The following is a 57,671-nucleotide window of genomic DNA, read 5'->3' on the forward strand; positions in this document are numbered from 1 at the left end:
ATTTACAAGAATTGGTGAAAAAGGTCATGATCCGAAACAGAAGAAAAGATACAGGGATAGAATGGACCAAACGTAAGGTGCAAACGATCTTGATTGAGTTTTCTGATTCAGAAAGAAAGCTGTACGAACAGCTGTCCACCATAAAAGAAGAATACGACCACTTTGTGCAAAGCGCCATTTCCATATTGACGCTTCAAAGAGAAGCTTGCAGCAGCAGAGAAGCGGTCTTTTTCACAATCAAAAACATGCTGGAGAAAAATGAAGGCCTCTCTCCTTATTTCGCAGAAAAAATGAATGAGCTGCTTCAAGCTGTCAACGAAGTCCAATCGAATGCCAAAGCAGAGAAAGCACTTGAACTCATACAAAACATCAATGACAAAGTCATTATTTTTACGGAATACAGAGCCACTCAAATGTATCTTCAATGGTTTTTAAAACAGCACGGTATCACCTCTGTTCCTTTCCGGGGCGGGTTTAAAAGGGGCAAAAAAGATTGGATGAAAGAATTATTTCAAAACCACGCTCAAGTATTGATCGCCACGGAAGCAGGCGGGGAAGGAATCAACTTGCAATTTTGCCATCACATTATAAATTTTGATTTGCCATGGAATCCGATGCGTTTGGAACAGCGGATCGGCCGGGTTCATCGGCTGGGACAGACCAAAGATGTCCATATTTATAATTTTGCCATTAAAGGAACGGTCGAAGAGCATATTTTAAAATTGCTATACGAAAAAATTCGTTTGTTTGAACAAGTTGTCGGTGAGTTAGATGAAATTTTGACTCATTTTGAAGCGGGAAATCTAGAAGAATTATTCGCTGACATCTTCCTCCATTCCAAATCCGAAGGGGAAATGAAAATTAAAATGGACAACTTATCATCTATGATTCAATGGGCCCAAACGATGGGAAAAGAGGAGTGGAAGCATGGAAAACAAGCAAATCCATCAATATCTTGAACGTTTTTTCACAGCAAATAAATGCCCGATATTAGAAAACAAAAAAGGATTCCTCCATGTTCAATTAACGAAAGAAATGGATAAAGAATTAATGAATCGGCCTTTTTATTGGCATTATATTGAAAAAACCGGCGGTGCCCCCAATCCAATGAAATTGGCGCTTATTACGGATCAAAACGAAGCGCCGAATGAAAAGGGAGAAATCATTCATTACGGTTCCCCCCGACTGCATCAAATTTTTCAATGTACGAAAAAATTAGCTGGATTTATTCGCTTATATGAACAGTCTGAAGAGAAACCACACGGCCATATTCCCCTTCATCCATGGGTTTGCTTAAATGTAAAAATTTCTTATCAGGCAGACCGAAAAAAGGAGATCTTTGGATCGTACGGAATCAATTTAATTTATGGCCAAATACAAGAACATTTTTTCGACTATGTCAAAACATTGTCCATGACACCGAAAATCCCGGATTTCTCATTCACCCTAACCCCTATGATCAGTCCTGTGAGCGGAATCCATCGGATTAGAAGATTTATTGAGCAAAAAATATCGACAGAGAGCCATGAATGGGCTGCTCGAGCTATTGAGAGATGGGAAGAGGATTTAGCGCTGCTCGATCATTTTTATGAAGAAACAGAAGAAAAACCGGATGCTTATCAGATTGAAAAAGAAGCGCTTCGCGAACAATACGAACCGCGCATTAACATTGATATCATTAACGGAGGAATATTTTATTTAAGGCAGCGCTGACAGGTTGTTTCTTGTAAAGAAAAACAATCAAGCCGGTCCCCTTACCGGAAACCAGCTTTCATTTTTCCTTTTCTATTTCCTTTTTAATATAGAAAGGAGTTCGTATGGAATCTGCCCAAACCATCGGTATAGAAACGGAGGGCGATATTGCTTTTTGGTTCGGCGCCGTTCAGTTCTTTTTGATGGAGGCTGGTTCAAGTAAGCAACGAAAGTTTTGACGATATCTTTCACCAAATCATTCGCCGTCATTCAAAACACCTGCCTTTTCCCTTTTGGCTTCATTTTGCCCAATCCATCAACCATTTAAACGACGAATAATTTCATCGACCGTTTCTTCCACCGTTTTATCGGTGGTATCAATCGTTATTGTCGCGCTCTCCAGATAGAGAGGCAGGCGGTTTTTGTACAATGACTCCACTTCATCTTTTTTTCGATGATAAACTAGAGGACGAGTATTATCTCCTTCCAGCCTCTCCCACAAAGAAGAAAAATCGCATTGAAGAAAAATGACATCACCGGTTTTTTTCATCCATTCCCGGTTTTCATTCGTTAAAATAATGCCGCCCCCTGTCGTTATAATGCCGCTTTTCTCTGTTATTTCTTTGAGCAGAGCGGTTTCCATTTTTCGAAACTCTTGTTCTCCGTATAATTCAAATATTTGGGATATACTTTTGCCGTATTTTCTTTCTATCATTTGGTCCGTATCGTAAACGGGCTTGTTTAGGCGGGCACTTAGTGCTTTACCGATGGTCGTTTTCCCTGCTCCCATAAACCCGATGAGAAATACCGGTTTCATCTTTATCTTCCCCTTTAATTCAACGCTTTCTCTATTTTTCCGTTATTTTTATTATATAGGAAGCTGGATGTAAAACTAGCCCCATTTCCTTTGATCGTGGTCAATTGCAAAATCACATATTGCGGATCCTCGTACGGCTTAGTCGTATATTCGACTTTCCCTGCAGAATATGGATACGTCTTTGGACCGCTCTCGATATCCGGGGCGTTGGCTAAAATTTTCTTTAAAGCAAGTGTTTCCATCACCTTTGTCTCATAATAATTGGCCAATTCCTTCGATGTTTGATAGCGGGACAAATAAATACCGGTGCCCCATACAACGGCTGCCTGTAAGATGATGAAAAACACAAGCACATACGGATAAACAGCTCCTTTTTCATTCATCATTCTCCTCCCCTTTTTTTACAGCGAGCGCCGATAGCGGGAAAAATCGCGCCTCTCTCCTCTCGCCATCCGTAAATTGAACGTCGAGTCTCATACACCCTTCTTTCCAATAAAAACGAGCATTATCCACATTTTGAAGCATCACTTCATGTCCCGTTTGATTCACTCTTCTTCGCAAAACCGTTTGATATTTTTCAATCAACACCGTCCCTTCGGCGTTTGAAAAGGTCAGTCGCGATTCATCCGGTTTCCATTGAGAAGAGGATTGCAATTCTCGACGCAATTGAATAAGGAAAAGATCCCATTCTTCTTTATTTCCTTGTTGAATCGTTCGGTCAAACTCATACAAAGATTGATAAAAAAGAGGAAACAGCGAGGCAACCCCTAAAAAGACAGTAAAAGCAAGTAATGTTTCAATCATGGTAAAACCGTTACTGTTCTTCCAGACACCTTTTCGTTTCGCTCGTTTGTACACAAGCAAATTGTTTACTTTTTTCGTTTTCTCCCCAATAGAGCTGATAATCGGTATTCCCCTCCTTTCTTTGGGCATTCCCGTTTATTTGGACGAAATGTTCCTGCAACTCTTCGTACAAAAGTCTCATCCCTGTCCCTTCTTTCGAACCGCTTTCCAGCTTGATTGCCATGTGAAACATCAGTGGAAACAACCATTGTGCCAACAACACGACGATGGTTAAAGACAATAAACTTTCTAACAAGGTAAAACCTTTTTCATTCTTCGATATCATGCTTTCTCCTTTTCAATCCCATATCTTTATTTTGAATGTTTATAGCGACTCTTCCTTGACATTGATTCTTCCTTTTCCTATATAGAAGGTGAACTGAATGATTTGATGGTCATATTTAATCGCAATGGTGCCAAACTGATTTGTATTTCCGGTGGGAAGAAACGTAATACTGTCCATCCCGCCCCTTAAAAACTCAAATCCTTCCGGAACTTTTCGGGTAAACAATATTTCTTGCGAAGAAAGAGACGCAACGTATTTTTCCGAGGAATAAAAACGTAAAAATACAGATTTTTGGTGAGACAATGCGTACATCTGCGCTCTTTCCATATCCGCTCGCAGCTGAGTGATAAACATTTGTTTGTCTAATTGTTTTTGCATCTTTGGATACGGAATCACTGTAATCAACAACATGGCGGAAATCATCATCAAAACGAGCAAGGCTTCCAACAACGTATATCCGCGAGAATTCCACTTCAAAATTAACTGCCTCTCTTTACAATCACTTCGCCATTAGAACCGATGTCTATTTTATCTCCATTTGGACAAGACGTTTCTCCTTGCCGCAAATAGCCCCCGCTTACTAAATCATCCACAGAAGATGGCAACGTTTGATGATCCATCCGATACGATTGAACTTGTCCTTCAACCATGTGTTGAAATGCCTCACAGCCTTTGTTATGAATGCTGCTGCTTTGCTTGACCACATTGGGAATCGTAATAAACAGCAAGATCGAAATGATCAGCAAAACGATCATCATCTCGATCAGTGTAAAGCCATCTTGTTTTTTGAACATTGTTTCTCCTCCTTGTCTTTATATGGACTCAATCATTTGAAAAACGGGAAGCATCACAGAAAGATAAATCGAAATGACAGACAGTCCGACAATGATAAAAATGGCAGGCTGCAAAATCGCTAAGGCTTTCCGAATCTTTTTTTCCAGTTGTTGTTCGCAAAAATGACTGAAATACTTTAATTCTTGCTCCAAATGACCACATTTTTCCCCGTGCCGGATCATGGCTGCCAGATGAGAATCAAAGAAAGGAAGATCTTTCACCACATCCGCAAAGGAGCTGCCTTGCTTCAGCTCTTGATTAATTTCATTTGCAATATAGGCAAAAAAAGGATAAACCGTCTGTTTGTGAAAAATTTGGAGAATCTCATTAACGGCAAAACCGGTGGAAAGCAATTGGGAAAATTCTTTGGAAAATATTTGAGTGAAATAAAGGGTAAAATAATCGCGGACAAATGGGAGTTTTAATAGAAGTTTTCCTTTTCTCCCCGGGGATTGTTTAGAATAATAAGCTAGAAACAGGAAAACGGCTGTCATTCCAACAATGGTTATAAAAAATATGAGTGAAGGAGCGGTTTGAAGAAATAGCATAAAAAAGCGGGCGCTTCCGCTTGCGGTGAAACCAATGGAGGAATAAAGAACTTTAAACCGCGGCAAAATCCATTGATCCAAAAAGAAGAGTATGATCAAGAGAAGGAAAAGGAGAAAAGCCGGGTACTGAAGCAATTTCAACATCTTTTCCTTCGTTTTGTTTCCTTTTCTCAGTTGGTTTCCGGCATATAGTAAAGTATCCGCAAGCTTTCCATGCCTTTCAGCAAAATACACCTGCAAACAAACCATAGAAGAAAACTCTAATTGCTGAAGAATTTGAGAAAGCGGGGCTCCATTCTTCAACTGCGAAGTTGCCATCTGTAGTGTGCTCTGATCGCGCTTATACAGATTCATAAACAGAAATTCCAACGAATCTCCAATGTTGAATCCTTCATTCAACATTTCTCCAAGCCTGTAGATAAAATCACCTTCATATCTTTTTCGGTGTTTCCTCTTCCAAAACCCAGCGATCCAATTCATCATTCCCAAGAAATCCAAGACCGATCCCCTTTCGTATAAGTTGTTTCAGCGTTGGATAAGTGTATCGTCCTTCCTTTCCAACGGCTTCCTTTAAAACTTCTTGCAGTACTGCACCGCTGATGATCTCATAAATGGTAGCGCGCTTTTGACGAAACTGACTAGGACAATAGGGAGAACAAGATTCCCCGCAAAAAGGGCATAAAAGCCGTACAAGCCTTTGAGCCGAAACCGCCACAAGCGTCTGTTGAATATCATGCCATTCAATGCCAAATTCAAGCAACCGATAAATAGCTCCTTTGGCATCCTTTGTATGCATCGTCGTCAAAACTAAATGACCGGTTAACGCCGCTCTCATAGTGATGCGGGCGGTTTCTTCATCACGTATTTCTCCGACAATGACAATATCGGGATCATGGCGGAGAATAGCCTTAAGCCCCGCTGAATATGTCAGACCCGCTTTCTCGTTCACTTGAAGTTGGAGCCAGCCGTCATTCTGGCGCTCCACAGGGTCCTCCAACGTAATTACTTTCTGGTTAAAATGGCGAGTACTATGGGAAACAAGAGAATAGAGTGTAGTGGTTTTGCCGCTGCCGGTTGGACCGGTGAAAATCATTAGACCGTGGGAATAACGGAGAAGAGCTAAAAGCTTTTTTACGGAGTTTGGAAAGAGAGACAGACGATAAACATCCATGAAGGATTTTTGCGGTGAAAGCCGAATGGCCAAACTTTCTCTCTGAAGCACGCTCGGAAGAGTGGAAACGCGGAGAGCGATTTTTCCTTTCTTCGTTTCTAATAGAAGGGACCCGCTCTGAGGCTTTCTTTTTTCGCTGATATCCATCGAGGCCATATATTTGAATTGGGAAATCAGCCGTTCTCCTTCCTTGACTGTCAGCTTCAGAAAAGGGGTCAACAATCCGTGAGTCCGTAATTGAACTTGATATCCATGTGTTTTGGGCTCAAAATGAATATCTGTTGCAAACAAGGAAAGCGCGTCTTCCACTAGTTGTTCCACATTTCTTTCATAGGACAAAAACGTTCGCACCACCTTTCTTATCCCGCTTTCCTTTTTTCTATTCGACTATTTCCGCAAAAATCCTTCAAAAATATTTAAAATTTTTCGATGTTTTTTGTCCATCACTAATAAACCACTTTCCAGTTTTCATCGACGACTGCCTCAATAACTTTGTGTTTTAAAAAATAATTGGCAATTAACTCGGGGACATCGATCGGAATCTCCTTCACAACGGGCTGGTTTTTATACATCCAATAGTCACCGCCTCCGCCAGCGCGATAATGATTCATCACGACATCTACTTGTTGGTCTGCACGAAGCGGCTGACCCTTATAATTCAAGTGGGTCACACGTTGTCCGACAGGCTTGCGAACATCAATGATATACTCGATGCCTTCCCACATATCGTAGTTATAATGCTGAGGCTTGGGCGTCGTAAATGCATCGCTTACCCGTATCGAGCCGTCGGCAAGCCGTTCAAAATAACTCGCTGATTTTTCCAACGCGTCTTTTATGACCTTACCCTTCACCCGCAATACAACTAATGTATTCGGATAAATGTAGTTGGCGACCACACTGCGCATCGTCACAATGGATGAGAATCCCGGAGATTGATTATCAAACAAAGCCGTGTTGGAGATATCTACGCCGGCGGCATCCATTTGAACATGGTTAATAAATTCAATGAGAGGGTGATCTTTTAATCGAATTTCCATTGGATCAGAAACGGTCATATCCCCTTGAATATACCCAATCGGTTGATCAAGCCATTTTTGAACAGCTTGTTCATAGGGTTCTGCCAATCTTATCACTTCTTGATCTGGCTCCACCCCGTTCACGGAAAGAAGTTCTGAATGTTTGCCTTTTATGCGGCATCCATCGTCTGTCTTTTCCATTTCCACCGTTACTTTTCCAAGAGCAATCCCATTACATCCCGGTTGAAGAATCGTTACGCCATTAATGTTTTTTCCAGCGAGCTTGCGATGCTGATGACCCGTGAGAAGCACATCGATGCCCGGAACTTCCATACATATTTGATACGCTTGATTTTCGCCGGTAAACGTTTCGGTTGCCTCACCTGTGTCAAGATCACGTTCAAATCCGCCATGATAAGCCACCACGACAAGATCAGCCTTTTCCTGTTCTTTCAAAAAGCGGACCCACTTCTTGGCCGTCTCTGCCGCATCATCAAAGCGAAGCCCCTTGATATGTTCTTTCTTTTCCCAGTTAGGTATGTATGGTGTCGTTACTCCTAGAATGCCTATTCGAATTCCTTGAGAAACGGTTTTTATGATATAAGGTTTGCCGAAATAAGGTTTTTCAGTTTCTTTGTCTATGATATTTGCAGAAAGCCATGGATAGGCAGATTCATCTACAGCCTTGTTCAAAAATTCCAATCCGTAATTGAACTCATGATTGCCGATGACTCCGGCATCATACTCTAATTGATTTAAAATTTTGATCATCGGGTTAGGTTCATGACTTTGAAAACGTGCATGATGGTAAGTCAGAGGGGTTCCTTGAATGACGTCCCCGCCATCGATTAACACAGCATCAGGATTTTTTCCCCTTTCTTTTTTTATCAGGGCAGCCACTTTCGCCAACCCTTTCTCTGCCATTTCGTTAGTCCCGTAGTTGATCGGCAATATGTTTCCATGTAGATCGCTTGTTTCCAATATGACTATCTCCACTGTTTGCATATTAAAACCCTTTCTCTTATAGTCAGAAATTTCATTTTCTTCAGTATATCAAACCCTTTTTCACAGTGGGAATATCTTCATGACAATTTAAGCACAGTTTGAAAAGATTCAGTGGTATGACCTGACATTGTCAGAAAGAAAACAAATTTTTCTTCATATGTATTCCATGTTGGATACATGCCTATCCAAGATACAAACTTTGATATTGCTAGATGATACAACGAAAAATTTGCAACGCAATATAAAAATCAAATGAGTTTAAGAAGGCACACACTTTAGCGATCTTTTCCCCTCCGGCGACAACACGTGTCATCTCAGTCGATATTTATAAAAGACAAAGACGAATGTAAAAAGATGTCGAATATATTTCCAACATCTTTTTTATTTCGTAAAATAACAATAACATTATATTTTGCATCAAAGAGGGAGATGATGTAAATTATTTTGTGTAAGCAAATTTTTCTACTAGAAAAAAAGAAAAAGGCAGGGTATTCTCAGATTTGCGACCAAACAAAACTGAAAGAAGATACCCTACCTTATGAGTAATAGTATACTCAACTCAGATTTCGCAAATCAACTGGAAAATATGATAAAAGATTTTGTTCAAGAAAAGCTTGAATTCATCATGAGAGAAGAAATCAAAAATTTCCTCCAAGTGGAACAGGAACACGTTCAAAACTCAAGAAATGGTTATTATCACCGTACTCTTGATACAAAGTACGGGAAAATAGAAGCTCTTACGGTTCCAAGAGATCGCAACGGGGATTTCCAGACTCAACTGTTTGAGCCTTATCAACGTCAAGACGGCTGGCTGGAACAGGCGATTATTAAAATGTATCAAAGTGGGATGAGCACTCGAGAAATTGGGAAGTTTATCGAAAGAATTCTTGGTTCAACCTACTCTCCTACCACGATTAGTCATATTACAGATGCCGCGTTGGAGGATATTCAAAAATGGCAACAACGTCCATTAAACAAACGGTATTCTGTGTTGTATCTTGATGGGTTTTATATAAAAGTTCGTCGTGATACGTATGCCAAAGAAGTCATTTACGTTGTTCTTGGTGTCAATGAAGAAGGTTATCGTGAAATTCTTGGCTTTTACGTTGGAGGTCAAGAAAGCGCGCATGGCTGGCAAGAGATTCTCCAAGACCTTTATACACGCGGTGCTCATGAAGTCTTACTTGGTGTTTTTGATGGACTCCCAGGTCTTGAAGAAGCCTTTAAAGCCGTCTATCCGAAAGCCGATGTTCAACGATGTGTGGTCCACAAAGTAAGAAATACGTTAAACAAGGTAAGGAAAAAAGACCAATTTGAAGTGGCTGAAGACCTAAAGCTGATCTATCGTTCGATGACAAGAGACGCAGCCATTCAAGCCTTTCATGAGTTTAAAGACAAGTGGTCTAAAAAGTATCCTAGAGAAGTCCAATCTTGGGAACAAGATTTAGATGTCCTCCTAACATTCATGAAATATCCGACCAGTATTCGTAGTGTCATCTACACGACCAATGCTATTGAACGAACGATTAAAGATATACGTAAACGACTCAAAACGATGAACAGCTTAACCAGTATTGAAGCAGCAGAAAAAATCACGTTCTTAACGGTACAGGACTTGAATGAAAAATGGTCCACTAGAAAACTTAAAGGGTTTTCTACGGCATACAAGGCACTTCAAGATATGTTTGAAGAAAGATACTGAAAGACCAAATTTTGTTCATGAAGAACAGAGTCTAGGGAGACTAAGTTGTCTTATATGAGACTGAATATTCAGTCTCATATAAGACAACTAAACACCTCCTCCAAGATTAAAAAAACGTATCTGAGAATACTCTCTTACACAAAATTCTTGACGGTACCAAGAGGGAAGGATATTTTTGTATAAAAACTTTTCAATAGGTCTTTGGATCATTGCTTTTTTAATGATCATTTTTTCTGAAAATCCAAATGGATATCTTTTTATTGCTTATGGCTAATAGGTGCTTTTATAGGGTACGTCGGAAAGCGTAAGGATAAAAAAAACCTTGTATTGAACCATATCGCCATGTGGGGCAACTTATTGACTGTGATCATTTATATTTTATGGGTATTTGTTGTTGGTGTTATTTGAAATTCTCCGTAATGCCAGTTAAAGAAAACAATGGCACTCATGTATGAAAAGAATAATGAAACCCCACGAAATTTGACATATTTGGTAATGAAAGCGTTATTTACATTTGGATGTCCTTTCCATTATAATGTTTTTAATAATGAGAGGGACAAAGGAGGGATGCATTGTGGATCGAATGTTTCGTGTACTTGGTTTTTGGACCGCCATCTTTACGATCATGTTTTATTTGGGAGACATGAAAATCACCGCGCTCATTTTCTTGGCACAGACAGGGTTTTTTTATCTATTGGGCTATTTGAAACTGTCAGAACGTATGTATATGTATGTCTTTGGAGCTTATTTGACGATTTTCTTTGCAGGCTTCACGTATTGGACGAACTTCATGATGCCATTAGGCGGCGGGCAGTAATCAAACCCATTCAGATGTGATCCATCCTTGTCATACGAAAGAAATCAACTTTTCAATAAAATCGGCTAAAGCTCTTGTTTCCCGTTCTGCAAAGCAAGAGCTTTTTGCCGTTTGTTTTCATATCTTAAAGAGACACCGTTTCTTGCAAACCCCTTTTTAAACCGGCTGCCGCTGCTTCTCCCGTTCATCTTTTGAGATTCGTTATTGGCACCTTTTTGAATTTTATACGATGGCTGCGGATATCTGTCAATGCATAGGAGAGTTCTTTCAAAAATATGAAGATCTGCTTTCCTTAAATACCTCATTACCTCTTCTATTGACACAATAAAAATCTTGATTTATCGTAAAAAGTAACAAAAATCCCCTCCCATTGCGAAAAGAACATCCCACAAAAACCCTTCTCGGACCTGAGAAGGGTTTTTCGCTTTTATTGAATATTTGTTCGTTCAACTGGCATCATAGTAAGTGACTGATGGGATCAAAATCCATTTAAAAAAGGATTCATATCCATTTCATTTTCGATGGAGGTTTCCGGCCCGTGTCCAGGTAATACAACGGTTTCTTCAGGAAGAGTGAGGAGACGTTCATGAATGCTTTTCAAAAGATCTTCATGGTTTCCGCCGGGGAGGTCTGTCCGACCAATACTGCCATTGAACAGCGTATCTCCACAAAAAACAGCTTCCAATTCCTGCGAATAATAAGATAGGCTTCCCGGTGAGTGGCCGGGGGTTTCCAAAAGCTGAAAATGAAAAGATCCAAGCGTCAGTTCTTTTTCCACCGTTAAAATCACATCAGCCGGCTTTACTCGAACGGCTTTATCTCTTAAAAAAAGCTGAGAGCCGTTCAATGTCGGATCCAAAAGCCATTTAGCTTCATTCTCATGGACATATACAGGAATCCGATACGTTTCTCTTACTTGATCAACCGCGCCAATATGATCAAAATGAGCATGCGTCAATAATATTGCCAGCGGCTTCAACTCGTGTTGATCAATCCACCGGCACAGCTTATCCCCTTCATCGCCGGGATCGAAAATGATACAATCTTTGTCATCGTTCCATAAAATATAGCAATTCGTTTGCAGAGGTCCAAGCGGCATTCTGCTCCATTTCATACGTTTCTCCTCCTTTTCGCTTTTCCATTAGTAATCGTATCACAAATAAAGAGAGTCAACCCTGTGACAAAACATTTTATTTCAACTCGACAAAGAGATGAAAACACTATAAAATGATGGTAAAATACAATTTGCTTCCTGGTTTTGAAAGATATACCATATATAAACAGGAAAGGAGATTCAATCATGGGTCTGGTCATTATCTTCTCTCTTATTACCTTGCTTGCGTTATTCGGAACTGTGAGCGCTCTCAAAAACAAAAACATTCTGGGAATTGTGTTTGGGCTGGCGACTTTAGGCGTATTTGGCTGGTTTACGGTTATGACGGTTCTTCACAGCGGTTATCCCGGGGTATAAAAGTGGACCTCGCTGTTGTTAAGCGAGGTTTTTTGTTCTTTTTCTTTTTTACTTTCTCCGGATACAAGCGACAGATAATCAAAAAGCCTGTTCAAAATGATGCAATCGATGCACTGTCCCATAATCTCCTATCATCCAAGCAGTGCACACAACAATATTCCTGAAACGTCTCGATAAATTTCCTTCCATTGCGAAAGAGGCAACGGGTTTAAGCCTTTACCCAGTTCGATCGTAAACCCCGATTTTCCAAATTCTTGAATAAACCAATCTTTAAATCCGGCATGACTATCCACGTACCTCACCGACTTATAGCCGCTCATTCTGGAAAACCATTTGGCCAAAACTTCCGCTTCTTTCGGTTCTTTTCCTTCATACCCCCAATAAATCTCTTTGCCTTGAGTATGCAAAGCAATCACTCTGTCAAACTTTTCATTTTTCGCCAGTTCAGCCATCGCTGCAGCTTCCGGTTCTGTCAATGGCTGTTTTCCGGGATAGTCCCGCGGCGCAGGAGATTTTGGCTTTTTGCGTTTTTTTTCAATCTCCCAATTTGCCGGAAACTGATTGTTCAAATCCACCCCTTGAATATTCGCTTTCCATTTCGAAAATTCCTTGCTCCCCCCATTCCATTTCATCAATTGTTCACGCTTGGATTCCGGGGGCCCATTTAATACTAAATCGACGCCATCCGGGTTCACCATCGGTACAACGGACAATGTAATATGCGGGTAGAGAGAATAAGCTTGAATTCCGTGGAAAAAACAGTGGTTGGTCAAAGACAGCAAGAAATGTTTGAAAAAAGTGATCAACACAACCGTTGTGATCCATTCATTCGCGTGAAAAGAACCGTTCATATGAATTTTTTTATTTCCTTTTCCAATCTTTAGTTCCCATATCGGTTTTTGATCCACGCTTTCTCCGATTTTTTGAACACGGACAAACGGATAAATAGCCGCAATCCTGTTGATTTCCTCTTCTAATCGTTTGGAGTCATACGGTTGATCCAAGGATGTTTCCAAGTTTAGCACTCGTTTCGGCAAGAAAATTTCATTTCCCGGAAGTAAATGCTGGGGGTCCATGTCGGGGTTGACTGTTTGCAAAGCAGTAGGAGACAAACATCTTTCGATTGCCATTTTCCAAAATGTATCTCCTTTTTTCATACGATAACGTTTTGCCACAAACCCCGGAATCTTTACTTTTTCCCCGATTTTCAAGCATTGAGGGTCCATACCGGGATTGGAATCAGCGATCAGCTGTTCAGGAATACTGAATAATCGGCTGTAGCGGAAAAACGTATCCCCTTTTCGCACCGTTATATCCATAATGGCATTCTCCCTTCGAATCGCCTCTTATCACATGTATGAACCGCTTCATTTGGTTATGCCGGAAAGAAAAAAGATCGGCTTTTGGGGCTAACGGCTGTTCTTTGTCGGGAAAAAATCATCTTTTTTATAAATACGTGTGCAAATTTCAAGACATCGAATGAAAGAAGAAGGATATAGAAAAAATTCGTTGAAAAGGTCAAACAGAGATTTGATGGAAAATGAAAAAACTACTGAACTGGATAACCAATCGTATGGCTCATGTTTTCAATCGGATCAATTTTGATTTCTATTTGTCCTTATAAAAACGCAGCAAATCGCCATAAATAATCCGATCGGAATAACTTAACTCCGTTTGTGCTGTTTTGCTGAATCGACTACAAACTTGGCGGTCCAATAATATGCCGCTTTCTTGCTCGTAGCATTGATTTCGAGTATAGACATAATGATCGGTCACCAAGCTCCCATCCCTAAAAGCAACGAAATCCGGGTGATCGCGCGACAAAAGATCATGACCGAATTGAATGTCGTGTTTTGTTTCGATCCCAAGCAAATGTAAAATGGTCGGGCGCAAATCGATTTGACCCGCCACTTCATGAATGGTCATTCCTTTTTTCATTCCTGGGATATGGATAATGCATGGCACTTTTTGCAGTTTAACCGCTTCTAATGGAGTAATTTCCCTCCCTAAATATTGGCTCATCGCCTCATTGTGGTTTTGAGAAATTCCGTAGTGGTCCCCGTACAGAACAATGATCGAACGATCGTACAAACCGTTCTTTTTCAATTTTTCCAAAAAACGTTCCACCGCTTCATCCGTATATCGAGCCGTAACAAAATAGCGGTTGACGGTCCCATCATTAGATGTGAATTCACTAATCTTCTGATCTTCAGGACTGTAATAAAACGGATGGTGGTTCGTTAACGTAATCAACTTTGCATAAAAAGGGTTGGGTAATTCTTCCAAAAACTTCGCGGACTGATCAAAAAAGGGAATGTCTTTCAACCCTCAATTTATGACATTTTCCGGCGTTATATGGTAATCGTCGGCACTGTAAAAACGATCATATCCAAGCGCCGGATACATGATATCCCGATTCCAGAAAGATTTATTATTGGCATGCATGGCAGCTGTATAATATCCTGAATTTTTCAACTTTTTCGCCATTGAGTAGTATGTATTCCCTGAATTCGTAAAGAAGACAGCTCCTCTGCCTAAAGGGTACAATGAATTTTCCAGCAAAAATTCAGAATCAGATGTTTTCCCTTGACCCGTTTGATGATAAAAGTTGTCAAAATACAGACTATTTTTGATCAAACGATTTAAAAACGGAGTAATCTCCTGTCCGTTGACTTTATGGTTTATGACAAAGTTTTGCATCGATTCCATGGAAATGACGATGACGTTTTTTCCTTGTGCAATGCCGAACCATTTGTCACTTGGCTTGGCATAATTCGCATGGATATAATTTTCAATATCAGACAATTCACTGCTGTCTGCTAACGCGCGTTGGGCAGAAGATTTTGACTGAAGCAAAATATCATAAATGTCGTAATAGTAAATTCCGATGTTTTTTACAAGCGCTTCTCGATCAAATGTTCTCGTCAACAGCTGCGGCCTTTCCGTCTCTGCCAAGCCTAAATTTAGACACAACAGAGACGCCGCTACATAAAAATAGGCACGGCGCGAGATAGTAGAAAACGGTTGAAAAGAGATAAAGGAAGGCTTTCTTTTTACGATGAGAAACAGCAAAAGAACGTCTGTAAAAAAGAAGAAGTCGTACCATTGAAATTCTTCCCATGCGCTATTGCCTAAATCTCCAAAATTATTGGTTTGAAATAACAACGGCAATGTAAGGTAATCGTTAAAAAAGCGATAAAAGACAACGTTTGCATATAAGAGCAAAGACAAAATCAAACTGATCGCCACGACATAAGTCATTTGATTTTCGGTTTTTTTCCAAAATTGCCCCAACCCTAAAACAAACAAAAGAAAGCTAAGGGGATTCATCCATAAAATCCAGTTTTGCAGAGTATTTTCTGTATCAATATGAAAATTTGCCAGATAAACGATAAACGTCTTTATCCATAAGAGCAAAACGGCCGCCCATGTCAGCGGAAGCTTCCTTCCGACCAGCCATTTCATGTTCTTCACCCCTTGCTTGATCAAAAGCCAAAAATGCGATACAACTCTACCAACAGCGGAAAATCCCTCAACAGACAGAGCAAGATATTCAAGTTTTCTTCAAAATGATTTTTCCATCCGCTGACCGGAAAGACCGTTTCACAGTGCCTATTGTTCACGGCTGAATTCTTTCTTCACAAGCCAGCCTGCCCCGATTACACCGGCGCTATTCCCAAGTGATGCACGTTCAATCTTTGTGGATTCACCGACAGGCGGGAATGCATACTGTTTAAAATATTTTCGGACAGGGTCCAAAAGAGTGCTTCCGGCATTGGATACACCACCGCCTACCACAATATAGTCCGGATTTAAACTGTTTCCTAAATTGGCAAGTGCAAAGCCCAAATAGAAGGCAACTCCATCCACGATACGTTTTGCCAAATCATCGCCGCCATCAGCCGCTTCAAATACATCTTTTGCACTTATATCTTGATTGGCATTAAATTTTTCTTTTAAAACGGAACCGCTATCCGCTCGCTCCAGCTCCACTTTGGCTAATCGAACGATGCCTGTCGCTGAAGCCACGGTTTCCAAGCATCCTTTTTTTCCGCAATTGCATGAAAATCCGTCTTCGATTTCCACGACGATATGGCCAATTTCTCCGGCGGCACCTTTTGCTCCCCGAACAATATCTCCATTGGCAATGACGCCACCGCCAACCCCTGTGCCTAGAGTGACACAAACAAGATTTGCAGCCCCGTTGCCTGCTCCTTTCCACATTTCCCCCAGAGCAGCACAGTTGGCATCATTTTCAACCACAACAGGCAAACCCGTTTCTTTTTCCAATGCTTGTTTTAGCGGATAATCGTCTTCCCAACCCAGGTTGACGGTTTTATAAATTCGTCCGGTAGAATAATCAATCGGACCGGGTGCGCCGAGTCCAATCCCTAAGAGCCTGTCTTTCGTTTCCTGTTTAGCATGAAGTGTTTCAAAAATCGATTTCGCGATATCCGGAACAATGTTTCGACCTTTAGACGATCGATCCGTTGGGATTGACCAATGATCTAAAATCTCCCCATCCATATTCAAAAAAGCCAGTTTAACCGATGTTCCTCCTAAGTCAACGGCTGCAATCCATTTTTCTTTCGCCATCATCCGCCTAAACCCTCTCTTTTCTCTTTTTCTTTTTGAATTTCATGACGAAGCAGCAAAATGGCGGATTGAAAGTCTTTTGTATCCACTAGCTGCGATTTATACAGTTCCTTTAACTCCATTTCCATCAATTCCAAATCCGCCAGTCTGTCCCCGATATATATAATGGTGCCAAATTGTTTTAAAAGCTGTTGAACATCATAAATCGTTTTCAAAATTCCCCACCAGCTTTCCTTGCGACAACTTTATTCCAAGAATAGTATAGGGGACGATTCCAAAAAGAACAAGAAAAACCGTACAGGGACGACAGTAACCGAAGGAAAACATTAGTATCAGTTTTTCCCAAATTTCCATCTGCCATGTACCAATCATACCTTCCACGACCTAAATAATGATTGGAACAACCGTTGTTTATGTGCGAGACTCGTAAAAATGAAAAGAGAGACATAAAAAAGAAGAATGATCATACATTGTAATGGACAAACAGGAAAGAAGGTATCCGAAGTGATAAAAAAAGGGACATATCTGGGATTGGCCGCCATCCTATGTTCTTTCATTATTTTTTTCATCATTCGCAACATGAATCAAACAGAAGAAAGCATTATGTATTTTCCTCTCCATCCCACTGCAGATTTTCCTTCTGCCTATACGAAGCTTCAATTCAAAACAGGACATGTCAATCAAGCTTACAAAGTTTCCTGGGAAATTCAGTCCTTTCTTTCCCAAAAGGCCTATTTGCGTCAAGATATCAGCCTATTATTTGTTAACGGACGCTTGCGAGGAACTTTAAACAAATGGAAAGAACAAACGCAAAAAATCACGGTCCGCGATGATTACATCGGAAACGGATCCGCTTTCCTACAAGCTATTTCTTTTCACTATGCTGAACTGCATCAGAACCAGAGTGAGATCAAAAGCGCCCAAGAAATGTCTTCGGATCAATTGTTTGTCATTGATTCCGCCGAAACCCCGTTACTTTCTTTTCGGACGCCTGGAAACCCAATCGAAATCAAATGGTCCAAAACTTTAACCGAACATACCAATAAACAATTGGAGAAGATCGCCTCCAGAGCCTATCAAAAATACCATCTACAGCCGAATGCTTTTATCCAAATTCCGTTAACGGACTTAGCCGCCTACAGTCATATGAAACTTCCTAACTTGTCTTTGCCTCAATCGAAGACGATTATCGGCCGTTTATGGGAAGGGCTTTACAAAAATTATTTTCTTGGAATAAAAAAAGAAAATGGCACTATCGAGGATCCTATCGATAGCACCATTCCGCTTATTCTTCTCTCTAAAACAGGAAATGTCCTTTACGTCGTTTTTGAAACGAAAGACGGAGAGATCGTCGCATTAAAACAAATCATCCCTTAATCTTTTATAGTTCCTTTGCCTATCGCTGATATGGGTTTAACCGGCATAATAAACCAAATTTAAGCTATCCGAAAAAATCCGCCATGATATCCTGCCCATAAAAGAAAAACGGTCAGCAGGAAAGAAAGGAGGAAAAACGTCGCCTGAAGGCTCCAGTTGCGTTGACTCGGAACATAGGAAACACCGGCAGCTAAAAATCCGCCGATTAATCCGCCGATATGTCCCGAATTATCTATTCCGGGCACAGTAAACCCGAAAATTAAATTGATGATTATGACCACAATCACGTTCATCCCTATTGTCCGAAAAAACAAACTACGATTTACAAATCCGAAAAATAAAAGAGCGCCGAAACAACCAAATATGGCACCGCTCGCCCCTGCGGACAGATTGGGAGTAAAGACAAAACTGGCAACCGAACCGAGAAAACCGGAAAACAAATAAATCCATAAAAACCGCCATCTTCCGAATATTTTCTCGACCATTGTTCCAAGATAATACAATGCCATCGTATTCATCAGCAAATGCAGAACGCCGATATGAAGAAAAATCGGGGTAAAAAAGCGCCACCACTCCCCATCGAGAATAAGCGGGTTGAACTTAGCGCCAAATCGAATCAACGTATCCGTATTCGTACTCCCGCCGTTTATCTCCAGCAAGAGAAACACGGCGACTTGAACAGCGATAAAAAGGTAGGTGAAAAAAGGGTTGCCATACTCAAGTAAATTTCGATCCTTTTCTTCTTTTTGAACAGCTCCAGTCAAAACAAGCTGTTCAAGGGATCGAACTTCGCTTTCCTCATAAGCATCACGAAAATGCCAGTGTCGAGCTCCATTTTGAAACAGCGTATTCAACTGATCAAATGCTTCTTCTTCATGACCTTGAGCGAACAATATTGGGGTGACGTTTGTTTGAGAAGTCTCGAGCGGAGTATAAGGTGCTTTCAGCAAATGTTCATAATCATCGACCGGTGGGTATTTGGATACATACATACTGACAACATTGAGCCCTCTTCTCATGAAACGCTTGCGGATCTTCTCCCCGTTTGCTGCCGTCAGCTGAATGTCCCTTTGCAGCCAATTGCTCCAGTCAAGTTCATGGCGAAGCAACCGGACAACTGGAGCTCGTTTTATTGCCGTATTTTCCAACCACAACTCCCGGCGGTCATCGGATATTGCCATGAGCCGATAATCTTGTTCCATCAACAAAAAATAAGCAAGGCGCCAAAAAATATAGTCTTCGCGAAAACTCATGAAATCACATTCCTTTGAGCCACTGCGCAAAAAGAGCGCATCTATTATGACTCTACTATAGCGAAGTCACAATCCAATTGTAAAGAATTTTGAAGGATCCATTTTCCATTCATTTATAGCTCGTAACAGGAGTCAGTACACGCATGATTCTGTTTTGGACGCCTGGAATGCGCATGAATAGTTGGACGGCAACCCTTCTAAGAATCATGCTTCCCAGCGCAAGATTGACCAGCCGATAACGATAGCGGTATATAACAACGGCCAGTACTCCGAAGCCGATCCATTTTGTCCAATTTGTTCTCATATTCATCCCTCCTAGGATTAATTTGCGATACATTGGTCGCAATTATTCCGATTGAAGGAATGATTTCCTCATATAAAGAAAAACAGATTGACCAGCGCCATTTCGTGAGCTTATGAATGGAGCTAATTTCAAAAGCCGGCAACAACTTTTCTTCAGCACGCGCTCATTCAAGATTTCAAGGGATAAAATCTCTTAGCGGCAAAGACAAAAAGGAATCATTTAGATCATCATCCATGCCAACAAGCCGCCCAATAAGCTTGAAAGAAAGTTGACGGTTTCATTGTTAAACACAGGATGCCCTTTCTTAAGGATGGTGTTCTTCCCGCAATGAAAACGTTTTTCAGTATGAACCCCGCAATTCGGACATTCATATTCGCTCTGGAAATAAGCACCCAAAAACGTATCGATTACATTTCCGAAAAAGCCTGCTGCGGCGAAACCGATCACGCTTAAAAGGGAGGGCAAATATAGTAAGTATGCAATGACAGCAATCCACGCCGCGCCACCGACAGCCCCCGCTGTTCCCACTAAAGACACCGCACCGGACACACCTTTTTCGACTTGTTTCCATGTTTTTACGGAAATCGGTTTCTTTTTACCGACAATCCCGATTTCTGAAGCCCATGTATCAGCATTGGCCGCAGCAATGGCAGCGATAAAGGCCCAAAGCCATTGTATGTCTCTTTCGAAATGGTAAATGATTAGAAAAAGGACAGCCGGTCCCCCGTTAGCCAATACTTGCTGCCAATCTCGCCTGGATCCTTTCGCCAAACGTTCTTCCGATGGCTCTTTCACTTTCGATTTCCACTTAGACAAGAGGCTTGAAGAGAAAAAGAAAGCACCCAGCACGACGAGCCCTTTCCAATCGGCAGCCCAATAAATCGTCAAACCCGTAATAATGGCCGCGATACCACCTGAAACAGATAAGGCATTTCCATAAACGCCCGCCAAACTAACGAGAACAATCACAGTCATCACGAAACAATCAAATGCTGTCACATTCAATGATCCTTTCTTCCGTGATGATTTTTTGAACAGGAATGTCATGAGATTCCACAGGCAGCTGCGAAACGATTTGACTAGAGAAGGCCAGCGACGCCGTTTGCTTTTTATATAGTTTTAAAAATCGATCATAGTAGCCGCCGCCGAAGCCTAATCGATAGCCATTATTCATAAAAGCAAGGCCCGGTACAAGGAGAAGATCGATATCTGCCGGATCCATTTTTTCCGTTCGTTCCGGATTCGGTTCAAATAACCCGTAATAAACAGTTTCCAACTCCAGAAAAGAAGTTAATGTATGAAACTGGAGCCTTTTTTCATCGGGAAGACATTTAGGAACGGCCACTGTCTTTTTTTGATTCCATGCTTCACGGATCACCTGCCATGTATCCACTTCCGGAGCGATGGAAACCGTTACACCGACGACAGCAGCCTCCTGCCACTCTTTTGTTGAAAACAATGACTTAGAAATACGATAAGAATATTGCTCATATTCTTGTTTAGAAAGAGATGACAACGTATTTTTCATTTTCTTTCTCCATTCCTTCTTGTCCAAAACATCCTCCTCCTTTTAACCGCCTTCGTTCTTCTAATACCTGCCTCTATTAATTATATTAAAAAAACGGAAACAGCCGCAGTCGACATGCACAAAAAAAACAGCAGGGAACAGCCTGCTGTTTACTTTGTTTCGCGGTGCAAAGTAACGCGTTTTTCTCTTGGGCAATATTTTTTAAGCTCAAGACGATCAGCATTGTTACGCTTATTTTTCGTAGAAATATAATTACGATCACCGCATTCCGTACATGCTAAAGTGATGTTTACGCGCATTTTTTTCCCTCCAAACCTCAAAGCAAGTCTCGTTTTCCATACGACTTTTCTATAATATCATCTTTTTTTTCGAAATGCTAGTCTGTTTTTCCCGCAGATCCTTCTTGGAATATTGATTTTCCTCATATTCCTGTTCAAACAGCAAGATGGTTCCTCTACCCGATTCTCCTTCACAAAGGTGAAAGCGAAAGGACAAGATGACAGCATGCCGCCCGAAAACAAAAGGATGATAATGAACGGTTCCGTATGGAAGCTCTTCAAACCACTTCATAAATGTTTTTCGTTCATTAACCGGGTAAACGCTTTTCAGCACCGTTCCATTCGTTGCTTTGGCCGATAACATACATCTCTTTTTTTGTTCAAAACTCCAAACCGTTCCGTCTATGGGCGAAAGATAGCCGATTGTTTGGGATTTTTCAGCCATTGGCGACGTCGCCAATACAAAGATGATTTGAATCTCATTATTTTTCGGAGATTTGCTTTCTATGCGAAAATCAAGCTTTTTTCCGTCATAACCGTTATTTTCTTCGATTTCAAAGAAAATGTCGTTATCTATGTTCGAAAATTTCCGACTATTCACCAAACAATAGCAATGAAAATGAGTGCTACCCATGTCATTTTTTACGAGTCGCTGCTTTTTTTTCATCTCTTCACACCCTATTCTTTATTGTTTTATAAAACGGTCCCCTCGTCTTCGATTCTATTAAACGGTCCATATGGACTCATATAGCTTTTTCGTTTTCTTCGCGGCTTCTTCCCAGCTGTATAAGTGTTTTGCCGTATAATAGCCTTGCTGTGCCAGTTTATCTATCATACTTGGATGATTCAATACAGAGACGATTTCTTTCGTTAAACTTTCGGGATTTCCTGCTTCGAAAAGAATCCCGGAATGCTGGTGCTTGATAAACGTCTCGAGTCCTCCGGTATTGGCGGACACAACCAATTTCTTGGCGGCCATTGCTTCCAAGGCAGCGATGCCAAACGGTTCATAAAGGCTGGGAAAAATCGTAAGCGTACAATGGTTTAATAACGCAATGCGCTCTTCTTCCGTTACATATCCGACAAAATAAACGTTATCTTCCAAACCGCGTTCTTTTACCTGTTGGCGAAACCGTTCCAACAACGGTCCCTTTCCGGCAATGATGAAACAAAGATCAGCCGAGTCCATCATCGGCGCCGCTTCGATGATAGTCTGAAATCCTTTTTCCCATACCATTCTTCCAATTGAAAAGAAATACGTCTTGTCTTTCAGCCATTGAAAGCGTCCACTCAAACACGAAGATGACCATTCTTTATCTTTTTCTGTATCGATGCCGTTGGCAATAACGGATAACGGCGGGTGGTGAGTCAAGATTTGTTGGACTTCTTTTTTCATTGGTGCGCTGCAGACAATCAAGCGGTCGCTCTGCAGCATCAATTCGCATTCCTTTTCATGAATGATTCGCTGTATATCGGACATCCTGTTTCCGCTTCGACCATATTCAGTGGAATGAACCGTTGTGATAAGAGGAAGACCAAAAATTCGTTTGCACGAAAGCGCTGCGCCTGCTACCAGCCAATCATGGGCATGGATGAGATGTATTTCATGATGGGCGAGAATGTCTCCTGCCTTGCGAATCATACAACTATTTAAATCGGCGACCCACTTCAGAAATTGGGGTTCATTTGGATGAAGGGGACCTGATCGGTAAATATGGATGCCGTTTTTTCGTTCATATACGGGCATTCCCTCGCTTTCAGCAGTGATGAGATGAATCTCAACACCTTCGTCTGAAAGCGCCAATGACAACCCCTCCACATGTCTCGCAAGCCCTCCTGCCAAATGCGGAGGAAACTCCCATGAAAACATCAAAACAGCAAGTCGGCAAGAGTCGGTCACAGCTGCAAAACTCCCGGCAAGAAAATGGGCGAAACATTTTTCCAAAAATGACAAAGGACAATGATTAGAAATTCATTTCCTTCCCGTTTTTCCCTTCTCATCATAAATTCGTATCTCCTTCATATACTTTCGTGAAAGCTTTTGTTTTCCGGATGTCGATTCTTCTGCTCTGTTTATTTCGAGGACCATTTTTCCGATGAATCGGGAAGATTAAGGAGGTTATTCGCAGAGCCCTTTTTTGTATTGCAATAAAAGCTTCCCTTATTTTGTCAATAAAGCAAAAGCACCTCCATTATTCATAATAAGAATAGGTGCTTATATGTCCGCGCCATTTAGGTCGTTGTCTATCCTCGCTGATCACCCCATCTGAAAGTTTTTCAGCCCCTGTTTCGGCACTAGGACAATGAATTTCATTAGAACGAAGAAGAGGAAAAAATTCATGGGTAATGGTCCAAAACCCCAATTCAAAAATGTAAGAATGTCCTGATTGCAATCCTTTTATGATCCAATAATGATGATCTTTCGCTATTTTAAATGTTTGGGCACTACAAGCATTATTGCCATCGAAACAAATACCCGTTATGTCATACAGCCGCAAATCCCAAATATGTTCGTTAGCTGGTTTTTGATAAAATTCCATCACGGCCGCAACAAATCGCTCATCTATGATCCATGAGCATAGCGCTTTTTGAAACGGAAGAAGAGCCGCCGATAATTCATTCACAAATGGCTTCCAAGTTGTTTGCACCATTTCATCTGCCCTCTCTTGCTTCTTTTTGGTCCTCCGTTGCCATTTCTCGCATTCAGTATATTTTTCGTTATCTTCATGGTATCACCCCTGCCGCTTTTCCACAATAAACGCATTTTGTCAAAATTTGCCGCACCGCTTGTTATCCATTCTGATCGACTGATTTTTTCAAAATAAATTAAGAAAACTCTTTTCTCTGCATAGACCCACCACTTATGGATCATGACGATTCTTTGCACAGGCCCCTTTGCTCTCATCTACCATTCCCTATCGACTCTTTCCCTTTATACACAGATTAAGAGTCCACCAATGTGTTTTCAGGCACCTTTTTTAAATTTCCCTTCGTTTATTAGATACTCTTATTCTACAATGATGTATGGAAGAATTTTGCGGAATATGCTATAACTAACAGTATCTATATCGATTTGGGGTGAAAAGTATGTATGGATTTATCTTGGGATTATTAGCCGCATCGCTCCTTTTATTCATTCTATCTTTCTTCATGAAAAGTCGTTTCAAAACGATGGAACAGCAGCTAGAAGAAATATCGCTTCAATTCCTTCAAGAAAATTACCAGGTGAAAAAGAAGCTGAAAGTTTTAGAAGAGGAACTTTTAATGGGAGATCCCTATTCCGAAGAGAAAAATTCCCGTCAAAAAGTGAACGAAATCATTCGCAATCAAGTGATATCCTTATATTTCCAAGGAAAGAGCATGGATCAAATCGCCAAACAATCTTCCCTTTCTCTCAGCCAAGTCAAACAAATTTTAAAACCCTATCAAAGCAATGAATATAAGAAGGACATGATTTTTTGATGACGGGATGCAAAGAATCCGGATGATTGGAAACGGATTCTGAAAATAAAAAATCGAAAACCCGCAAGACAATAAAAAGCGAGGAATGGAAATGAGCAGAGAAACAGTACGTGCATTCGCTTTTGGATTGCTTTCAGCAGCATTGGCCTTATTTTTATTTGTACAGTTTTTTTATCGACCTGAAGCCAGTATGAGCACTCAAGAGATGATACACGCATTGAAAAAACAGGGGTACACGGTTTCTTCCCCGAAAGAGTCAAGTAATCAGCCGATAAATCGAAAATCATATAGCTCGAAGCGCGAAAAACTGCAGGCGGATACATCTCGCAAGACGAAGAATGAGTCATCTAAAGAAACGAACAATGCCAATCGTTCGTTCCGGTTAACGATATCGCCTGGAACGACGCCAGATCAAATCGCCCAACGTTTGGAACAAGAAAAAATCATCAATAGCGCCAGTCAATTTAGTGAGTACATGAACCAAAACGGCTTTTCCAAAAAACTGCAAATCGGTACGTATTCATTAAACTCGCAAATGACGATGGAGGATATTGCCAACACCATTACAAAGTCAAAATAATCGATTTTAGCCATCAAGTGTTTTTCCGATTTCGATATGATAGACCATATTGTACATAAGAGAAGCTAAGAAAAGAGCTTCTCTCACGCAATCCCATTATGGTTTTGATAATCGAGTAGGAGGGAGCGATTAACTCCCGTCCTCTCACACCACCGTACGTACGGTTCCGTATACGGCGGTTCAATTAAGATAATTGACGCAAGTCTTTATAACTTCCGTGAATAGCTGTTCTCTTTATGCCAGTGGTCACTCCACCCTCCAAGAGGTCTCCCACGGGATTCACCGCTTCCTCCCTCAAGTGAGGTACTACGTTTTCTGTGTTCATCATGACTCACTGAATACCAAGGGCTATTCTCTCTTAATTGTTCGGTCCTTCTTAGTTGTTCTAGACCAACTAATACTATGACCTCTGCTGACTTCTGACGGTTCAGCTACTTATCACTAAGTAGGTTATGAAGAGTACTTCACATATCCGCCAGACCTCCCCGGGTAAGTACATGCACTTTCACACCATCTATCCGCCTCATTTACTCGATATGACCTTCGACAGAAAGAGCTTTGTTTTGTTATGCAAACTCACTCAATCATACCTAGCCTTATATGAGGTTCGTGTTCCTCGGACCGGTGTTTTGCCTCCAGCTTCCTTCAGATTCCGCGTCACCACGGACACCCTTGCTCTTGGCTAACCTCTACTTCTGTCTTCGGGGTTCGGGACTTACACCCTATAGTTCATGTACATGCCGGGCGCACATAAAAAGGCCGAGACGAACATCTCAACTGTTCGTTTCGGCCCTTTTTCGATTATCCTTGGCTATTATCTGAATCGGAGCTTTTGCTCTTCGACTTATCGTTGGATTGGTTGTCCTGTTTTGGCATTTCGTCCACGACGACGTCGGATGTTTGTTTTTGCGCACGTTCTTTCTTTAGTTCGAAATATTTGTCCAAAATTCGACGACCAATACGATAGTTGATTTGCGAGCTTCCGTTTCCTTCATAGACCCACGGCACAACGACGGCAAACGCAACTTCCGGATTGTCATAAGGAGCATAACCAACAAGCGTCAAATTCCAAACCATCGGCAGCTGTTGACCTCTTTTCAAAAATTCTTCGCTTTTTGGTCCATCATATACCCCTTCTGCCGTCCCTGTTTTCCCGGCCGGTTTGTAAGGCGCATCATGAAAAGCGCTGTAAGCCGTTCCCTGCGGATCCTGCATGACTTCTCTAAAGCCCTCTTGTACATGTTGAATCCAAGAGGTTTTAGCATCGATTCTGTTCAGCACCTTTGGTTCAACCGTTTTGATGACCGGACCAATCTTTTTGGAATCTGATACTGGTTCGCGAATTTCTTTTACGATGTGCGGCTCCATTCGATAGCCGCCGTTGGCAATGGTTGAAACATATTGTGCCATTTGCAGAGGCGTATACGTATCAAATTGCCCGATCGCAAGGTCCAAAAGCAAACCAGGACGACCTGGATCGATCTTTCCTTTATAGCCGACTTGTTCATTCGGCAAATCGATACCCGTAGGCACACCTAAGCCAAATTGAGCGTAATGGCTTCTCATGACATTAAAGGCATTCATATCAATCTGAAGGCTTTGATTCGGACGATAGGTTCCTTTTCCGATGGCAATGGCCGTTTTAAACATATAAACGTTTGAAGACCGCTTAAGAGCATATAAATCATTAATGGACATGGCGCCGGTGCGGTTAAACCATGAGCTCTTAGGGGGGGTTCCTCTAAATTTTAAAGGTTCATCCACGAGATACTGTCCCGGATGAATCGCACCAGTCATATACCCTGTTAATAATGTGGCTCCTTTGACAGCTGACCCCATAGCATAGGAAGTCGTCATATTGCCAAGGGCAAAATCCACAAGCTCAGGTTTACCGGTTTTTTTGTCGATTTCGTATTTTTTCCCGGCCATGGCCAAAATTTCACCGGTATGCGGATCCATCATTGTGACAAAAGCCCGGTCCAAATATCGTCTTCCCGGAATTTCTCTTAACAGTTCTTGGGAAATGATCTCATCCACCGCTTTTTGCAAATCCATATCGATCGTCAGAACAAGATCATCTCCCCGCTTCCCTTTGCTGACAACTTGGGAATCAAGGATGTTGCCGTCTTTGTCTGTTATATTTTTAATTTTTGTTTTTTGTCCGCGCAAAACGTCTTCATACTGATATTCTATGTAGCTTTTGCCAACACGGTCATTACGGCTGTAATCTTTTGATAAATAATAATCAAGCATATCTTGAGGAAGCCCTTCATTAGAAGACGAAATTTTCCCAAGCACAGACTTTAACGTTTCCCCATAAGCGTAGGAACGGTCCCAGTCAACGGTTGTATCCACACCCGGAAGAGAATCGAGATTCTCGTTAACCAAAGCATATTCCTTCGGTGTCACTCCGTTGTTTTTCACAATCTGCGGCGTCATCGCATATCCAGAATTAAATTTACTATAAATCGCCAATACCTCTAAGTCATGTTTTGTCAAGGAAGCTAAATCCTTTTTGGTGACTCTCTTCAGCTGCAATTGATATAATTGATCGTCAGACAATTGATTGTCTTTATATTTTTTCCATTCTTCTTTCGTAATCTTCTGTTTCGCCTCTTTCGGATGAGTCATGATCCAATAATCTTTTTTATCTCTTTCGGTGACTTTATCCGTATCCATGTGAATCAAAGCAGCCAATTTTTTGGCCGTTTTCAGCATTTCTTTAGGACCGGCATTTTTCGATCTTGTATACGTAATGGCGTATTTGGAGCGGTTTTCCACCACCGGTTGACCATTTCGATCATAGATGATGCCGCGAGGAACGCTTGTATTGGCCGTCACATTCTCCGTGCGTTCAATCTTCCTTTCGTAGTCCTCCCCTTGAACGATTTGTACAACCCCTAACCTAAAAATTAAAATAGAAAACAACACAAAGACAATAAAAAACAACATGTTCACCCGAAACGGTACATGCGTTCTTTTTGCTCTCTTTGCTTTTTTCAATGGGAACAATCCTCTCTTTACAATAACTCTTTTCTCTTTATCATTTTAAACAAAACCAAGCCATTTTTCTATAAAAAAGAGCATGTAAAATGATAGATGATTTTCTTTTAAAACATGGAAAAATCGAATATTAAAACGGAATACGCCCATTTTGGTGAGTACATCTACATCTATTTATATTATGTATGGTGTATTATAAATCAAGATATCGTAATTGGATCAGATCCCTCCTTTTCATGGACTTATTTATTGTATTTTCCATGATGAAAATGGAAGGATCCGTTCTTTAGTAAGAGCACTGGCTATTCGATGCGAATGTTTCGAATACAAAAATAAATCAGCGTATGACCAGCTCCAACGATTAACAACAAGATCGGAATGCTTTTTTGTTCAGGAAAAAAATGAATGGCGAATATAAAGCATAAAACCGAAAAAATACGGCCGGCATTGTTAAACAATTCTCTCACCACAATATACTCGACCCGCATTTCACTTGCTTTCCAAGAACGGCCGATCACATCATAAGTAATCGAAATATACGGAACAAGTAGAAAGGGATACGCGATGGCAATCATGCTTGCATAAATCAAAAGTTTCGGGAAAGTGGGATGAAACACAATCAAAAAAAGGGACAAGTATAGGACCACACCTGCAGCCAGTATCACTGGCTTCCGAAATTCCTGTTTGATCAGACGCGAAGCTAAAGAATAGCCAATAAAAGAAATTCCTGAGTTCACCAACCCATAGGTACCTAACGAAAATTCACTTCCCGTCGAAATAAAGACGAAAACGGAAATAACAAATACGAACACTCCTTCCCGCAAACCTTGGAAAAAATGAGCAATCGTAATTCGGTTCCAATTCTGATTCGTTTTCCTCTCCTTCCATATCCTTTTCAAAAAATATTGACCATGCGCCGGCCTTCTTTTCAGCATAAGACTTAAAAGAACAGCGATCGTAAATAAACCGAGCGACACGGCAAAGATAATGGAATACCCGACAAACGACTCAAACCGTGAAATAATGGATCCGGCTAAAACGGGACCGACCATCCCTCCGGCTGAACTTAACGTTCCGAGAAATCCGTTAAAAAAATCACGGGTTTCTGGTTCCGTAATCTCAAACGTTAAGACATTGTACGCCAGCCAATAAAAACCATATCCCACTCCCAGCAAAGCGCCGAGAATAGCTAAAAATTCATGGGCCCGTTCGCCAAAAAAAAGGACAGATAAATAAAAAAGGGCCAAGAAACTGACTCCCATACGCAAAACCATGATTCGATCGACTTTTTTGGCCCATTTCCCGGCGAGAATAAACGTTAATGGCTGAAAGATGACCACCATTAAATTATAAATCGCCAAATCCATAAACTTTCCGGACTGTTTCCATAAATAAATGTTTACAAATGTGTTGGAAAGCGCCACGCTTAAAGAATAGCATCCGCCGATCGTTAATAAAATCAGCAATTCTTTTGTTAATTCTACATCTCCAAACCATTTTTTGTATTGTTTGTTCATAAAAAACTCCCCTTTGTCTCTCTCCTATCTTTTGAAACAAAGGGGGCTCTTATACAAGAAAAGGCGAATCCCTTTGAAAGGATTCGCCTCAGAGTGTAGACAAAAGGCATCCGAATGTGCGCTTTCGGATGCCTTTTGTCACTTTTATGCTTTCAAATGTTTGGAATAGACCCCTCCAGGGGTCTATTTTATGTTATTGCTGGACTTTTCCATGTCCAGCAAGCCATCTTTTTCAAATTCATTGCAGCAAAAGTTAGCATCGCCTGCATGGACAATTTTTTTAGACCTCTTAAGGTTGTCCAACGCATACCATGCTTTTCCTTTGCATCAGCAAAAACACGTTCAATGGTTTCTTTCCGTCTTGCATAAATGCTCTTATTCTCTTGTGTATGCCGAAGATGATCAGCTTCCTCTAAATAAAATTCCCATACATGTCGCTGAATTAGTTTTTTATGCTCCTTACTTTGGGTGCACTTCGAAAGGAATGGACAATCTTTACACTGGACTGGATCAGAAAAATATTGACGATAGCCTTCCTTCGTCGTAGTTGCATATTTTAACACTTGTCCTTGCGGACAAAGATAACAATCGTAGTATTCATCGTAAACATACTCATGTTTTTTGAAATAACCATCCTTTGTACGAGGGCGAGTATAAGGTAAAGCAGGGGTCATATCATTTTCAAATATGTATTGGGCAACGGCGGGAGTTTTATATCCAGCGTCAGCAGCAACTACAACCGGTTTTCCATGTTTTTTGATGACTTTTTCAAGAAGTGGCTCCAATACGGAACTGTCATGAATATTCCCTGGCGTTACAATAGCCCCCAAAACAAAGCCATTTCGATCCGCAGCAGCATGGAATGAGTAAGCAAACTGTTTTGTTCGCTCGTCTTTTACGTAGTAACCACTTTCCGGATCAGTGGTACTTTCTTTTATTTCTTTACTCAACTTTCGCACACAGAAATATTTAAGCATTGCTTGATATAATTAGGTATAGTGGCCAACCATTTATTCATTTGATTTTTAAAGATGTCCATGTTCAAAGAAACCTCGGCTTCCGCCAAAGTTTGGAAAAGGTCAATAAGTGATTGAAGGGCAGTAATAAAATCTATGTCTTTTACATCTTCGCAAAGGATGTAAAAAAGGTTGCCAATCGTCTTAGGATCCTCCTCTTTTCGCATTTGCCAAGCAATGAGAATATATCGTGTAAAAACAATGGTTGTATGGCTAATTAACATGTCGTAGGAACGTCCCTGGAATTCTTTCTCTAAATTTAAAAGGGATTTATTGCATTTGAAGAAGACTTCAATGTCCCAACGCATGCCGTAAATACGAATGATCTCTTCATTTTCTAATGTTGTATCTGTGCTGAGAATGGCAAGCCATTCGCTCCGTTTATTACGGTTTCGTACAAATAGAATTTTTACTGGAATTCCATTGTCTAAAGTAGCATAAACGGATCCGCGAATGTCTTTTTTACCCATGTGAGGTTTTGCCAATTTGTAAAGTTGATTCAGTGTGAAACGTTCACCATTGTAAACGTATCGCTGCTTTAATTGCTTCACCAAGCCAATGACAAATAACCCTTTGTTCGTAATCTTCTCAATTAAAGGCGCTTGTGTAAACCAGGAATCCATGAGAACATAGTCAGCTATAATCCCTTTTTCAAGCGCATGATCAAGTAAAGCTGAAGCCACGTCCGGTTTTGATTTCAGAGCTTCCTGGCGACGCTTATAGCCAGATGTTCGTTTATCAATATTGGTATTGATTTCTTGCAGGCGATTTTCCTTTTTCGGTGAACTTAGAAGAGCAAAATCAACGGGAATAAAAGTAAAACTATCGGTCCAGCCAAGGGTAAGCATTTGAAACCCTTTCAAGTACTGATGGGTAGAGTGATCAAAAACCTTAGCCAACAGTTCAACCGACTTACTACGGTTTCTTGAAAAGACAGAATCATCAATCACAAAAGCTGTGACACGATCTTTTGAAGTTAATGGTTGAAGCAGACGGATCATTTCACTGCTTAATGAAAGCAGAAACTTTCTCCAATGATAGGTTGGTGTATTTAAAAAGCGATAGACTGTATCCTTTCCGGGCAGATCCTGAGATCGTTTACTCATAAAAGCACGAAACCAGTTCTTATATTGGAAGACTAAAAGAAAAATCAGTTTGAAAACAGTAAGACAAGAATACCCGGAAAGTTTCGTAATATTCGCTTTTCTTAAATGATATCCAATATTTAATTCGGAAAATCCTTGTTTAATTTCTTTTGGTAATTGCGCAAAGTAGTCTTTATTCGTTATCATAGTGGTGACACCTTTCTTTTGGATTTGGTTTCGTCACCAATATTTTACCAAAAGAATAGGTGTCTTTCTTTATGTTTTAAAAAATGTCAAATGATAATTTTGTACTTCCCAAAACCATTTACATCAAGCATTTAAACAAGATTTTGGACTGCGAAAGCTGAGTTTCTTTATATTCTTCCACTAGCATTGCAGTAATTAAATCTGATGATTCAAAATACTAAGAATGTTCAATTTTTTATTGATTTCGAAACAAAAAAATCCTTTACAATGGAAGTACAGGTGGTTCCTGCCCAAATCCAATCGTAAAGGATAACCATTATGGACAAGAATACACTAATTTCATCATTTGGTAAATGGGTTTCACCCATAAATATTCAAAAACTTAGCGAACAAGTCAAAGAATTGAAACAGGACTATTACACAAAAAAGCTGACAACAGAAGCCTATATTAAACTTTTATTGGTAGCCCAGCTGCTCGAATTTAAGAGCTTAGAGGAAATGAGTGATGCACTTGTAGACGAAGATCTTCAAAAAGCACTCGGATTTGAATCGATAAGTGCCTCTCAGCTATCCCGAAAAAACAATCAGATCCACCCACTAATTCTTGCAAATTTGTTCTTGGATCTTGTTTGGAAAATTCAACGGTACCATTATAAAAACGGAAAGAATATGCCACTGAAAATCATTGATTCAAGTACACTCCCGTTGAACTTGACCCATTATAAATGGGCAAAATTCCGGAAAACAAAAGCTGGTGTAAAGCTACACTTACGGCTCGTTTTCATGGATAAAGACACCGTCTATCCTGAAAAAGCAGTGATTACGACAGCAAAAGAACATGACCGAAATCAACTCGAAGTCCTAGTGGATGATCAAGAAGCCATGTATGTGTTTGACCGCGGTTATGTGGACTATGAACGTTTTGATCGGATGACAGATGATGGCTATTTCTTCGTTTCAAGACTGAAGAAAAACGCAGTCATTCGTGAAGTCTATACATTTTCACTTCCTGATGATTGTCACGTTCTATCCGATAAAATGGTCTACATTGGTACCACACAAAATCGTACTGAAAATGTCTTTCGTCTACTAGAAGTTATGGACACAAAAGGGAACTTACTTCGTTTCATCACCAACCGATTTGATTTAAAACCAGAAGAGATAAGTGATATTTACCGATCTCGCTGGGCTATTGAACTCTTTTTCAAATGGCTCAAGCAACACGTAGAAATTAAGCACTTTTATGGAATGAGTGAAACAGCTATTCAAAATCAAATTTTCTTAGCCCTGATCACGTATTGCTTACATGTTCTCATTCAATTGGAGATGAAAAGTAAGAAATCCCTACTTCGAATTACTCGTTGGTTAAAGAGAGCTCTGTGGAAACCAGCTTATGTTTGGTTGCGAAAATTTGATGGGCGAGCCAGTCCATAATCTCCCTTTTGTCGTTGTCGCTCTGGTTTAACTGTATATATTTACCAAATGGGCAGTGCCACCTTTCTTTAGGTTTTGTCTTTTTGGCACAAATTCACAAAAAATAATTAACAGAAAATTCTAACTATATTTATGCAATGCTAATGATATTCTTCTTTCCCAAATTTATCTGGAGGAAATGGCTTTTTTCCATGTGCTTCTCGATCAGCATTTATCTCATCTTGTAGACGTGCTTGATAGGCTTTCGTTTCTTTTCGAACCACTTTCTTCACAAATTTATGCTTATTCGCACTCGCTTTGACATGAGTAGAATCAATAAAGACATGCTCACTGCTTATCAGCTTCTTATCTGCAGCTTCTTTCAAAATGCGATAGAATATCTGTTCAAATAAGTCTGTATCCTTAAAGCGTCGCTCGTAGTTTTTCCCAAACGTTGAAAAGTGAGGTACCTTATCATAAAAACCAAATCCAAGAAACCAACGGTAAGCCAGATTCGTTTCGATTTCCTCTATAGTTTTTCGCATGGAACGAATACCGAAGGTATATTGGATGAAAGCCATTTTAATCAATACAACTGGATCAATACTTGGTCGACCTCTTTCCGATGAATACATGTCTTGAACAAGCGAATAGATAAATGAAAAATCAATAGCAGCGTCGATTTTACGAACCAAATGATCTGCAGGTACAAGTTGGTCTAAAGCTATCATTTCTATTTGATCACGATTCATCTGTGTATTTTTTGTTAGCACTTCATCCACCTCAATTCATTACGGTATCTTAATTATACAAAAAAAGACTGTCGGCAAATCCGGTTTTTTCGGATTTGTCGACAGTCTGAGGCGAATCCCTTTGAAAGGATTCGCCTTTGTCATTATTTTGCAGCGCTGTAGCGTTTTGCTACTTCATCCCAGTTGACTACATTCCAGAATGCTTGGATATAGTCTGGACGACGGTTTTGATAATTCAAATAATAAGCATGTTCCCAAACGTCTAATCCTAAAATAGGAGTTTTACCTTCCATTAATGGAGAATCTTGGTTTGGTGTGCTCGTTACTTCTAATTCACCGTTGTTCACTACGAGCCAAGCCCAGCCGGAACCAAAACGGTTTGCTGCTGCAGCAGAAAATTCTTCTTTAAATTTCTCAAAGCTTCCAAATTTTTGGTTGATAGCATCTGCCAATTCGCCTGAAGGAGCACCGCCGCCGTTTGGAGAAAGAATCGTCCAGAAAAGAGAATGGTTAGCATGTCCACCGCCGTTATTGCGAACAGCCGTACGTACATTTTCTGGAACGGCATCTAGGTTAGAAATCACTTCTTCAACAGATTTGTTGAGAAGTTCATCATTTCCTTTCAATGCATCGTTTAATTTTGTCACGTAAGTGTTATGGTGTTTCGTATGATGAATTTCCATTGTTTTCGCGTCAATGTGTGGTTCTAAAGCGTCATAAGCATAAGGCAATTTTGGAAGTTCAAAAGCCATGATTAATTCCTCCCTATGTAATCCATTTTTAAATTTTGAATCATGTGATTCAACCGTTTCCAATTATTACATTACCAAAGATAGTGTGGACTTTCAATTTTTTTGCTTTTGTTTGCATAAAATTTGTGTTGGCCATTACCCATAAAAAATATGGCAAGCACTTGCCAAAATGGAATGTACCCGCCCCCTATTTGTCCTTTTTCCTTTTCATCTAAGCTGGATTGTTTTGTTGAAATTCTTTCTTCGCGAAAGGACCAATGATAGGATTCCCAATACTCGCCTGAATTAAAACTGCGATTTTTTTTGACAAAAAAAACCGCAACGATCTTGCGGCTAAACAAAGTCTATGGACCCTGCAGGACTCGAACCTGCGACCGGACGGTTATGAGCCGTCTGCTCTAACCAGCTGAGCTAAGGGTCCTCCTCATTTCACCCACAATATAACACCCTGATGATCGATCTGTCAATGACATCAATGAATCTGCCAGAAGAAATACACGATCATGGCGATCTGAATGATACCTTTTGTCAATACGGACGCAAAAAAGGCCACAACAGAACCAAGAGCAATTCTCACCGCTTGAGAAAAAGAAGTCCGATGAAATACCCATTCTCCAATCAACGCGCCAAGAAACGGTCCGATCACGATACCGAAAACCGGAATGACAAAAGGCCCGAGAATAAGCCCAATTGTGCTTCCCCAAATTCCTGCTTTGGAACCGCCAACCTTTTGGACCCCGAAGTAATTGACCATATAATCTGAAAGAAACAGCAAAACGACCCAAATCCCTTGAACCGTCCAAAATACCCAGCTAAACGGTTCAAATGAAAAAAACAGTCCATACAGCAAGAAAGCGCCCATCAAAAATAGCACTCCTGGTATGACCGGATAAATGAGTCCGATAAAGGCAATGATGATGCAAATCCATATAAGGATCCAAAAAAGAATCGACAAAAAAGTCTCCTCCCTTTTTTTGCTTTCGATCATTCTCATTTGAGGTCTTTACAGAAAGTTTTATGCCCCCAATAAAACATACATGAGAGAAAGATCATTATGCTTTATTTATTGTAGCGGAAAACGACGATACTTCAAAACCTTTTCACCGATCAACAAAAAAAACACGCACATTTTAAAGAGAAAACATAAAGAAAATATTCGTGGTTTCAGAAAAACATTCTTTCTATCCCTTCATAAAAAGAACAAAGCGGTCATAAGGTATACTACGGAGGGACAAATATGAAAAGATTAGGAATGTTACTCGCTCTTGTTGTCGTCATTATAGCCATAGGATATGATCTAAAAATTGGAACTCTTCCGTCAAACCAACCAAAAACCAGCCCATTTTCATTATCAGCACCTGCCGCCCATTCATCCATTCCTTATAAGGAAATCAAAATCCACTCGGGAGATACGGTTCTGTCGGTCGCTGAACGAATTCAACAGGGAACTTTGCCGGTATCGATTGACGAAGTCATCCATGACTTCGAAACATTAAACAACGGTCTGAAACCGGAGGACATTATGGTTGGAAGAACGTATAAATTCCCCGTATATGAGTGAACTTAAGTTTATTTATTGCTATTTCAACAAAGACTGGTACAATTATTTAATGAAAAGAGCTTATTAATTTAATGATATCAAAAGGAGAGAATCCACTTGGGTGAAATTATACATCGTTCAAAAACGCGGCCGGTAAAAGTGGGAAATTTAACGATTGGCGGTAGCAATGAATTGATTATTCAAAGCATGACCACCACGAAAACGCATGATGTAGAAGCGACAGTACGGCAAATTCATCAATTGGAAGAAGCCGGCTGCCAAATTGTTCGTGTTGCATGTCCGGATGAACGAGCAGCAAATGCGATCCCCGAGATAAAGAAAAGAATCCATATCCCATTAGTAGCGGATATTCATTTTGACTATAGATTAGCTTTAAAAGCCATTGAAGGCGGAGCAGACAAGATTCGGATTAATCCCGGCAATATCGGGAAACGGGAAAAAGTAGAAGCGGTTGTCAAAGCAGCCAAAGAAAGAGGGATCCCGATCCGAATCGGCGTCAACGCAGGAAGTCTTGAGAAAAAAATTCTTGAAAAGTACGGATATCCGACCGCTGATGGAATGGTGGAAAGTGCACTGCACCATATTCGCATTTTAGAAGACCTCGACTTTCACGATATCATCGTGTCTTTAAAAGCTTCTGATGTCAATTTAGCGATCGAAGCATATGAAAAGGCTGCAAGAACTTTTGATTATCCGCTTCACCTAGGAATTACGGAATCCGGAACACTTTTTGCCGGCACCGTCAAAAGCGCAGCTGGATTAGGAGCCATTCTTAGCAAAGGCATCGGAAACACCTTGCGTGTTTCTTTAAGCGCCGATCCTGTTGAAGAAGTAAAGGTTGCCCGGGAATTATTAAAAGTATTTGGTCTTTCTTCCAATGCGGCGACATTAATTTCCTGCCCGACATGCGGCCGAATTGAAATTGATTTAATCAGCATTGCAAACGAAATCGAGGAATATATCCAAAAAATTAAAGCCCCGATTAAAGTGGCCGTTCTTGGATGCGCCGTCAATGGTCCTGGTGAAGCAAGAGAAGCAGATATAGGCATCGCGGGAGCACGCGGTGAAGGACTGCTGTTCCGAAAAGGAAAAATCGTGCGAAAAGTACCTGAAGAAACAATGGTTGAAGAGTTGAAAAAAGAAATCGATGCCATTGCAGAAGAATATTATCAAAAACAAAAGCAAGAACAAAATGCATAAAAAGAGGCCGGCTTAAGCCAGCCTCTTTTTTTCTGTAAAATGCTAAAAGAACGGAAGGACAAAAAGTCCCATCACGACTGCAACAGCTCCAATGCCGATCGCCCATATTCCAAGCGACCCAGCCCCTCTTCTTCTGGCCATGAAACCGACGATGATGCCGGCAACGCCAAATAAAATAGGCATAGTAAACAGAGAAATAATGGAAAGCACCAGCGCGGCGATGCCGATATAACTTCCGGAGTTTTCCTCATCGCCATCCCGTTCACGTTCACGAACTGTATGATCCTCTCGATCATCTATTACAGGTGCGGCAATTTCTGCAGCCGTTTCCTCTTTATGATCCGTGTTTTTATATTCGTTTTCTTCTGTACCTTGTTTTTCTTCGTCCAATGCAATCCCCCGCTTTTCATACGGAATATGGATGCTCATTTGAGGTTCCATGTTACAGGAACATTTATAATATTACCGAACAGGCATCTCATTACTTCCGTGAATGGTTGGTGCTTTTGGTAAAAAACTTGAAGGAAAGACATTTTAATCAACATCACCTTTCCTGCCCTTTCGGTTTGAAAAACCTTTTGTATCTTATAAAAATAAAGTATGATACACTTTTATTTGCAACGGATTACCGTAAAAGCGACCAACAGAAAAAAGCAGGATGAATCAAAGGAGCAGAGAGAAATGAAACAAAAACGGTTTGGCATAGATATCGATGGTACAGTAACATCCCCTGACAGTTTAATTCCTTTTATCAACCAAGACTTCCAATTAAACATCACTTTAAAAGATATTACAAAATATGATTTAACAGAAGCATTAAATATCCCGGCAGACATTTTTAACAAATGGTACACGGAAAAGGAACCGCTCATATATAAACTTTCCCCGATTGCAGAAGGAGCAAAAGAAGTATTAACAGAATGGAAAAAACGTTTTCAGCTGTTCTTTATCAGCGCGAGAGGTGATCATGCGTTCGATATTACAAAAAAATGGTTTGAAGAGAACGACATCCTCTATGATCACATTGAATTGATCGGGACTCACCACAAAATCGAGGCCGCTAAAAAACATGAAGTGGATATATTTTTTGAGGATAAGCATGACAATGCTGTTTCAATCCATAAAGAATTGGATATTCCGGTTATTTTGTTCAATACCCCTTACAACCAGGAGCCAGTCCCTAAAGGAGTGATGCGGGTCGACTCGTGGAAAGAAGCAAATGATATTGTAAAACGATTATTTTAACAGTGAGTACGTAGGAACCCATCAAAAAAACGGCGAAGAATAAGGGAAAAATCCTTATTTTTCGCCGTTTCTGCATTCTGGACATGTTCCATACACTTCAAATTTATGATCTGCGATTTCATATCCGTCCAAATTTTCTTGAATCGAATTCATCGGGCAAATATGAATTTCCTTTGTTTTTCCGCAAGATAGACAAATAAAATGGTGATGATGCTCCATGGCAGAACAAGAAAACCGAAACAATTTTTCTCCGTTTAGTTCCGTATCTTCTAATATTCCGATTTTGACAAATAAAGCCAAGTTCCGGTAAATCGTGTCAAAGCTGACGCCCGGATAACGGCCTTTCATCATCTCCAGCACTTCTTTGGCCGATAAATACTTATCGTGCTTGGCAAATAATGCAAGCAAATCCTCCCTTTTATCCGTATGTTTAAATCCTTTTTCTTTCAAAATCGAAATGGCTTCTGCTACTTCCATACATTGCACCCCCACTGTGTCATTTTCCGTATGCTGCCGAGCTCATGGACAAAATAAATAACCGTTCTAATGCCAGAAAAAACTATGAATATTTTCAAACCTATATGCTTAACGAATTTTATTTGATTTTAATCATCGCTTTCAGGGCGATTTTCATTCTCATTTTTCAGAATGATTCCGATTTATAGATAAGTGAAGTATACATGAAAAACGCCAATAAGTAAACGAAAATGAAAATTCTCCGTTCCATTCCCTTTTTATAGACACAATTTTCAAGTTGACGCATATAGTGAATCAGGGAGTGATGGGCGTTGAAATTTATTCAAACGATGATCAATCATAAAATCAGCACCATGACGGGAACAGAACTTTATAAATGGGGAAAACAGTTCAAAATTTCGATCACGAAAGAACAAGCAGATGCGATTGCGGCGCATTTGCGCGGAAAAAAAATCGACTTGTTTGATGATAAGCAGCGGACTCAGCTAATCAAGGAAATCGCTAAAATCATCGGACCGAAAAAAGCAAAAGAAATCAATGAGCTGTTTATATTGTTTATGAACTCAGAATGACGGTGATGAAAACAGCAAAGATAAAGGCGAAAAACTCCTGGCCCTTTTCCTTGCCTTTATATTCCCCGCTTGCGGCTTATCGAAAAGGGCTTTGGAGTTCTCTGTTCTCTAATCAGCTTTCTGCAATTTTTTGCAGAAGATTCTCATCGAACTTTTGGCTACGGATCATTTCGATTTCAAATTTATACGGTGGTTTTTTGTTTTTCTTATCTTCCCCTACATACGGCGTTTCCAAAATTTTTGGCACATCTTCTAATTGTGGATGATAAATTATATAATGAAGAGCTTTGAAGCCTATATGACCAAAGCCAATATTTTCATGGCGGTCTTTACGGGACCCTCTTTCATTTTTGCTGTCGTTCACATGCAGCACCTTTAAACGATCAATGCCGATGATTCGGTCAAATTCCTCAAGCACTCCATCGAAATCTTCGACAATCGGATATCCTGCATCGTGTGTATGACACGTATCAAAGCATACGGAAAGCTTGTCATTATGAACCACACCATCGATGATCATCGCCAATTCTTCAAATGTCCTTCCGCATTCCGAACCTTTTCCAGCCATCGTCTCCAACGCAATTTGTACATTTTGCTCACGAGTCAATACTTCGTTTAGACCTTCAATAATTTTTTTAATGCCGACTTCCGGTCCTTCTCCGACATGGGCGCCGGGATGGAGAACAATTTGTTTAGCTCCGATCGCTTCTGTTCTTTCAATTTCGCTGCGCAAAAAGTCAACACCTAATTGAAACGTATCCGGGTTTTTGGCATTACCGATATTAATAATATAAGGTGCATGGACGATAATTTCCGTAATTCCATGTTCCTCCATATGCTTGCGGCCCGCTTCTATATTTAAATCTTCTATTTTCTTGCGTCTCGTATTTTGCGGTGCACCGGTATAAATCATAAACGTGTTCGCCCCATAGGAAACAGCTTCCTCGCTCGCCGCTAAAAGCATTTTTTTCCCGCTCATTGAAACATGAGACCCTATTTTCAACATCCGTTTCAGCTCCCTTTTCCTTATCCTTTAAATGCAGCGGTTCACCAATGGTGTTGCTGCTTTCGTGTCATCGAACAAAAGGTTTATTTCTTTTTCGCTTTCAATCGTTTTTCTCTTCGCTTTAATTTTTCTATTTCCTGTCTGATTTTTTTCTTATAACCCGGCTTCACTTTTTTAGGCTTGCGTACGAGGGCTTTCGCTTTTAATTCTGTTTCATCTGCCATCTTCTCCCGGTTTTTCCTTCTGTTCCGATCCGGAATTTCTATAATGGCGTCCTTTTGAATATCACGATGCAAGAAGCGAATTCCTCTTTTCTCCAAACGATTTAAAATATCTTCATCGCTCGGGGTATAAATTGAAGCACATATTCCTGAAAAGCCCGCCCGACCGGTCCGTCCTGAACGGTGAATATAAAAATCGAGATCTTGCGGCAATTCGTAATTTATTACATGGCTGACTCCCTCAATATCAATACCCCTAGCCGCCAAATCTGTGGCCACTATATATTGAAACTCAAGGTCGCGGATTTGTTTCATCATTTTCTTTCTTTCGCGGGGAGTTAAATCGCCATGAATTCTTCCCGTTTTTAATCCTTTTGCTGCTAACGCATCTGCCACTTCATCTGCCATTTGTTTCGTATTGGTAAAAACCAAAGCCAGATAGGGGTTAAAGGCAATCAGCAGCTGATAAAGCAAGTCGATTTTTTCCCGACTTTTCAGAGGGACTAGAATATGTTCGATTGTCTCTGCCGACGCTTTTTTAGGCTGTACTTGAACGTATTCCGGGTTTTCCATATATTTTTTTATAAAAGGCTTTAATTTTTCCGGAATGGTTGCAGAAAAAACAAGCATTTGCAAATCTTTGTCCATTCGGCTGGCAATTTGGTCCACTTCCACTATAAACCCCATGTCCAGCATCAAATCCGCTTCATCCACCACAAGAATTTGAGCTTTATAAACGGATAAAGCCTGCTCTGTAATCAAATCACGAATCCTTCCAGGTGTACCAACCACAAGATGCGGCTGTTTTTTTAACTTTTCCATATCTTTTTGTTTATCCGTTCCGCCTATTAGGCAACGGGCGGTGATCGTCTTCTCAGAAAACTTCGTAATCGATACTATTTCTTGGTGAATTTGACTGGCCAATTCTCTCGTCGGAGCCGTTATGACAGCTTGCACCTCTTGTTTTTCCGGATCAATTTTTTCCAAAATCGGCAGCAAATAGGAGTGCGTTTTCCCTGTCCCCGTTTGCGACTGGCCGACCGCACTCTCCCCTTTCAAGATCAAAGGGATCATTTTTTCCTGTATTTCTGTAGGTTGATAAAATCCTAATTCTTCAATTGCTTTATTAAGAAAAGGCTGAAATCCAAATTTCTTAAATTGATGGTTGATCATTTAAGCCACTCCTTGAAGGTCATTTCCATTGCCACATTATATAATAATCAATCCAATAAATCATCTTTTCTTTCTATTTTTCGGATTATAAACTCCCCTTTTTTCTCTCTGCCCTCATCTTTTCTGTATGATTGAGTCAAAATTCGATTTTCATCGCTTCTTCTTTAACCAAAAACCTTTTCCCGCTTTTCAGCCTGTTTATGTGCCTTAGCCTTTTTTTCTTTTATCAAGAGATCGATGCCAAGAGTTCATACTTCATTTCTTTTACCAATCCGTTTTCGCCGTAACTGTTTGAGAAATGTCAACTTGTTCTTCATTGGAAAAGAGCTCGCTGACAAGATGTTTCAATTTATATCTTCCTTGCATATTCTATAAAAGAGTGTAATCGTATCAGAAAGGAGGAACGTACATGCCCCCTAGACAAATGCCCCCTGTACAAAGAGGTTTCAATCTTTTTCGCGGACCGCAGCCAACGCAGCCTTTTCAATCTTTTCCACCTTTTGCCAGATCTCCTGTGAGCAGACCTGCCCGCGGCGGGGGATTATTGTCGCGACTTTTGAATCGATCGGGACGAATGGGCAACACCGCTTTTCCCGGGATGACCGGTTTCGAACGCCCCGCTTCCTTGATCGGCCAGTCCCCTGTCCAAAATCTTGCTTCCCCCGGAACACTGAATAAATTTTTAGCAAATACCCAGCAAGTTTTAAATACTGCTCAGCAAATCGGGCCTATGATCCAGCAATACGGGCCTATGGTGAGAAATTTGCCGGCTATGTGGAGGCTTTACAAAGGATTTAAAAATGCTACCGCCGAAGAAGATGCAGACGCAGACGCAGATACAGAATCCGATTCACCGGATGAAGACAGTCATGAAGAGGCAGAAAACACCGAAAAAAAGGACAGCGCAAAAAAAGCATCCAGCTCTTCTCATCAGACAAAAAGATCCCGCATCCAAAAAAGCAAAAAAGCATCGTCCGCCAAAGCGGAGAAAAGAAGCGGCGAATCCGTTCCTAAACTCTATATTTAACAAGGCTATTCTTATTTTACAATAACGGACCCAAACAATCTTTCTTTGTCTTCTTTTGTATCCTCCTATATAATAAAAATCGTAAGGACCCGAATTCTATTATTGTACAGGGGGATTTTAGCGCATGGAAGTCATTAAAATATCACCTCGCGGTTATTGCTACGGCGTTGTAGATGCCATGGTCATCGCCCGCAATGCCGCTTTAGATAAAACCCTTCCCCGCCCCATTCATATTTTAGGCATGATTGTTCATAATCAGCATGTCACAGAGGCGTTTGAAAAAGAAGGGATCATTACATTAGACGGAAAAAACCGCAAAGAAATTTTGCAAAAAGTCGATAAAGGAACGGTTATTTTTACCGCCCATGGCGTCTCGCCGGAAGTCAGAAAGCTGGCCAAAGAAAAAGGACTGGTGACAATTGACGCTACCTGTCCGGATGTCACAAAGACCCATGAATTAATCCGCGAAAAAAAAGAACAAGGATATGATGTCATCTATATCGGCAAAAAAGGGCATCCCGAGCCAGAAGGAGCAGTTGGGGTGGCGCCCGACATTGTACATTTGGTGGAAACGCCGGAAGATGTTGAGAATTTGTCCATCCAAAATGATAAAGTGATCGTGACCAACCAAACGACCATGAGCCAATGGGATGTCGCACACATTATGGACAAAGTGAAAGAAAAATATCCACAAGCGGAAACTCATAAAGAAATATGCCTTGCCACTCAAGTGCGCCAAGAAGCGGTTGCTGAACAGGCAAAAGAAGCGGATGTTTTGATTGTGGTTGGAGATCCTAAGAGCAACAATTCCAACCGTCTAGCCCAAGTGTCTGAAGAAATTGCAGGAACAAAAGCTTACCGCGTTTCCGATATTACCGAGATTGAAATCGATTGGATTAAAGACGTGAAAAAAGTGGCTGTTACCGCAGGAGCTTCCACACCGACGCCGATCGTAAGAGAAGTGATTGAATTTTTGGAAGTCTTTGATCCAAATGACGAAACGACTTGGGTCCGCGAAAAGAAAGTTCCGCTTGAAAAGATCTTGCCTAAAATTAAACATCCAAAAAAACCGGCAAAAGGCTGATCCACAGCCTTTGCCGGTTTTTTATTCCCCACAAAATGAGGCATCGTCAACAGTAGAGATCAAATCATAAGCAAATTATAAAAACCGAAACGGATCCGTATTGACTTTTGAAGGAATAAACTCTACGTCCGCCCCTTTTTCGTCCGAAATGGCGGATAATATTTTGGCCACCCCTGTTTTCATTACTTTTTCCACATTATGTCCCGGGTCGACTATATTTAAACCAGCCATCATGGCATCATGGGCGGTATGATAATACATGTCTCCCGTCACATATACATCGGCGCCTTTAAACACAGCCGATTGATAATATTTATTGCCGTCGCCGCCAAGAACAGCCACTTTTCTCACTCTGCTCTTCAAATCTCCTACGACTCTCACACCTTCTACTTCCAACTGGGATTTCACAAAACGGGCAAATTCTTCGAGCGTCATTTCTTGCTTTAGTTTGCCAATTCTCCCCAGCCCAAGAATTTCTCCTTTATTTTCCAGAGGGTAAAGATCATACGCCACTTCTTCATATGGATGTGCTTTCAGCATCGCTGTCAAAATCTTTTTCTCCAACCGTTTTGGATAAATCGTTTCAATTCTTACTTCCTGTACTTCTTCCAGTTTTCCTCTTTCGCCAATATAAGGATTAGCATGACTTCCTGGAAGAAATCTTCCTGTTCCCTTTACCGAAAAAGAACAATGACTGTACTCGCCAATAAAACCGGCACCGGCATCTCCTATTGCTTTTCGGACTTCTTCTGCATGGTCGACAGGTACATAAACAGCTAGTTTATTCAATTGCTCTTCGATGGTCGGGACGAGCACTTCCGTGTCTTCCAGCTGCAAACATTCAGCCAATAAATCATTGACGCCACCGGGAGCAATGTCAAGATTGGTATGAGCGGCATAGACGGCAATGTCGTTTTTGATTAATTTTTCCATTATTCTTCCACTCGGTTCGTCCGTCCGTATCGCTTTTAATGGACGGAAAATGGGCGGATGATGAGCAATAATTAATTGAACGTTTTGCTCAATGGCTTCATCGACTACTTCCTCTAACACATCCAGAGCAATCAGCACCCGTTTCACTGGCTGATTCAGTCTTCCCACTTGTAAACCAATTTTATCGCCTTCCATCGCGTAAGATTTAGGAGCAAAGCGTTCAAACCACTGGATCACTTCATGTCCATTGACTGTTTTCATAATCCCAGCGCCTCCTTTACCAAATTCCTTTTTTTCATGAGTTCGGTACGTTTTTCCACTGTCTTATCCGCTGATTCTGCTTTATTTAATTGGTTAAGAATATTTCCCCACTTTTCATATTCATGCTTCCATTTTTGATAAAAAGCGTCGTTTTTCTTTTTTAATAAGATCGGTCCCATTAAAATGCCGGCTTCCAACTGATCATAAGGGCGATACGGGTCCCCTTTTTCGGCGACGATAATTTCATATATTTTTGCATCTTCTTCCAGAATTTGTTCGTCGACGATTTCCCAACCGTTTTTTAAAAGCCATTCTCGAACTTGTCCAGATCCGACGTTCGGCTGAAGAATAAGCCGGCTCACTCCCGGGAGCTTTTCTTTTCCCGCTTCTAAAATGGAGGCGATTAAACTGCCACCCATTCCGGCAATGACGATGCAATCAACTTCTCCTTTTGCTATCACTTCCAGTCCGTCTCCTTTACGGACGTCAATTAAATGTTCCAGTTCGGACGATTGCACTTGCTTCTTCGCCGATTGAAAAGGACCTTCTGCAATCTCCCCGGCGACAGCCGCTTTTGCCAATCCTTTCTTTACAGCGTAGCAAGGCAAATAAGCGTGGTCAGAGCCGATATCAGCCACTGTTGAATGTTTCGGTATGTATTCTGCCACAGTTTCCAGACGTTTCGATAATTGATGGATATTCATGTTTTCACCACTTAACCATTTTTCTTTCCTCATCTATTTTAAACGGAATGCTGCCACAAAAAAAGCTCTTTGCGTCGATCAGCAAAGAACTTTGATACCATTATTTTAATTTCATCAGCCAGTCTGCCATTTGGTCAGCATGGTCAGCGGACACAAGTCCTGAAGGCATAGCACCTTTTCCGTTCTGAATGATGTTTTTGATTTGATCTTTGGATAATTTCTTGCCAACCCCTTTTAAGGATGGCCCTACGCCGCCTTCATAATTTTGCCCGTGGCAGCCCGCACATGTTTGTTTAAAGAAACCTTCGGGGTCAAAAGTCTCAGCTGTCTGTTCCGTTTTTTCGCCGCCCTTTTTTTCTTTGGCAGCCTGTTCGCTGTCATTTAGACCTTTTAATGATAAGAAAAACACCAGGCCGATTCCAAATACCATAATCAGCAAAAACGGAATAATTGGATTTCGATTCATGCTATTCCCTCCTTTATGTATGCGATTTCAATCTTCACAGTACAAACACCTTCTATTTTACTTCAAAAACCGGATGAGGAAAAGTCCTTGATTGTTAATTTTTTCCCGTTTTTCCGTTTTCAGAAAAAAGAATTCGACTTATATTTTATCATTTCTCGTCAACAAATATTCATCCGAAGCCTCCCTCTCCTCAAGAATGAAACAGGATGAAAACAAAGGTTATGAATATTCCTGCAATCCCCGAAATAGTAAAATATAGTAATTTTTTGGTTTTTCCAACCGCTATCCATAAAAGGCAATTCATCAAAATAATCAAATACAGGCTGATAGAATTTCCCGACAAAAACTTATCATTGATTTTGATTGTGAAAAATAAAAAAATGAGCGCTGCAGATAGAAATATGAACTGGACAAAAAATCCTTTTCGTCCATAGTAGATACCCGCTCCTATCAATAAAACGACAAAAATTGTCAAAATCGCCATTTGCATTATGAAAGGCATTTCAGTAAAATAAAGGACAAATAATGAAATTGGAATGAACAGCAACAATATGGCTTGCAGAATTCGATATGATCGATGGAACCGTGGCAAATGAGCGGCTGAGTTTAGTTCTTCTCCTTCACTGTATAGTGTTAGTAAATAATCGCAATATTTTTCAGGCAGCATCTTATTTTGCTTCCAAAATAAGATTTCTTTGATAATGATTTGCTTTCGCTTATCCATGTTCAACCCACTTCCCATTGCAATATAGGCACTGATTTTCAATGCCGTTCAGATTCACAATGATTCGTTTTCTTCGACAAAAAAAGTTTACTTCAAAAGAAGTAAACTTTAAAGGCAAAATGAAATTATTCTAAAAAGTCTTTTAATCTTTTGCTGCGGCTTGGATGGCGAAGTTTGCGCAATGCTTTCGCTTCAATTTGGCGAATACGTTCTCTGGTAACGCCAAACACTTTCCCGACTTCTTCCAAAGTACGAGTTCTGCCGTCATCCAGACCAAAGCGCAGGCGCAAGACATTTTCTTCACGGTCCGTTAAAGTATCGAGAACATCTTCAAGCTGTTCTTTCAATAACTCATAAGCTGCGTGCTCCGACGGTGAAGTGGCTTCATGATCTTCGATGAAATCGCCTAAATGAGAATCGTCTTCTTCCCCGATCGGTGTTTCAAGCGAAACTGGCTCTTGGGCAATTTTTAAGATTTCTCGTACCTTTTCAGGAGAAAAATCCATTTCTTCTCCGATTTCTTCCGGAGTCGGTTCGCGGCCTAAATCTTGAAGCAATTGCCGCTGAACTCGAATCAGCTTGTTGATCGTTTCAACCATATGAACCGGAATCCGAATGGTTCTTGCTTGGTCTGCAATAGCGCGAGTAATCGCTTGACGAATCCACCATGTTGCATAGGTGCTGAATTTGTATCCTTTTCGGTAATCAAATTTTTCAACGGCTTTAATCAGCCCCATGTTACCTTCTTGGATTAAGTCAAGGAACAGCATACCTCTCCCAACATACCGCTTCGCAATGCTTACAACAAGACGCAAATTCGCTTCTGCCAAACGACGTTTTGCTTCTTCATCCCCTTGTTCAATACGTTTTGCCAGCTCAATTTCTTCTTCAGCGGAGAGAAGATCAACACGCCCAATTTCTTTTAAATACATACGAACAGGGTCATTAATTTTAACTCCAGGCGGAACACTTAAATCGTTTAAATCAAATTCTTCTTCCTCTTCTTTTGAGAGCTCATGAATATCAGGATCCTCTTCATGATCGCTATCTTCATTGACGATTTCTATTCCCTGTTCGTTCAAGTATTCATAAAAATCATCCATTTGTTCGGAATCAAGATCAAAATTCGATAGTTTATCGGCTATATAATCGTATGAAAGCTCACCGCGTTTCTTTCCTTTTTCCACTATTTGATTTTTTACTTTATCTAGTGTTAATTCAGGCTCAACTTCTTTGGAACGTGTTGACTTTTCAGCCATTAGTTCCCCTCCTTCCAACATCCTTGAAACTGCCTTTCCTTTTCAACATCTTTCTTAATTGCATAACTTCCATGGCTATGGCTGCCGCTTTTTTATAATCATGTTGTTGTTCTGCTCTTTTGCTTTCTTCCATCTTCGCTTTTATTTTTAACATTTTTTGGTGATTTAACACTTCATTTATATAATCATTTATTTCTTCATCCGAGACATCCATGTTGACATTCATCATTTCTATTTCCGTCACCGTTTTTCTTAAATTCGGATCCGGCAGAAAATTGATGAAAGCACTGGCATCAGGGTGCTTTCCCTCTTCGTAATAACCTAATAAATAAGTGAAAATTGCTTGATGCTCATCCAGATTGAAAGTCTCCCCTGCCAGTTTTTCGTGGATTTGATACGCTAATTCAGGATCTTGCAGCATATAAGCAATCAAGCGGCGTTCTGCCGTTATATAGGCAGGATATATTTTTCCGGTTGAAGGCATTTCGGAAATTCTCCCTGCCCAATTCGGTCGCGATGGCGGCAAATTCCGTTTTTCTGCATAATATATTTGACGCTGTTGCCATTTTAACGCGTCCAATGAGATCGAAAATTCTTCCGCCAGCTGTCTCATATAATAATCGCGCTCCACCGCCTTTGAAAGCTTTGTAATTTCTTTCAATATTTCATCGATATACTGAAGTTTCTCATCTTCTTTTTGAAGATTTTTCCCCCGTTTATAATACTGCATTTTAAAAGCCATATACGTCATGCTGGCCTCTATAACATCCAGACGGAATTTATCTCCGCCATATGTTTGAATGTAATCGTCGGGGTCCAAGTTGTCGGGAATGACGGAAACTTTCACACGGCAGCCAGCCTCTTCAAGAAGATTCCCGGCCCGAAATGCTGCTTCAACTCCGGCAGAGTCTCCATCATAACATATTAACACTTCATCGGTTAGACGGCGAATAATATGCACATGATCTTCCGTCAAAGATGTGCCCATCGTTGAAACACCGTTGTCAATCCCGGCTCGGTCCGCTGCTATGCAGTCCGCAAATCCTTCAAATAGAATCAACTGGCGTTTTTTTCGAATCGAGTTTCTTGAGCGGTTCAAGTTGTATAAGAGTCGGCTCTTATGAAATATGGGAGTTTCCGGACTGTTCAAATATTTCGGCTGCAGATCCCTCAAACTTCGTCCGGAAAACGCCACGACCCTTCCTTTCGAATCATGCAAAGGGAACATAATTCGATCGCGAAATCGGTCATAGTAGTCTCCTTTTCCTTCGTGGCGGATAACAAGACCCGCTTTTTCCATCAATGAAATCGGAAACCCTCTTCTTTTTAAAAAAAGCGCAGCGACGTTCCACCCCGTTGGAGACCAGCCAATTTGGAATTTTTCTATTTGATCTTTTGTGAAGCCTCTCGAGAATAAATATTCCAGTGCATTTTGGCCTTCTTTTGTATTTATCAGCAAATGATGGTAGAATTTAGCTAGAAGCCCATGAGCAGACATCATGAGTTCATGGTCCTTCGGCAACGCTTGAACGGGTTCGGCTGTTACGTCCACATTCAGCTTGATCCCGGCTCTTTCCGCTAATTGGACAGCCGCTTCTTGAAAAGAAATATTTTCTATTTCCATCAGAAAGGTAAAAACATTTCCCCCTGCTCCACAGCCGAAGCAGTGATAAATCTGTTTATCAGGGGAAACCGAAAAAGATGGGGTTTTTTCGCCATGAAACGGACAAAGACCAAAATAATTTTTCCCTTGTTTGCTTAATTGAACATAGTCATGAATAACATCGACAATATTCACCGAATGTTTAATTCTGTCAAGCGTTTCCTCAGGGATTTTTCCTGCCATAAAAGATCACCAGCTTATTACATTCGCGAAAGTGTCGAATTTATCCTTCATACTTCGACAAAAATCTCCGTACTTTTTTTAAAAATTGCTTCCTGTCAGCGTCTGTAAAAGGCCTTGCCCCTTTTTCAAAACGTCCTGACCGGCGTGCCTTTGCCTGGAGATGCCGTATGTCCAAAATGTAAGCCATCTCACTCTCGCTGTATTGATTCCCCCGCGGCGAAAAAGCATACCCTCCTTTTGAGGTGGCCAAACTTGCTAATCCAATATCTTGTGTAATCAACAGATCTCCTTTTTGCAAATGGTTGACTATGAACAGATCCACAGCTTGAAAATGGGAGTCGACATATTTCCATATGCCTCCAATTTCTTCAGACGGCTGGTGTTTGTACGATGCCACAAAGAACACATTCAAACCATATTCATTTGCCAACGAAATAATTTCCTTTTTTACAGGGCAGGAATCTGCATCGACAAAAATATTCATCGTTCTTTTCTTCTTTGTCATAAATTAATTATTCTACACCATATGGTGGATTCCTTCTTTTTCACAGCAAGTTTCCTGTCAAAAAGAAGTGTAGCCAGGTTTGTCGAATTTTCTCACGGCTTTCTCGCCAGCATTCATCAAGTGACGATTCACTCTTATTCTCCACCGTTCCGACCTATGACGATTAATGAATCATCATCCTTTTCTCTTTCTTTCTCTGGTGTAGGTTTACGGGCTGTTCAAACAGATAGCAATTTGGCCGCTGGGTATCCATTGCCCCGGTCTTTGACATATCACCATAAATAGTTTATTCGTAATGAGGCCAGTCTAAACCTTGAATAGATATTTTTATCACAATTTTTTATTATAATACAAACTTTTTTATTTGGCTATTTTTTATTTCATTTGGCAAGACATTAGAAGGATCGTCAAAGCTAATTCTTTTTCAAAAGGAAAGAAGCACACAATCATGTGATTATGCGCTTATTTTTTTCGAATTTTTTCTATGATAATATTGGCCGTTTCTTCCACCGCTTTATTCGTTACATCTATGACTTCACAACTAATTTTTTTGGCGATGGAATCAAAATACTCTAATTCTTTATTGATTCTGTCCAACTGTGCATAGCTGGCTTGATCATCCAACCCTAAAGTAATCAGCCGTTCCCTCCGAATTTGATTCAATTTTTGCGGTCCAATTTTTAAACCAAAGCACTTTTCTTTCGGTACTTTGAACAGCTCTTCAGGCGGATCCACTTCTGGTACAATCGGAACATTGGCTACTTTATAACGTTTGTGCGCCAAATATTGGGACAGAGGAGTTTTGGAAGTTCTGGAAACACCGACCAACACTATATCAGCTTTCATTAATCCTCGTGGATCTCGTCCATCGTCATATTTGACAGCAAACTCGATTGCTTCCACCTTTTTAAAATATTCATCGTCCAGTCGGCGGACAAGTCCCGGTTCGTACAGCGGCTTTTTCTGAAACATATTCTCCAACTCATCAATGATGGGACCTATAACATCAAAGGATTGTATGTTTTCCTTCTTGGCTCGCTCCTGCAAATATCGGCGCATTTCAGGCTTTACTAACGTATAGACAATCATTCCGTTATCCATTTTGGCTAAAGAAATAACTTCCTCAATATGAGAAATTTCCTCTACGTATGGAAAGCGTTTGAGGACCGTATATGAACCGTCAAACTGGCTGAGGGCAGCTTTTGTGACCAGTTCCGCGGTCTCGCCAACAGAGTCGGAAACAACGTAGATAATTGGATCACTCATTCATCATCACTGTCCTCTCTCTTTCTCGGCATTAATCTTCATTCGCTAAAGCGACAAACGCTTTCGCAATATTCGTTTTTGTGATTCGACCAATCACCTCGAAACCCGTTCCTTTTTCTTTTACTACAGGCATTGCATCAATCTGTTTTTCGATTAAATTTTGGGCGACATCGATCAAAAGATCATCTTTATAGCACATCGTAATATTGGGCATTCTCGTCATGATAATGTTTACCGGTAGGCTATTGAGATCTTGTTTCCCTATACTTGCTCTCAATAAATCTTTTCGCGAAAGCACCCCTACCAACAAAGAATCGTCATCCACTACAAATAAAGTGCCGACATCCTCTAAAAACATCGTGCAAATGGCGTCATAAACCGATACGTTTTTATGCACAACGACGGGTATCGATTGATAGTCTTTTACATAAATTTTTTTTAAATTTTCCGTCAGCAGCTGCGCGCCCGTTTTTCCAGTATAAAAATATCCTACCCGAGGTCTTGCGTCAAGGAAGCCGGCCATTGTTAATATAGCTAAATCCGGACGCAATGTCGCCCGGGTTAAATTTAATTTTTCAGCGATATGTTCTCCTGTAATAGGTCCATTATTTTTCACGATTTGCAATATTTGTTCCTGACGCTTTGTAAGTTCTATGATCCTCACCACCCAACACAATTAAAAGTGTTATACTCATGCAAAAATATTATATACTATTTGAAATAAACGAGGAAGAGCCCGCCTTCGTTCGACAGGCTCTCACATCTTGATATAGTATGGGCCGGAACAGTCAAACTTACGCAAAAACAACTTACAACGGAAACCATCTTTTCCATCTGAAAGTTCATTTTATCACTAACAAATTCACGTTGGCAAACTCTAGAATGTAGCGGGAAAGCTCCTTCATTTGCGCCAACCGATTGTTTCTGATCTCTTCATCGTCGGTCATGACCATAGTTTCATCAAAATAGCGTTCAATCGCAGGACGCAAACTTTCAAGCAGTTGGAAACGCTCTTCAGCAGAAATATCTTGTTTCCATTCTTTTTTCAAGTTCACATAACGTTCATATAGTTCTTTTTCACTTTCGTTCGCAAATAGATTTTCACGAATTTCTTTGTCCTCAGTTGCTTTTTTCGTAATATTAAGGACTCGGCTTAGTGCTTCCGCCACTTCCTTGAATGAAGGTTGACCGATTCGTTTCATCAGAACTTCCGCTTTTGCTTCCACCTCTGCCAAAGAATGAATGGAAACATCTAACAAAGCCTCAATAACGTCATAGCGCACTTCTTTTTCTTCTAAAATGTGCTTCATTCGTTGTTTAAAGAAGTCCAATACAGCCGTATAGATTTCTGCTGTTTCCTTTTGGCCGATTCCAGCGCTTAACACGATATCAATGCTGTCCTTTAACAAAGCTTCCAGCGAAAGATTCCATTTATGCTTCAACATGGTCTGTACAATGCCAGTCGCCTGTCTTCTAAGAGCATATGGGTCTTGAGAGCCGGTTGGGATAATGTCCACAGCAAAACAAGAGATAATCGTATCTAATTTGTCGGCCACGCCTACGATGGCGCCTACAAGTGAATTCGCAGGTTCATCTTCCGAATTCCGTGGTTGGTAATGTTCATTAATCGCCCTTGCCACTTCAGGATTTTCTCCTTGAAGAAGCGCATATTTTTCTCCCATGATCCCTTGCAATTCCGGAAACTCGTATACCATATGCGTGACTAAATCAAACTTGCATATTTCAGCAGCACGGTCTGCTTTCTGCGCTGTTTCTTCTTCTACACGCAGTCTCTCTGCAAGATAAGACGACAATTTTCGTATCCTGGCTACTTTTTCTGCCAATGTCCCAATTTTCTCGTGATATACGATGGACGAAAGTTTTTCCAGCGCTTCAGAAATTTTCAGCTTTTGATCTTCTTTATAGAAGAAATCAGCATCAGCTAAACGCGCTTTCAACACTTTTTCGTTCCCTTTAGCCACCGTTTCAAGAGACCGATCGTTTCCGTTTCGGACCGTCACAAAATGAGGAAGAAGCTTTCCGTCGGCAGTTTTTACAGGAAAATAGCGCTGATGCTCCTTCATGGAAGTAATTAACACTTCCTCCGGCAGATTTAAAAATTCTTCCTGAAAAGAGCCGAATAAAGCGGTAGGGTATTCCACAATGTTATTTATTTCTTCCAATAATTCTTCGTCAATCGGGATGACCCAGCCATGCTTTTCTTCTAAATTCTTCAACTGGCTGCGGATTAACTGTTTTCTCTCATCGGGGTTCGGAATGACATATTCCGCTTTTAGCTTCGTTTCATATTCAGCAGGAGAATCCAATTGAATTTTCCCGCCAAGAAAACGGTGTCCATAACTGAATCGATTCGTTTCTACATCCGTAATCGCAAATGGAATCACTTCGCTTCCAAATAAGACAACGAGCCATTTGATAGGACGTACATACCGCAAATCGTAATCGGCCCAGCGCATATATTTCCCAAAGCTCATGCCCTCAATCAACTCTTTTAATTTGGGAAGCAGTTGAACCGTTGGCTGGCCTTTCAAAAATTTCTTCACAAAAGCGTATTCAATCCCTTTGACCTCTTTGAAATAAATGTCGTCAACAGTAGCTGAATGGCTTTTTGAAAACCCGATTGCTGCTTTTGTCCATTCACCCGCTTCATTTAAAGCCGCTTTTTTAGCTGGGCCTCGAGCTTCTTCATGAACATCTGCCTGGGATTCCGCCACATCTTTTACAAGAACAGCTAATCGGCGAGGAGTGGAAAATAGGGAAACCGTTCCATAGTCAATGTTTTCTTTTTGAAAAAATTCCTCTACTTTTTTTCCAAGCTGATTCATGGACTCGGTCACAAAACGGGCCGGCATCTCTTCCAATCCAATCTCAAGCAAAAGGTCCCTTTTAGTCATGCGCTTTCTCCCCTTTCCCTTTTAAAATAGGAAATCCCAATTTTTCTCTTTCTTCGTAGAATGTTTTGGCCACTTGCCTTGCCAAATTTCTCATCCGAGCGATATAAGCCGTTCGTTCTGTCACCGAAATGGAGCCCCGCGCATCGAGAATATTAAATACGTGGGAGCATTTTAAAATGTAGTCATAGGCAGGATGAACCAATCCTTCCTCCATTTGGCGCTTCGCTTCTTTTTCATACGTATTAAACAAGTTAAACAACATGTCAGGATCCGATGTTTCAAATGTATATTTGGAGTGTTCATATTCAGGCTGATAGAAAATATCCTTTACAGTAAATCCATTTGTCCACTCCAAATCAAAAACATTTTCCTTTTCTTGTATGTAGGAAGCCAATCGTTCAATTCCATACGTAATTTCCACGGAAACAGGCTTGCATTCCAGTCCGCCTACTTGTTGAAAATAGGTAAATTGAGTGATTTCCATCCCGTCTAGCCATACTTCCCACCCGAGGCCTGCACAGCCGAGAGACGGGTTTTCCCAGTTATCTTCTACAAAGCGAATATCATGATCAAGCGGATCAATTCCAAGAGCACGCAAAGAATCCAAATAGATTTCTTGAATATTGGCTGGCGAAGGTTTCATAATCACTTGAAATTGATGGTGCTGGTACAGTCGATTGGGGTTTTCCCCATAACGGCCATCTGCCGGCCGTCGGCTTGGTTCCACATAAGCAACATTCCAAGGTTCCGGTCCAATTGCCCGTAAAAACGTATACGGGCTCATCGTCCCTGCCCCTTTTTCTACATCATAAGCCTGCATGAGAATGCAGCCATGATCCGACCAATGCTTCTGCAACGTAAGAATCATTTCTTGTATATTCATTTCGTACACCTCCATATGATCCAATTGCTAAAAACAAGTCTTGCTAAAGACATTCTTCGTTTTTCCACGCATGGAGTCCAAAACAAAAACTCCCGTCCCTATGCAGTAAATCTGCATAGGGACGAGAGTTACACCCGCGGTTCCACCCTATTTGCCTCCGCTTTCTTAGCGTCTGGCCACTTTTTAAAATATTTGCTCCGGACTGCCGTTCCCTGATGCCCTATGTCCGGCTCCCACCATCCCGGATTCGCTGAGATAGAACGTAATCAGGTACTCCTTTCCTTCTTCGCAACATATGAAATTTACATTTCAACTAACCGTGGACTCTAATAATACCACAGATTGAATAGCTATTCCTCATATTCAAAAATAATCGATCCCACCACGTTTGTCAATCTCCTTCTTTCGAAGATGGGCCAAGCATGCTTTGCATTTTTTCGATCTCCTCGAGAAATTTTCGAGATTTCAAAAACAAACCCGAATATTCGTCATAATACATGGAAAGGACCGTACGCAGTTCTTTTTTTGTTTGAGGTTTCACTGATATACTTCCAAGACGCCGAAGATCAATATAATAAAAAAGGCGCAGCAATTTTACAGTGGCTTGAGAAACGGGAAGCAAATAAGGATCTAATTCAAAACAGCGATGACAAAGAAGACCGTTTTCTCTAATCGAGAAGGCAAAACGCCCTTCTTTGCTGCCGCAGTTCACACATTGATTCAACTCCGGACGAAGGCCGATCACCTGCAGCATTTTCATTTCAAAAATATTGGTCAATATAGCTGCATCATAGCCTTCATCTATGTAATCCAATGTTTGGTAAAAAAGCTCATACAAATACGGGTTGACTTTACTTTCTTCTGTTCCTTTATCCAGCAGTTCAGCCAAATACGAAGAATAAGCAGTTTTAAACAAGTCTTCCCTTATTTCTTTGAAAGAATGAATAGATTCTCCTTGCTGCAGAGTTCCTAATCCTCTAGATGACTGAAACAAAAACTGCCCGCAAAAGAGCAGCTG

General features: G+C 40.7%; 58 protein-coding genes, 1 tRNA gene and 3 pseudogenes (2 of these 62 cut by a window edge). 15 read left to right on the forward strand and 47 right to left on the reverse strand.

Annotated features, from left to right (window positions below; genetic code table 11):
• Together NST81_RS11855 and NST81_RS11860 are read left to right on the forward strand one after the other, a co-directional pair.
• Positions 1-959, forward strand: the 3' portion of a protein-coding gene (locus NST81_RS11855; protein ID WP_341029955.1) for a DEAD/DEAH box helicase. 742 nt of this gene lie to the left of the window's left edge; only the last 959 of its 1,701 coding nucleotides appear in the window; the start codon falls outside the window, past its left edge; the stop codon is at positions 957-959.
• Positions 928-1,713, forward strand: coding sequence for a YqhG family protein (locus NST81_RS11860; RefSeq protein ID WP_328202003.1), 786 nt, complete (start codon positions 928-930; stop codon positions 1,711-1,713). The genes NST81_RS11855 and NST81_RS11860 overlap by 32 nt, the downstream gene beginning before the upstream one ends.
• A 72-nt stretch (positions 1,714-1,785) precedes the next feature.
• On the opposite strand, the gene NST81_RS17680 is transcribed toward NST81_RS11860, so the two are convergent.
• The 10 genes from NST81_RS17680 to NST81_RS11905 form a co-directional block, all read right to left on the reverse strand.
• Positions 1,786-1,962 (reverse strand): YqzE family protein, encoded by a 177-nt coding sequence (locus NST81_RS17680; protein WP_082142312.1) that lies wholly within the window; start codon positions 1,960-1,962, stop codon positions 1,786-1,788.
• Positions 1,963-2,008: 46 nt separating this feature from the next.
• The gene (locus NST81_RS11865; RefSeq protein ID WP_328202002.1) at positions 2,009-2,509 is read right to left on the reverse strand and encodes a shikimate kinase; all 501 of its coding nucleotides are present in this window, start codon (positions 2,507-2,509) and stop codon (positions 2,009-2,011) included.
• A gap of 14 nt (positions 2,510-2,523) precedes the next feature.
• Complete coding sequence (gene comGG / locus NST81_RS11870) at positions 2,524-2,892, reverse strand: competence type IV pilus minor pilin ComGG (RefSeq protein ID WP_341029958.1); 369 nt, start codon at positions 2,890-2,892, stop codon at positions 2,524-2,526.
• Positions 2,885-3,313 carry a competence type IV pilus minor pilin ComGF gene (gene comGF, locus NST81_RS11875; protein ID WP_341029960.1) on the reverse strand — a complete coding sequence of 143 codons (429 nt, stop codon included), beginning with the start codon at positions 3,311-3,313 and terminating at the stop codon, positions 2,885-2,887. Before comGF ends, comGG begins: the two co-directional genes overlap by 8 nt.
• Positions 3,314-3,323: 10 nt before the next feature.
• Entirely contained in the window at positions 3,324-3,638 is a 315-nt protein-coding gene (locus tag NST81_RS11880; RefSeq protein WP_327796984.1) for a prepilin-type N-terminal cleavage/methylation domain-containing protein, read from the reverse strand.
• Positions 3,639-3,677: 39 nt separating this feature from the next.
• A complete protein-coding gene (gene comGD / locus NST81_RS11885; protein ID WP_048623680.1) occupies positions 3,678-4,115 on the reverse strand; it encodes a competence type IV pilus minor pilin ComGD in 438 nt (145 codons plus the stop codon).
• A 2-nt stretch (positions 4,116-4,117) separates the two neighbouring features.
• Positions 4,118-4,432 (reverse strand): competence type IV pilus major pilin ComGC, encoded by a 315-nt coding sequence (gene comGC, locus NST81_RS11890; protein ID WP_003355330.1) that lies wholly within the window; start codon positions 4,430-4,432, stop codon positions 4,118-4,120.
• 18 nt (positions 4,433-4,450) lie between these two features.
• Complete coding sequence (gene comGB / locus NST81_RS11895; protein ID WP_341029963.1) at positions 4,451-5,518, reverse strand: competence type IV pilus assembly protein ComGB; 1,068 nt, start codon at positions 5,516-5,518, stop codon at positions 4,451-4,453.
• The gene (comGA, locus tag NST81_RS11900; RefSeq protein ID WP_328201996.1) at positions 5,451-6,530 is read right to left on the reverse strand and encodes a competence type IV pilus ATPase ComGA; all 1,080 of its coding nucleotides are present in this window, start codon (positions 6,528-6,530) and stop codon (positions 5,451-5,453) included. Before comGA ends, comGB begins: the two co-directional genes overlap by 68 nt.
• Before the next feature lie 107 nt (positions 6,531-6,637).
• Positions 6,638-8,212, reverse strand: a complete 1,575-nt coding sequence (locus NST81_RS11905) for a bifunctional metallophosphatase/5'-nucleotidase (protein ID WP_328201994.1) — start codon at positions 8,210-8,212, stop codon at positions 6,638-6,640.
• 538 nt (positions 8,213-8,750) lie between these two features.
• Between NST81_RS11905 and NST81_RS11910 the strand changes: the two genes are divergently transcribed.
• Together NST81_RS11910 and NST81_RS11915 are read left to right on the forward strand one after the other, a co-directional pair.
• Positions 8,751-9,914, forward strand: coding sequence for an IS256 family transposase (locus NST81_RS11910; protein ID WP_048623008.1), 1,164 nt, complete (start codon positions 8,751-8,753; stop codon positions 9,912-9,914).
• Between the two features lie 574 nt (positions 9,915-10,488).
• Positions 10,489-10,731, forward strand: coding sequence for a DUF2626 domain-containing protein (locus NST81_RS11915; RefSeq protein WP_003355335.1), 243 nt, complete (start codon positions 10,489-10,491; stop codon positions 10,729-10,731).
• A gap of 478 nt (positions 10,732-11,209) precedes the next feature.
• Here the strand turns inward: NST81_RS11915 and NST81_RS11920 are convergent, their stop codons facing one another.
• Positions 11,210-11,845 carry an MBL fold metallo-hydrolase gene (locus NST81_RS11920; RefSeq protein WP_327796980.1) on the reverse strand — a complete coding sequence of 212 codons (636 nt, stop codon included), beginning with the start codon at positions 11,843-11,845 and terminating at the stop codon, positions 11,210-11,212.
• A 186-nt stretch (positions 11,846-12,031) separates the two neighbouring features.
• On the opposite strand from NST81_RS11920, the gene NST81_RS11925 reads away from it, so the two are divergent.
• Positions 12,032-12,202, forward strand: coding sequence for a DUF2759 domain-containing protein (locus NST81_RS11925; protein ID WP_048623684.1), 171 nt, complete (start codon positions 12,032-12,034; stop codon positions 12,200-12,202).
• Between the two features lie 131 nt (positions 12,203-12,333).
• Here NST81_RS11925 and NST81_RS11930 read toward each other — a convergent pair whose 3' ends face one another.
• The 4 genes and pseudogenes from NST81_RS11930 to NST81_RS11945 form a co-directional block, all read right to left on the reverse strand.
• Positions 12,334-13,521 carry a M14 family metallopeptidase gene (locus NST81_RS11930; protein ID WP_003355343.1) on the reverse strand — a complete coding sequence of 396 codons (1,188 nt, stop codon included), beginning with the start codon at positions 13,519-13,521 and terminating at the stop codon, positions 12,334-12,336.
• A gap of 289 nt (positions 13,522-13,810) precedes the next feature.
• Positions 13,811-15,667, reverse strand: a pseudogene (locus NST81_RS11935) (LTA synthase family protein).
• 147 nt (positions 15,668-15,814) lie between these two features.
• Complete coding sequence (locus NST81_RS11940) at positions 15,815-16,801, reverse strand: ROK family glucokinase (protein ID WP_341029967.1); 987 nt, start codon at positions 16,799-16,801, stop codon at positions 15,815-15,817.
• Positions 16,798-17,013 (reverse strand): YqgQ family protein, encoded by a 216-nt coding sequence (locus tag NST81_RS11945; protein ID WP_048623687.1) that lies wholly within the window; start codon positions 17,011-17,013, stop codon positions 16,798-16,800. Before NST81_RS11945 ends, NST81_RS11940 begins: the two co-directional genes overlap by 4 nt.
• A 289-nt stretch (positions 17,014-17,302) precedes the next feature.
• Here NST81_RS11945 and NST81_RS11950 point away from each other — a divergent pair, with 289 nt between their 5' ends.
• Complete coding sequence (locus NST81_RS11950) at positions 17,303-18,175, forward strand: hypothetical protein (RefSeq protein WP_327796976.1); 873 nt, start codon at positions 17,303-17,305, stop codon at positions 18,173-18,175.
• 59 nt (positions 18,176-18,234) lie between these two features.
• Here the strand turns inward: NST81_RS11950 and NST81_RS11955 are convergent, their stop codons facing one another.
• The 8 genes from NST81_RS11955 to NST81_RS11990 all read right to left on the reverse strand — a co-directional run bounded on the left by NST81_RS11955 (position 18,235) and on the right by NST81_RS11990 (position 24,189).
• Positions 18,235-19,428, reverse strand: a complete 1,194-nt coding sequence (locus NST81_RS11955; RefSeq protein WP_053083249.1) for a rhomboid family intramembrane serine protease — start codon at positions 19,426-19,428, stop codon at positions 18,235-18,237.
• A gap of 109 nt (positions 19,429-19,537) precedes the next feature.
• Positions 19,538-19,732 (reverse strand): hypothetical protein, encoded by a 195-nt coding sequence (locus NST81_RS11960; protein WP_003355350.1) that lies wholly within the window; start codon positions 19,730-19,732, stop codon positions 19,538-19,540.
• Between the two features lie 219 nt (positions 19,733-19,951).
• Positions 19,952-20,731 (reverse strand): DUF92 domain-containing protein, encoded by a 780-nt coding sequence (locus NST81_RS11965; protein WP_003355351.1) that lies wholly within the window; start codon positions 20,729-20,731, stop codon positions 19,952-19,954.
• On the reverse strand, positions 20,718-21,287 hold the full coding sequence (locus NST81_RS11970) for a 5-formyltetrahydrofolate cyclo-ligase (protein WP_081473110.1): 570 nt from the start codon (positions 21,285-21,287) through the stop codon (positions 20,718-20,720). The genes NST81_RS11965 and NST81_RS11970 overlap by 14 nt, the downstream gene beginning before the upstream one ends.
• A gap of 122 nt (positions 21,288-21,409) precedes the next feature.
• Complete coding sequence (gene rpmG / locus NST81_RS11975; protein WP_003355353.1) at positions 21,410-21,559, reverse strand: 50S ribosomal protein L33; 150 nt, start codon at positions 21,557-21,559, stop codon at positions 21,410-21,412.
• Between the two features lie 49 nt (positions 21,560-21,608).
• Positions 21,609-22,205 (reverse strand): hypothetical protein, encoded by a 597-nt coding sequence (locus tag NST81_RS11980; RefSeq protein ID WP_341029970.1) that lies wholly within the window; start codon positions 22,203-22,205, stop codon positions 21,609-21,611.
• Between the two features lie 57 nt (positions 22,206-22,262).
• Positions 22,263-23,438 (reverse strand): glycosyltransferase family 4 protein, encoded by a 1,176-nt coding sequence (locus NST81_RS11985; RefSeq protein WP_048623689.1) that lies wholly within the window; start codon positions 23,436-23,438, stop codon positions 22,263-22,265.
• Positions 23,439-23,730: 292 nt separating this feature from the next.
• Entirely contained in the window at positions 23,731-24,189 is a 459-nt protein-coding gene (locus NST81_RS11990; protein ID WP_003355358.1) for a DUF4912 domain-containing protein, read from the reverse strand.
• A 436-nt stretch (positions 24,190-24,625) separates the two neighbouring features.
• On the opposite strand from NST81_RS11990, the gene NST81_RS11995 reads away from it, so the two are divergent.
• Together NST81_RS11995 and NST81_RS12000 are read left to right on the forward strand one after the other, a co-directional pair.
• Positions 24,626-25,000, forward strand: a complete 375-nt coding sequence (locus NST81_RS11995) for a helix-turn-helix domain-containing protein (RefSeq protein ID WP_003355360.1) — start codon at positions 24,626-24,628, stop codon at positions 24,998-25,000.
• 91 nt (positions 25,001-25,091) lie between these two features.
• Positions 25,092-25,580 carry an endolytic transglycosylase MltG gene (locus NST81_RS12000; protein WP_048623690.1) on the forward strand — a complete coding sequence of 163 codons (489 nt, stop codon included), beginning with the start codon at positions 25,092-25,094 and terminating at the stop codon, positions 25,578-25,580.
• Between the two features lie 801 nt (positions 25,581-26,381).
• Here NST81_RS12000 and NST81_RS12005 read toward each other — a convergent pair.
• From NST81_RS12005 to NST81_RS12020, 4 genes and pseudogenes are all read right to left on the reverse strand, one after another.
• Positions 26,382-28,532, reverse strand: coding sequence for a peptidoglycan D,D-transpeptidase FtsI family protein (locus NST81_RS12005; RefSeq protein WP_053083272.1), 2,151 nt, complete (start codon positions 28,530-28,532; stop codon positions 26,382-26,384).
• A gap of 353 nt (positions 28,533-28,885) precedes the next feature.
• Positions 28,886-30,100 carry an MFS transporter gene (locus NST81_RS12010; protein ID WP_270584038.1) on the reverse strand — a complete coding sequence of 405 codons (1,215 nt, stop codon included), beginning with the start codon at positions 30,098-30,100 and terminating at the stop codon, positions 28,886-28,888.
• A gap of 188 nt (positions 30,101-30,288) precedes the next feature.
• Positions 30,289-31,047, reverse strand: a pseudogene (locus NST81_RS12015) (IS1182 family transposase); the annotation flags it as partial.
• Complete coding sequence (locus NST81_RS12020) at positions 31,047-32,408, reverse strand: IS4 family transposase (RefSeq protein ID WP_087960047.1); 1,362 nt, start codon at positions 32,406-32,408, stop codon at positions 31,047-31,049. The pseudogene NST81_RS12015 and the gene NST81_RS12020, both read right to left, overlap by 1 nt.
• Before the next feature lie 318 nt (positions 32,409-32,726).
• On the opposite strand from NST81_RS12020, the gene NST81_RS12025 reads away from it, so the two are divergent.
• A complete protein-coding gene (locus tag NST81_RS12025) occupies positions 32,727-33,842 on the forward strand; it encodes an IS4 family transposase (protein ID WP_003352762.1) in 1,116 nt (371 codons plus the stop codon).
• Between the two features lie 164 nt (positions 33,843-34,006).
• Here the strand turns inward: NST81_RS12025 and NST81_RS12030 are convergent.
• The 4 genes and pseudogenes from NST81_RS12030 to NST81_RS12045 all read right to left on the reverse strand — a co-directional run.
• Positions 34,007-34,594, reverse strand: a pseudogene (locus tag NST81_RS12030) (transposase); the annotation flags it as partial.
• Positions 34,595-34,716: 122 nt separating this feature from the next.
• A complete protein-coding gene (gene sodA / locus NST81_RS12035; protein WP_270584037.1) occupies positions 34,717-35,325 on the reverse strand; it encodes a superoxide dismutase SodA in 609 nt (202 codons plus the stop codon).
• Positions 35,326-35,672: 347 nt separating this feature from the next.
• Positions 35,673-35,746, reverse strand: a tRNA-Ile gene (locus NST81_RS12040).
• A gap of 51 nt (positions 35,747-35,797) precedes the next feature.
• Positions 35,798-36,280 (reverse strand): DUF456 domain-containing protein, encoded by a 483-nt coding sequence (locus NST81_RS12045; protein ID WP_341029974.1) that lies wholly within the window; start codon positions 36,278-36,280, stop codon positions 35,798-35,800.
• Between the two features lie 282 nt (positions 36,281-36,562).
• Between NST81_RS12045 and NST81_RS12050 the strand changes: the two genes are divergently transcribed.
• Both NST81_RS12050 and ispG read left to right on the forward strand, forming a co-directional pair.
• Positions 36,563-36,886: a hypothetical protein gene (locus NST81_RS12050; RefSeq protein ID WP_327796970.1), complete on the forward strand. Its 324-nt coding sequence runs from the start codon at positions 36,563-36,565 to the stop codon at positions 36,884-36,886.
• A 105-nt stretch (positions 36,887-36,991) separates the two neighbouring features.
• Complete coding sequence (gene ispG / locus NST81_RS12055; RefSeq protein ID WP_390895381.1) at positions 36,992-38,086, forward strand: flavodoxin-dependent (E)-4-hydroxy-3-methylbut-2-enyl-diphosphate synthase; 1,095 nt, start codon at positions 36,992-36,994, stop codon at positions 38,084-38,086.
• Positions 38,087-38,128: 42 nt separating this feature from the next.
• Here the strand turns inward: ispG and NST81_RS12060 are convergent, their stop codons facing one another.
• Positions 38,129-38,515, reverse strand: a complete 387-nt coding sequence (locus NST81_RS12060; protein WP_053083251.1) for a DUF4190 domain-containing protein — start codon at positions 38,513-38,515, stop codon at positions 38,129-38,131.
• A 252-nt stretch (positions 38,516-38,767) separates the two neighbouring features.
• Between NST81_RS12060 and NST81_RS12065 the strand changes: the two genes are divergently transcribed.
• Positions 38,768-39,331, forward strand: coding sequence for a 5' nucleotidase, NT5C type (locus tag NST81_RS12065; protein ID WP_048623694.1), 564 nt, complete (start codon positions 38,768-38,770; stop codon positions 39,329-39,331).
• 54 nt (positions 39,332-39,385) lie between these two features.
• Here the strand turns inward: NST81_RS12065 and NST81_RS12070 are convergent, their stop codons facing one another.
• Positions 39,386-39,808, reverse strand: a complete 423-nt coding sequence (locus NST81_RS12070) for a Fur family transcriptional regulator (protein ID WP_003355372.1) — start codon at positions 39,806-39,808, stop codon at positions 39,386-39,388.
• A gap of 311 nt (positions 39,809-40,119) precedes the next feature.
• On the opposite strand from NST81_RS12070, the gene NST81_RS12075 reads away from it, so the two are divergent.
• Positions 40,120-40,380: a DUF2624 domain-containing protein gene (locus NST81_RS12075; RefSeq protein ID WP_003355373.1), complete on the forward strand. Its 261-nt coding sequence runs from the start codon at positions 40,120-40,122 to the stop codon at positions 40,378-40,380.
• A gap of 112 nt (positions 40,381-40,492) precedes the next feature.
• Here NST81_RS12075 and NST81_RS12080 read toward each other — a convergent pair whose 3' ends face one another.
• A complete protein-coding gene (locus tag NST81_RS12080; protein WP_003355374.1) occupies positions 40,493-41,386 on the reverse strand; it encodes a deoxyribonuclease IV in 894 nt (297 codons plus the stop codon).
• Between the two features lie 83 nt (positions 41,387-41,469).
• Positions 41,470-42,780 carry a DEAD/DEAH box helicase gene (locus NST81_RS12085; protein ID WP_048623695.1) on the reverse strand — a complete coding sequence of 437 codons (1,311 nt, stop codon included), beginning with the start codon at positions 42,778-42,780 and terminating at the stop codon, positions 41,470-41,472.
• Positions 42,781-43,189: 409 nt separating this feature from the next.
• Here NST81_RS12085 and vrrA point away from each other — a divergent pair, with 409 nt between their 5' ends.
• Positions 43,190-43,807 carry a VrrA/YqfQ family protein gene (vrrA, locus tag NST81_RS12090; protein ID WP_048623696.1) on the forward strand — a complete coding sequence of 206 codons (618 nt, stop codon included), beginning with the start codon at positions 43,190-43,192 and terminating at the stop codon, positions 43,805-43,807.
• A 124-nt stretch (positions 43,808-43,931) separates the two neighbouring features.
• The gene (locus tag NST81_RS12095; protein WP_048623697.1) at positions 43,932-44,891 is read left to right on the forward strand and encodes a 4-hydroxy-3-methylbut-2-enyl diphosphate reductase; all 960 of its coding nucleotides are present in this window, start codon (positions 43,932-43,934) and stop codon (positions 44,889-44,891) included.
• Positions 44,892-44,966: 75 nt separating this feature from the next.
• Here NST81_RS12095 and NST81_RS12100 read toward each other — a convergent pair whose 3' ends face one another.
• The 12 genes from NST81_RS12100 to recO all read right to left on the reverse strand — a co-directional run.
• Positions 44,967-46,085: a Nif3-like dinuclear metal center hexameric protein gene (locus NST81_RS12100; RefSeq protein ID WP_341029977.1), complete on the reverse strand. Its 1,119-nt coding sequence runs from the start codon at positions 46,083-46,085 to the stop codon at positions 44,967-44,969.
• Positions 46,082-46,789, reverse strand: a complete 708-nt coding sequence (locus tag NST81_RS12105) for a tRNA (adenine(22)-N(1))-methyltransferase (RefSeq protein ID WP_048623699.1) — start codon at positions 46,787-46,789, stop codon at positions 46,082-46,084. The genes NST81_RS12100 and NST81_RS12105 overlap by 4 nt, the downstream gene beginning before the upstream one ends.
• Before the next feature lie 100 nt (positions 46,790-46,889).
• The gene (cccA, locus tag NST81_RS12110; protein WP_003355380.1) at positions 46,890-47,255 is read right to left on the reverse strand and encodes a cytochrome c550; all 366 of its coding nucleotides are present in this window, start codon (positions 47,253-47,255) and stop codon (positions 46,890-46,892) included.
• Between the two features lie 190 nt (positions 47,256-47,445).
• Positions 47,446-47,979, reverse strand: coding sequence for a hypothetical protein (locus NST81_RS12115; RefSeq protein WP_341029981.1), 534 nt, complete (start codon positions 47,977-47,979; stop codon positions 47,446-47,448).
• A gap of 125 nt (positions 47,980-48,104) precedes the next feature.
• Positions 48,105-49,238, reverse strand: coding sequence for an RNA polymerase sigma factor RpoD (gene rpoD / locus NST81_RS12120; protein ID WP_048623702.1), 1,134 nt, complete (start codon positions 49,236-49,238; stop codon positions 48,105-48,107).
• On the reverse strand, positions 49,231-51,084 hold the full coding sequence (gene dnaG / locus NST81_RS12125; RefSeq protein WP_341029983.1) for a DNA primase: 1,854 nt from the start codon (positions 51,082-51,084) through the stop codon (positions 49,231-49,233). The genes rpoD and dnaG overlap by 8 nt, the downstream gene beginning before the upstream one ends.
• Before the next feature lie 40 nt (positions 51,085-51,124).
• On the reverse strand, positions 51,125-51,568 hold the full coding sequence (locus NST81_RS12130) for a YaiI/YqxD family protein (RefSeq protein ID WP_048623704.1): 444 nt from the start codon (positions 51,566-51,568) through the stop codon (positions 51,125-51,127).
• 483 nt (positions 51,569-52,051) lie between these two features.
• Positions 52,052-52,855, reverse strand: coding sequence for a pyruvate, water dikinase regulatory protein (locus NST81_RS12135; protein WP_341029987.1), 804 nt, complete (start codon positions 52,853-52,855; stop codon positions 52,052-52,054).
• Between the two features lie 31 nt (positions 52,856-52,886).
• Complete coding sequence (locus NST81_RS12140; RefSeq protein WP_169799141.1) at positions 52,887-53,519, reverse strand: helix-turn-helix transcriptional regulator; 633 nt, start codon at positions 53,517-53,519, stop codon at positions 52,887-52,889.
• Between the two features lie 178 nt (positions 53,520-53,697).
• A complete protein-coding gene (gene glyS, locus NST81_RS12145) occupies positions 53,698-55,770 on the reverse strand; it encodes a glycine--tRNA ligase subunit beta (RefSeq protein ID WP_327803999.1) in 2,073 nt (690 codons plus the stop codon).
• A complete protein-coding gene (gene glyQ, locus NST81_RS12150) occupies positions 55,763-56,653 on the reverse strand; it encodes a glycine--tRNA ligase subunit alpha (protein ID WP_270584044.1) in 891 nt (296 codons plus the stop codon). The genes glyS and glyQ overlap by 8 nt, the downstream gene beginning before the upstream one ends.
• Before the next feature lie 391 nt (positions 56,654-57,044).
• A protein-coding gene (gene recO, locus NST81_RS12155) for a DNA repair protein RecO (RefSeq protein ID WP_156179249.1) crosses the window boundary here: on the reverse strand, positions 57,045-57,671 show its 3' portion. Its footprint extends 150 nt past the window's final position; only the last 627 of its 777 coding nucleotides appear in the window; its start codon lies off the right edge, out of view; it ends in the stop codon at positions 57,045-57,047.

Origin of the sequence: Bacillus sp. FSL W8-0223, assembly GCF_038006805.1 — a bacterium.
GTDB classification, from domain to species: Bacteria; Bacillota; Bacilli; order Bacillales; family DSM-4216; genus Bacillus_O; species Bacillus_O smithii.

Coding starts and splice junctions, on each gene's coding strand:
- NST81_RS11860 (WP_328202003.1), top strand. CDS start 928: ATGGAAAACAAGCAAATCCATCAATATCTTGAACGTTTTTTCACAGCA.
- NST81_RS17680 (WP_082142312.1), bottom strand. CDS start 1,962: ATGACGGCGAATGATTTGGTGAAAGATATCGTCAAAACTTTCGTTGCT.
- NST81_RS11865 (WP_328202002.1), bottom strand. CDS start 2,509: ATGAAACCGGTATTTCTCATCGGGTTTATGGGAGCAGGGAAAACGACC.
- comGG (WP_341029958.1), bottom strand. CDS start 2,892: ATGAATGAAAAAGGAGCTGTTTATCCGTATGTGCTTGTGTTTTTCATC.
- comGF (WP_341029960.1), bottom strand. CDS start 3,313: ATGATTGAAACATTACTTGCTTTTACTGTCTTTTTAGGGGTTGCCTCG.
- NST81_RS11880 (WP_327796984.1), bottom strand. CDS start 3,638: ATGATATCGAAGAATGAAAAAGGTTTTACCTTGTTAGAAAGTTTATTG.
- comGC (WP_003355330.1), bottom strand. CDS start 4,432: ATGTTCAAAAAACAAGATGGCTTTACACTGATCGAGATGATGATCGTT.
- NST81_RS11905 (WP_328201994.1), bottom strand. CDS start 8,212: ATGCAAACAGTGGAGATAGTCATATTGGAAACAAGCGATCTACATGGA.
- NST81_RS11910 (WP_048623008.1), top strand. CDS start 8,751: ATGAGTAATAGTATACTCAACTCAGATTTCGCAAATCAACTGGAAAAT.
- NST81_RS11920 (WP_327796980.1), bottom strand. CDS start 11,845: ATGAAATGGAGCAGAATGCCGCTTGGACCTCTGCAAACGAATTGCTAT.
- NST81_RS11925 (WP_048623684.1), top strand. CDS start 12,032: ATGGGTCTGGTCATTATCTTCTCTCTTATTACCTTGCTTGCGTTATTC.
- NST81_RS11930 (WP_003355343.1), bottom strand. CDS start 13,521: ATGGATATAACGGTGCGAAAAGGGGATACGTTTTTCCGCTACAGCCGA.
- NST81_RS11940 (WP_341029967.1), bottom strand. CDS start 16,801: ATGATGGCGAAAGAAAAATGGATTGCAGCCGTTGACTTAGGAGGAACA.
- NST81_RS11955 (WP_053083249.1), bottom strand. CDS start 19,428: ATGAGTTTTCGCGAAGACTATATTTTTTGGCGCCTTGCTTATTTTTTG.
- NST81_RS11960 (WP_003355350.1), bottom strand. CDS start 19,732: ATGAGAACAAATTGGACAAAATGGATCGGCTTCGGAGTACTGGCCGTT.
- rpmG (WP_003355353.1), bottom strand. CDS start 21,559: ATGCGCGTAAACATCACTTTAGCATGTACGGAATGCGGTGATCGTAAT.
- NST81_RS11980 (WP_341029970.1), bottom strand. CDS start 22,205: ATGAAAAAAAAGCAGCGACTCGTAAAAAATGACATGGGTAGCACTCAT.
- NST81_RS11990 (WP_003355358.1), bottom strand. CDS start 24,189: ATGGTGCAAACAACTTGGAAGCCATTTGTGAATGAATTATCGGCGGCT.
- NST81_RS11995 (WP_003355360.1), top strand. CDS start 24,626: ATGTATGGATTTATCTTGGGATTATTAGCCGCATCGCTCCTTTTATTC.
- NST81_RS12000 (WP_048623690.1), top strand. CDS start 25,092: ATGAGCAGAGAAACAGTACGTGCATTCGCTTTTGGATTGCTTTCAGCA.
- NST81_RS12005 (WP_053083272.1), bottom strand. CDS start 28,532: ATGTTGTTTTTTATTGTCTTTGTGTTGTTTTCTATTTTAATTTTTAGG.
- NST81_RS12010 (WP_270584038.1), bottom strand. CDS start 30,100: ATGAACAAACAATACAAAAAATGGTTTGGAGATGTAGAATTAACAAAA.
- NST81_RS12020 (WP_087960047.1), bottom strand. CDS start 32,408: ATGATAACGAATAAAGACTACTTTGCGCAATTACCAAAAGAAATTAAA.
- NST81_RS12025 (WP_003352762.1), top strand. CDS start 32,727: ATGGACAAGAATACACTAATTTCATCATTTGGTAAATGGGTTTCACCC.
- sodA (WP_270584037.1), bottom strand. CDS start 35,325: ATGGCTTTTGAACTTCCAAAATTGCCTTATGCTTATGACGCTTTAGAA.
- NST81_RS12050 (WP_327796970.1), top strand. CDS start 36,563: ATGAAAAGATTAGGAATGTTACTCGCTCTTGTTGTCGTCATTATAGCC.
- NST81_RS12060 (WP_053083251.1), bottom strand. CDS start 38,515: ATGAGCATCCATATTCCGTATGAAAAGCGGGGGATTGCATTGGACGAA.
- NST81_RS12065 (WP_048623694.1), top strand. CDS start 38,768: ATGAAACAAAAACGGTTTGGCATAGATATCGATGGTACAGTAACATCC.
- NST81_RS12070 (WP_003355372.1), bottom strand. CDS start 39,808: ATGGAAGTAGCAGAAGCCATTTCGATTTTGAAAGAAAAAGGATTTAAA.
- NST81_RS12080 (WP_003355374.1), bottom strand. CDS start 41,386: ATGTTGAAAATAGGGTCTCATGTTTCAATGAGCGGGAAAAAAATGCTT.
- NST81_RS12085 (WP_048623695.1), bottom strand. CDS start 42,780: ATGATCAACCATCAATTTAAGAAATTTGGATTTCAGCCTTTTCTTAAT.
- vrrA (WP_048623696.1), top strand. CDS start 43,190: ATGCCCCCTAGACAAATGCCCCCTGTACAAAGAGGTTTCAATCTTTTT.
- NST81_RS12095 (WP_048623697.1), top strand. CDS start 43,932: ATGGAAGTCATTAAAATATCACCTCGCGGTTATTGCTACGGCGTTGTA.
- NST81_RS12100 (WP_341029977.1), bottom strand. CDS start 46,085: ATGAAAACAGTCAATGGACATGAAGTGATCCAGTGGTTTGAACGCTTT.
- NST81_RS12105 (WP_048623699.1), bottom strand. CDS start 46,789: ATGAATATCCATCAATTATCGAAACGTCTGGAAACTGTGGCAGAATAC.
- cccA (WP_003355380.1), bottom strand. CDS start 47,255: ATGAATCGAAATCCAATTATTCCGTTTTTGCTGATTATGGTATTTGGA.
- NST81_RS12115 (WP_341029981.1), bottom strand. CDS start 47,979: ATGGATAAGCGAAAGCAAATCATTATCAAAGAAATCTTATTTTGGAAG.
- rpoD (WP_048623702.1), bottom strand. CDS start 49,238: ATGGCTGAAAAGTCAACACGTTCCAAAGAAGTTGAGCCTGAATTAACA.
- dnaG (WP_341029983.1), bottom strand. CDS start 51,084: ATGGCAGGAAAAATCCCTGAGGAAACGCTTGACAGAATTAAACATTCG.
- NST81_RS12130 (WP_048623704.1), bottom strand. CDS start 51,568: ATGAATATTTTTGTCGATGCAGATTCCTGCCCTGTAAAAAAGGAAATT.
- NST81_RS12135 (WP_341029987.1), bottom strand. CDS start 52,855: ATGAGTGATCCAATTATCTACGTTGTTTCCGACTCTGTTGGCGAGACC.
- glyS (WP_327803999.1), bottom strand. CDS start 55,770: ATGACTAAAAGGGACCTTTTGCTTGAGATTGGATTGGAAGAGATGCCG.
- glyQ (WP_270584044.1), bottom strand. CDS start 56,653: ATGAATATACAAGAAATGATTCTTACGTTGCAGAAGCATTGGTCGGAT.